Origin of the sequence: Arthrobacter sp. 92 (assembly GCF_050260325.1) — a bacterium.
Taxonomy (GTDB): domain Bacteria; phylum Actinomycetota; class Actinomycetes; order Actinomycetales; family Micrococcaceae; genus Arthrobacter.
Genome location: NZ_CP189863.1, coordinates 3930605 through 3987066, shown reverse-complemented (window position 1 = coordinate 3987066; position 56462 = coordinate 3930605). Strand labels below are relative to the sequence as shown.

At 65.8% G+C, this 56462-nt stretch carries 55 protein-coding genes and 3 tRNA genes (2 of these 58 running past the window's edge); 35 read left to right on the top strand and 23 right to left on the bottom strand.

All coding sequences use genetic code 11. From position 1 onward, the window contains the following. Positions 1-171, bottom strand: the 5' end (the start) of a protein-coding gene (locus tag ACP4XC_RS18505) for an acyl-CoA dehydrogenase family protein (protein ID WP_427172168.1). Its footprint begins 1047 nt before the window's first position; 171 of the gene's 1218 nt are visible here — the first part of the coding sequence; its start codon is at positions 169-171; the stop codon falls past the left edge of the window. A gap of 135 nt (positions 172-306) precedes the next feature. On the opposite strand from ACP4XC_RS18505, the gene ACP4XC_RS18500 reads away from it, so the two are divergent. From ACP4XC_RS18500 to ACP4XC_RS18470, 7 genes are all read left to right on the top strand, one after another. Next, positions 307-2007, top strand: coding sequence for a sensor histidine kinase (locus ACP4XC_RS18500; RefSeq protein WP_427172167.1), 1701 nt, complete (start codon positions 307-309; stop codon positions 2005-2007). Then, a complete protein-coding gene (locus tag ACP4XC_RS18495; RefSeq protein ID WP_427172166.1) occupies positions 2004-2678 on the top strand; it encodes a response regulator in 675 nt (224 codons plus the stop codon). The genes ACP4XC_RS18500 and ACP4XC_RS18495 overlap by 4 nt, the downstream gene beginning before the upstream one ends. A gap of 116 nt (positions 2679-2794) precedes the next feature. Beyond that, positions 2795-3448 (top strand): MOSC domain-containing protein, encoded by a 654-nt coding sequence (locus ACP4XC_RS18490; protein ID WP_427172165.1) that lies wholly within the window; start codon positions 2795-2797, stop codon positions 3446-3448. A gap of 391 nt (positions 3449-3839) precedes the next feature. Beyond that, entirely contained in the window at positions 3840-6047 is a 2208-nt protein-coding gene (locus ACP4XC_RS18485) for a DEAD/DEAH box helicase (protein WP_427172164.1), read from the top strand. A gap of 237 nt (positions 6048-6284) precedes the next feature. Continuing rightward, positions 6285-6680, top strand: coding sequence for a LysM peptidoglycan-binding domain-containing protein (locus tag ACP4XC_RS18480; protein ID WP_427172163.1), 396 nt, complete (start codon positions 6285-6287; stop codon positions 6678-6680). Positions 6681-6798: 118 nt separating this feature from the next. Further along, positions 6799-6870, top strand: a tRNA-Thr gene (locus ACP4XC_RS18475). A gap of 63 nt (positions 6871-6933) precedes the next feature. Further along, positions 6934-7007 (top strand) — tRNA-Met (locus ACP4XC_RS18470). Positions 7008-7288: 281 nt separating this feature from the next. Here the strand turns inward: ACP4XC_RS18470 and ACP4XC_RS18465 are convergent. Further along, the gene (locus ACP4XC_RS18465; protein ID WP_427172162.1) at positions 7289-8656 is read right to left on the bottom strand and encodes a glycosyltransferase 87 family protein; all 1368 of its coding nucleotides are present in this window, start codon (positions 8654-8656) and stop codon (positions 7289-7291) included. A gap of 42 nt (positions 8657-8698) precedes the next feature. Next, a complete protein-coding gene (locus ACP4XC_RS18460; protein ID WP_427172161.1) occupies positions 8699-10822 on the bottom strand; it encodes an acyltransferase family protein in 2124 nt (707 codons plus the stop codon). A 172-nt stretch (positions 10823-10994) separates the two neighbouring features. Between ACP4XC_RS18460 and ACP4XC_RS18455 the strand changes: the two genes are divergently transcribed. Continuing rightward, a complete protein-coding gene (locus tag ACP4XC_RS18455; protein ID WP_427172160.1) occupies positions 10995-11654 on the top strand; it encodes an NAD(P)H-binding protein in 660 nt (219 codons plus the stop codon). 86 nt (positions 11655-11740) lie between these two features. Next, complete coding sequence (locus ACP4XC_RS18450) at positions 11741-13312, top strand: Na+/H+ antiporter (protein ID WP_427172159.1); 1572 nt, start codon at positions 11741-11743, stop codon at positions 13310-13312. An 8-nt stretch (positions 13313-13320) separates the two neighbouring features. Here ACP4XC_RS18450 and ACP4XC_RS18445 read toward each other — a convergent pair whose 3' ends face one another. Next, positions 13321-14538, bottom strand: coding sequence for an ROK family protein (locus tag ACP4XC_RS18445; RefSeq protein WP_427172158.1), 1218 nt, complete (start codon positions 14536-14538; stop codon positions 13321-13323). A 133-nt stretch (positions 14539-14671) separates the two neighbouring features. On the opposite strand from ACP4XC_RS18445, the gene ACP4XC_RS18440 reads away from it, so the two are divergent. From ACP4XC_RS18440 to ACP4XC_RS18425, 4 genes are all read left to right on the top strand, one after another. Continuing rightward, positions 14672-16378: a glycoside hydrolase family 13 protein gene (locus tag ACP4XC_RS18440; protein ID WP_427172157.1), complete on the top strand. Its 1707-nt coding sequence runs from the start codon at positions 14672-14674 to the stop codon at positions 16376-16378. Further along, positions 16375-17343 carry an aldo/keto reductase gene (locus ACP4XC_RS18435; RefSeq protein WP_427172156.1) on the top strand — a complete coding sequence of 323 codons (969 nt, stop codon included), beginning with the start codon at positions 16375-16377 and terminating at the stop codon, positions 17341-17343. The genes ACP4XC_RS18440 and ACP4XC_RS18435 overlap by 4 nt, the downstream gene beginning before the upstream one ends. Positions 17344-17572: 229 nt before the next feature. Then, on the top strand, positions 17573-18439 hold the full coding sequence (locus tag ACP4XC_RS18430) for an HpcH/HpaI aldolase/citrate lyase family protein (RefSeq protein ID WP_427172155.1): 867 nt from the start codon (positions 17573-17575) through the stop codon (positions 18437-18439). A gap of 135 nt (positions 18440-18574) precedes the next feature. Then, positions 18575-18799, top strand: a complete 225-nt coding sequence (locus ACP4XC_RS18425) for a DUF3188 domain-containing protein (RefSeq protein ID WP_427172154.1) — start codon at positions 18575-18577, stop codon at positions 18797-18799. On the opposite strand, the gene ACP4XC_RS18420 is transcribed toward ACP4XC_RS18425, so the two are convergent. Further along, positions 18789-20480: a SulP family inorganic anion transporter gene (locus ACP4XC_RS18420; RefSeq protein ID WP_427172153.1), complete on the bottom strand. Its 1692-nt coding sequence runs from the start codon at positions 20478-20480 to the stop codon at positions 18789-18791. The two genes, ACP4XC_RS18425 and ACP4XC_RS18420, sit on opposite strands and share 11 nt — an antisense overlap. After that, complete coding sequence (locus ACP4XC_RS18415; RefSeq protein ID WP_427172152.1) at positions 20477-20854, bottom strand: ArsR/SmtB family transcription factor; 378 nt, start codon at positions 20852-20854, stop codon at positions 20477-20479. The genes ACP4XC_RS18420 and ACP4XC_RS18415 overlap by 4 nt, the downstream gene beginning before the upstream one ends. 132 nt (positions 20855-20986) lie before the next feature. On the opposite strand from ACP4XC_RS18415, the gene ACP4XC_RS18410 reads away from it, so the two are divergent. From ACP4XC_RS18410 to ACP4XC_RS18395, 4 genes are read left to right on the top strand one after another with little or no spacing between them, the layout of a single operon-like run. Beyond that, positions 20987-21448, top strand: coding sequence for an FAS1-like dehydratase domain-containing protein (locus ACP4XC_RS18410; protein WP_427172151.1), 462 nt, complete (start codon positions 20987-20989; stop codon positions 21446-21448). 2 nt (positions 21449-21450) lie between these two features. After that, positions 21451-21903 carry a MaoC family dehydratase gene (locus ACP4XC_RS18405; RefSeq protein WP_427172150.1) on the top strand — a complete coding sequence of 151 codons (453 nt, stop codon included), beginning with the start codon at positions 21451-21453 and terminating at the stop codon, positions 21901-21903. A gap of 13 nt (positions 21904-21916) precedes the next feature. Beyond that, positions 21917-23194 (top strand): MFS transporter, encoded by a 1278-nt coding sequence (locus ACP4XC_RS18400; protein WP_427172149.1) that lies wholly within the window; start codon positions 21917-21919, stop codon positions 23192-23194. A 37-nt stretch (positions 23195-23231) separates the two neighbouring features. After that, the gene (locus tag ACP4XC_RS18395; protein ID WP_427172147.1) at positions 23232-24299 is read left to right on the top strand and encodes a UDP-N-acetylmuramate dehydrogenase; all 1068 of its coding nucleotides are present in this window, start codon (positions 23232-23234) and stop codon (positions 24297-24299) included. Positions 24300-24437: 138 nt separating this feature from the next. Here ACP4XC_RS18395 and ACP4XC_RS18390 read toward each other — a convergent pair whose 3' ends face one another. The 9 genes from ACP4XC_RS18390 to ACP4XC_RS18350 form a co-directional block, all read right to left on the bottom strand. After that, positions 24438-24926, bottom strand: coding sequence for a hypothetical protein (locus tag ACP4XC_RS18390; protein WP_427172146.1), 489 nt, complete (start codon positions 24924-24926; stop codon positions 24438-24440). Between the two features lie 165 nt (positions 24927-25091). Further along, positions 25092-26246, bottom strand: a complete 1155-nt coding sequence (gene asd, locus ACP4XC_RS18385; RefSeq protein ID WP_427172145.1) for an aspartate-semialdehyde dehydrogenase — start codon at positions 26244-26246, stop codon at positions 25092-25094. A 116-nt stretch (positions 26247-26362) separates the two neighbouring features. Further along, on the bottom strand, positions 26363-26581 hold the full coding sequence (locus tag ACP4XC_RS18380; RefSeq protein ID WP_427172144.1) for an NF038396 family protein: 219 nt from the start codon (positions 26579-26581) through the stop codon (positions 26363-26365). Next, positions 26582-27169, bottom strand: coding sequence for a dihydrofolate reductase (locus ACP4XC_RS18375; protein ID WP_427172143.1), 588 nt, complete (start codon positions 27167-27169; stop codon positions 26582-26584). Continuing rightward, entirely contained in the window at positions 27166-27969 is an 804-nt protein-coding gene (locus ACP4XC_RS18370) for a thymidylate synthase (RefSeq protein WP_427172142.1), read from the bottom strand. The genes ACP4XC_RS18375 and ACP4XC_RS18370 overlap by 4 nt, the downstream gene beginning before the upstream one ends. Before the next feature lie 38 nt (positions 27970-28007). Further along, positions 28008-29009, bottom strand: coding sequence for an NUDIX hydrolase (locus tag ACP4XC_RS18365; protein WP_427172141.1), 1002 nt, complete (start codon positions 29007-29009; stop codon positions 28008-28010). A gap of 10 nt (positions 29010-29019) precedes the next feature. Beyond that, the gene (locus ACP4XC_RS18360) at positions 29020-31269 is read right to left on the bottom strand and encodes an RNA degradosome polyphosphate kinase (RefSeq protein ID WP_427172140.1); all 2250 of its coding nucleotides are present in this window, start codon (positions 31267-31269) and stop codon (positions 29020-29022) included. Positions 31270-31372: 103 nt separating this feature from the next. After that, positions 31373-32344, bottom strand: coding sequence for a mycothiol synthase (gene mshD, locus ACP4XC_RS18355; RefSeq protein ID WP_427172139.1), 972 nt, complete (start codon positions 32342-32344; stop codon positions 31373-31375). 273 nt (positions 32345-32617) lie between these two features. Further along, entirely contained in the window at positions 32618-33316 is a 699-nt protein-coding gene (locus ACP4XC_RS18350; RefSeq protein WP_427172138.1) for a winged helix-turn-helix transcriptional regulator, read from the bottom strand. A gap of 362 nt (positions 33317-33678) precedes the next feature. Here ACP4XC_RS18350 and ACP4XC_RS18345 point away from each other — a divergent pair, with 362 nt between their 5' ends. From ACP4XC_RS18345 to ACP4XC_RS18315, 7 genes are all read left to right on the top strand, one after another. Beyond that, positions 33679-34413 carry a permease gene (locus tag ACP4XC_RS18345; protein ID WP_427172137.1) on the top strand — a complete coding sequence of 245 codons (735 nt, stop codon included), beginning with the start codon at positions 33679-33681 and terminating at the stop codon, positions 34411-34413. A 170-nt stretch (positions 34414-34583) separates the two neighbouring features. After that, positions 34584-35198, top strand: a complete 615-nt coding sequence (locus ACP4XC_RS18340; RefSeq protein ID WP_427172136.1) for an FABP family protein — start codon at positions 34584-34586, stop codon at positions 35196-35198. 68 nt (positions 35199-35266) lie between these two features. Beyond that, a complete protein-coding gene (locus tag ACP4XC_RS18335; protein ID WP_427172135.1) occupies positions 35267-36004 on the top strand; it encodes a flavodoxin family protein in 738 nt (245 codons plus the stop codon). A 22-nt stretch (positions 36005-36026) separates the two neighbouring features. Then, entirely contained in the window at positions 36027-37112 is a 1086-nt protein-coding gene (locus tag ACP4XC_RS18330) for a YgfZ/GcvT domain-containing protein (RefSeq protein ID WP_427172134.1), read from the top strand. After that, positions 37109-37555, top strand: coding sequence for an ankyrin repeat domain-containing protein (locus ACP4XC_RS18325; RefSeq protein ID WP_427172133.1), 447 nt, complete (start codon positions 37109-37111; stop codon positions 37553-37555). Before ACP4XC_RS18330 ends, ACP4XC_RS18325 begins: the two co-directional genes overlap by 4 nt. Before the next feature lie 183 nt (positions 37556-37738). Then, on the top strand, positions 37739-38302 hold the full coding sequence (locus tag ACP4XC_RS18320) for a PadR family transcriptional regulator (RefSeq protein ID WP_427172132.1): 564 nt from the start codon (positions 37739-37741) through the stop codon (positions 38300-38302). A 101-nt stretch (positions 38303-38403) separates the two neighbouring features. Then, on the top strand, positions 38404-39960 hold the full coding sequence (locus ACP4XC_RS18315) for a DHA2 family efflux MFS transporter permease subunit (RefSeq protein WP_427172131.1): 1557 nt from the start codon (positions 38404-38406) through the stop codon (positions 39958-39960). A 46-nt stretch (positions 39961-40006) separates the two neighbouring features. Here ACP4XC_RS18315 and ACP4XC_RS18310 read toward each other — a convergent pair whose 3' ends face one another. The 5 genes from ACP4XC_RS18310 to ACP4XC_RS18290 all read right to left on the bottom strand — a co-directional run bounded on the left by ACP4XC_RS18310 (position 40007) and on the right by ACP4XC_RS18290 (position 44073). After that, a complete protein-coding gene (locus ACP4XC_RS18310) occupies positions 40007-40723 on the bottom strand; it encodes a GNAT family N-acetyltransferase (RefSeq protein WP_427172130.1) in 717 nt (238 codons plus the stop codon). Positions 40724-40819: 96 nt separating this feature from the next. Next, a complete protein-coding gene (locus ACP4XC_RS18305) occupies positions 40820-41845 on the bottom strand; it encodes a 6-phosphofructokinase (protein ID WP_427172128.1) in 1026 nt (341 codons plus the stop codon). A 211-nt stretch (positions 41846-42056) separates the two neighbouring features. Beyond that, entirely contained in the window at positions 42057-42311 is a 255-nt protein-coding gene (locus tag ACP4XC_RS18300) for a PspC domain-containing protein (protein WP_427172126.1), read from the bottom strand. A 3-nt stretch (positions 42312-42314) separates the two neighbouring features. Beyond that, a complete protein-coding gene (locus tag ACP4XC_RS18295) occupies positions 42315-42605 on the bottom strand; it encodes a hypothetical protein (protein WP_427172124.1) in 291 nt (96 codons plus the stop codon). Between the two features lies 1 nt (position 42606). Further along, on the bottom strand, positions 42607-44073 hold the full coding sequence (locus ACP4XC_RS18290) for a PspC domain-containing protein (RefSeq protein WP_427172122.1): 1467 nt from the start codon (positions 44071-44073) through the stop codon (positions 42607-42609). A gap of 125 nt (positions 44074-44198) precedes the next feature. On the opposite strand from ACP4XC_RS18290, the gene ACP4XC_RS18285 reads away from it, so the two are divergent. Both ACP4XC_RS18285 and ACP4XC_RS18280 read left to right on the top strand, forming a co-directional pair. Beyond that, on the top strand, positions 44199-45545 hold the full coding sequence (locus tag ACP4XC_RS18285; RefSeq protein WP_427172120.1) for a PspC domain-containing protein: 1347 nt from the start codon (positions 44199-44201) through the stop codon (positions 45543-45545). Between the two features lie 62 nt (positions 45546-45607). Beyond that, entirely contained in the window at positions 45608-46279 is a 672-nt protein-coding gene (locus ACP4XC_RS18280; RefSeq protein ID WP_427175158.1) for a LuxR C-terminal-related transcriptional regulator, read from the top strand. An 82-nt stretch (positions 46280-46361) separates the two neighbouring features. On the opposite strand, the gene ACP4XC_RS18275 is transcribed toward ACP4XC_RS18280, so the two are convergent. Beyond that, complete coding sequence (locus ACP4XC_RS18275) at positions 46362-47579, bottom strand: pyridoxal phosphate-dependent aminotransferase (protein WP_427172118.1); 1218 nt, start codon at positions 47577-47579, stop codon at positions 46362-46364. Positions 47580-47850: 271 nt separating this feature from the next. Between ACP4XC_RS18275 and ACP4XC_RS18270 the strand changes: the two genes are divergently transcribed. From ACP4XC_RS18270 to ACP4XC_RS18230, 9 genes are all read left to right on the top strand, one after another. Further along, positions 47851-47923: transfer RNA gene (locus ACP4XC_RS18270), tRNA-Trp, on the top strand. Positions 47924-48003: 80 nt separating this feature from the next. Next, positions 48004-48288 (top strand): preprotein translocase subunit SecE, encoded by a 285-nt coding sequence (secE, locus tag ACP4XC_RS18265; protein ID WP_427172116.1) that lies wholly within the window; start codon positions 48004-48006, stop codon positions 48286-48288. A 115-nt stretch (positions 48289-48403) separates the two neighbouring features. Further along, entirely contained in the window at positions 48404-49240 is an 837-nt protein-coding gene (gene nusG, locus ACP4XC_RS18260) for a transcription termination/antitermination protein NusG (RefSeq protein ID WP_427172114.1), read from the top strand. Between the two features lie 130 nt (positions 49241-49370). Continuing rightward, positions 49371-49802, top strand: a complete 432-nt coding sequence (gene rplK / locus ACP4XC_RS18255) for a 50S ribosomal protein L11 (RefSeq protein WP_024365990.1) — start codon at positions 49371-49373, stop codon at positions 49800-49802. 196 nt (positions 49803-49998) lie between these two features. After that, entirely contained in the window at positions 49999-50706 is a 708-nt protein-coding gene (rplA, locus tag ACP4XC_RS18250; protein ID WP_024365991.1) for a 50S ribosomal protein L1, read from the top strand. A gap of 246 nt (positions 50707-50952) precedes the next feature. Next, the gene (locus tag ACP4XC_RS18245) at positions 50953-52065 is read left to right on the top strand and encodes a GNAT family N-acetyltransferase (RefSeq protein ID WP_427172111.1); all 1113 of its coding nucleotides are present in this window, start codon (positions 50953-50955) and stop codon (positions 52063-52065) included. A 313-nt stretch (positions 52066-52378) separates the two neighbouring features. Then, entirely contained in the window at positions 52379-52969 is a 591-nt protein-coding gene (gene rplJ / locus ACP4XC_RS18240; RefSeq protein ID WP_427172109.1) for a 50S ribosomal protein L10, read from the top strand. 81 nt (positions 52970-53050) lie between these two features. Next, positions 53051-53428 carry a 50S ribosomal protein L7/L12 gene (gene rplL / locus ACP4XC_RS18235; protein WP_104172021.1) on the top strand — a complete coding sequence of 126 codons (378 nt, stop codon included), beginning with the start codon at positions 53051-53053 and terminating at the stop codon, positions 53426-53428. Positions 53429-53651: 223 nt separating this feature from the next. Next, a complete protein-coding gene (locus tag ACP4XC_RS18230) occupies positions 53652-55466 on the top strand; it encodes a bifunctional metallophosphatase/5'-nucleotidase (RefSeq protein ID WP_427172107.1) in 1815 nt (604 codons plus the stop codon). A gap of 53 nt (positions 55467-55519) precedes the next feature. Here the strand turns inward: ACP4XC_RS18230 and ACP4XC_RS18225 are convergent, their stop codons facing one another. Beyond that, positions 55520-56026: an aminoacyl-tRNA deacylase gene (locus tag ACP4XC_RS18225; protein WP_427172105.1), complete on the bottom strand. Its 507-nt coding sequence runs from the start codon at positions 56024-56026 to the stop codon at positions 55520-55522. 3 nt (positions 56027-56029) lie between these two features. Beyond that, positions 56030-56462 carry the 3' portion of an acetyl-CoA C-acetyltransferase gene (locus tag ACP4XC_RS18220; protein WP_427172103.1) on the bottom strand. The gene runs 767 nt beyond the window's last position, so only the last 433 of its 1200 coding nucleotides appear in the window; the start codon falls outside the window, past its right edge — the gene reads right to left on this strand; the stop codon is at positions 56030-56032.

Below are 56462 nucleotides of genomic sequence, written 5' to 3'. Positions count from 1 at the left end.
GTCATACCACCCCCCGATGGCCGGCCGGATGCGCTGGTCGGTGAAGTCGCGTATGCGCTCGCGGAGAGCCCGCTCTTCGGCGCTCAGGAGGGCGTCAAGGGCCAGGACATCGGAGGGATCCCTGCTATCGGAGGGATCCGGGACAGCGGGAACATCGGCATCGTTGCTCATGGGAGCATCCTACGGGGGCGGGCGTCACCGGTTGCGGTTCCACCAGGCGGGTCCGGGTGGCCGGGCAGGCGGCACGCGATAGTCATGGGCTGACCCGGGGCAAAGGGGGAGAGGTGTCCGTGCCAAGATTGAGCCATGGCCGCAGCTGACGTGATGCAACCCGGGCGGGGCAGGCCGCGCCCGGACCGGCAGGTGGTGCAGGGCGTCGGCCGGCGCCGGTTTGCAGTGGGACTGGGGCTGGCACTGTGCCTGCCTGCCGCAGTGGAGTTCCTGGTGACCCTGGCCGGCTACCGGAATTTCGCCATCATCATGCTGCTTCAGCTTGCGGTCGCCGTGGCCATCGCCGCCATCGGAGGTTTTTGGCCGGCCGTTGTGGCCGCAGTGCTGGGCACCACGCTCCTTAACTACTTTTCGGCGGACCCTGTGGGGTCCTTGTCGATCGCCGATGCGTCCACTCTCTTCACCCTGATCGTGTTCCTGGCCGTGGCCTGCAGCGTGGCCCTCGCGGTGGGGCTCGCCACCCGCCGCGCGCAGGAAGCCGCCAGATCCGGCGCCGAGGCAACGGCATTGAGCGAGCTGTCCCTGCGGATCCTGAGCTCGGGCGGCAGCCTGGAATCCTTCCTGGAAAAGGTCCGCGACCGCCTGGGCCTGGACGCAGTCACGCTCGTGGCACGGAGGCCAGCGGCCGGCGGAAGGGAGAGTGGAAGCCACGGCGGACGTCCGCGCCCCGGCGGCAGGGACAGTGCGCCGGGTGACGCCGGCTGGACCGTGCTTGCCAGCGCAGGCACCCACCCGCCGGTGACGCATGCCGCGGCCGACCATGCCGCCGTCGTCGATTCCCGGTACACCCTGCTGATCAACGGCGGACCGGCGGCGGGGCAGCAGTTTTCCGGGCAGCACCAGCGCATGCTGGCCGCGTTCGGCGCGTTCCTCGTCGCCATCCTGGAGCGTCGCCAGCTGGCGGAGAGCATGCAGGACAACCAGCGGCTGGCCGAAGGCAACAGGATGCGCACCTCCATCCTGCGGGCCGTCAGCCACGATCTGCGCACCCCGCTGGCCGGCATCAAGCTGGCCGTCAGCAGCCTGCGGCAGGAGGACGTGCGTTTTTCCCCCGAGGACGAGCGGGAACTGCTGGCAACCATCGAGGACTACGCCGACCGGCTGGATCATCTGATCGGGAATCTCCTGGACATGTCCCGGATCACCGCTGACTCCGTCAACCCGCTGCTGGGCGGACTGGCTTGGGCCGACGTTCTTCCCGAGGCACTGCGGGGCCTGCCCGCCGAGCGCATCCGTTCCGAGCTGCCACCGAACCTGCCGCCGGTTGAGGCCGACCCCGGGATGCTGGAGCGCGTGGTGGCGAACCTGGTGGAGAACGCCCTGAAGTACGCACCGGGCGCGGACGTGGTGCTGACGGCGCGCGCGGGAGCCGGCATCGCACTAAACGGGCGGCCGGCCAGCGAATTCCGGGTGGTGGACCACGGCTCCGGGGTGGCCCCCGCTGCCGTGCTGGACATGTTCCGGCCGTTCCAGCGCCTGAACGATTCCCAGCGCACCGGCGGCGGGCACGGCGCGGGAATCGGACTGGGACTCGCCGTGGCCAACGGCTTTACCGAAGCGATGGGCGGAACCCTGATGGCGGAGCCGACGCCCGGCGGCGGCCTGACCATGGTGGTGACCCTGCCGCTGTGGGCGGGTTCCCGTTCCATGCCGTCCGCTTCAAAGCGGGCGGGCCCGAGGCCGGACGGTTCAACGCAGGCAGGCCACCGGCCAGCGGCCCCACTTCCTGGCACCGTAGTCCCCGACGAGCCGCTTTCCGAGGAGCCAGGTATATGAGCGTGGTCCTGATCATCGAGGATGAGGCGCAGTTGGCGCGCGCCATGCAGATCAACCTCCGCGCCCATGGCTACCAGGCCCTCGCGGCGGGATGCGGGGCCGACGGGTTGAAGCTGGCGGCCCAGCATCGGGTGGACATTGTGGTCGTGGATCTGGGACTGCCGGACATGGACGGCGTGGACGTGATCCGGCGCCTCCGGGGCTGGAGCGAGGTGCCCATCATTGTGCTCTCGGCCCGCCACGCCTCGGAGGACAAGGTGGAAGCGCTCGACGCCGGCGCGGACGACTACGTCACCAAGCCGTTCGGCCTCGATGAGCTGCTGGCGCGCCTGCGCGCCGCCTCTCGGCGGTCCCCGGCGGGGCGGGGGGCGCCCACGGTGGAAACGGCCGACTTCATGGTGGACCTCGCGGCCAGGAAGGCGGTCAAGGATGGCCAGGACGTCCGCCTGACTCCCACCGAGTGGAACATCCTCGAGCTGCTGGTGCGAAACTCCGGCAAACTGGTCAGCCAGCACCAGCTCCTGACCCAGGTCTGGGGCCAGGCCTATGCGAAGGAGACCCAGTACCTCCGCGTCTACATCGCGCAGCTGCGCCGCAAGCTTGAACAGGATCCCGCCAACCCGCGCCACCTCCACACGGAGGCCGGCATGGGATACCGCTTCGACCCCTGAGCGCTGGAGCGCCGGGGTGACCGGCGGTACGCAGCCGGGGTGAGTCCTGGAATCCCGGCGGCAGGTCGTGGGAAAGGTGCCGTGGCGATCGATGACGGAGAACCTAGACTGGTGCCATGGACACCGCATCTGTGCTTGCCGTCTGCCGGGTATACCAGCTCCTGAGTGATGAGGGGAGCGTGGGCGTCACCGCCATCGACAAACGCGCCGTCGACGGTCCCGTGAGGGTCCACAAGCTTGGCCTGCGCGGCGACGTCCAGGCCAGCCGCATCCACCATGGCGGTGAGGATCAGGCGCTGTACGCCTACTCACAAGAGGACGCCGACTACTGGGCTGCTGAGCTGCAGCGTGCGCTGCCGCCCGGTATTTTCGGCGAAAACCTGCGCGTCGCCGGCATTGAAACCACCAACGCGGTCATCGGCGAACGGTGGAAGATTGGACTCGACGTCGAGGTTGAGGTCACCTCGCCCAGGATTCCCTGCGCCACGTTCCAGCGCAGGATGGGCGAGGCCGGCTGGGTCAAACGGTTCGCGGATGCGGGGCGGGTGGGGACCTACCTCCGGGTTACCCGCACCGGCACCATCCAGTCCGGCGACCACATCCACCGGATCTTCGTTCCCACCCACGGCGTGACCATCGGCAAGTGGTTCCGCGACCCGACCTTGGCGGACATGGAGGCCCTCCGGGACGCGGACGCCGACGGCGAGATCCGCCTCCAGCCCGAATACCATGACGAGTTCGAGAAGCTGCAGCGCCGTCTCGGGGTGTAGCCAGGCGGGAGCCCGTGTGCGCAAGCTCACCGCCGTCGTGGGCCCCCTGGTTACCCATGCGCGGATCCATGCCCTACAATAGAACTATCCCCCACTCCGGAAATCCCTTATTTCCTGCCCAATTCTTGAGGCAAGACTGGTAAGTGTTGGGGCCCGCGCAATTGAGATGCGGGCATTTTCATAGGGAGAGCCGGCTAAAGAAAACGCTGTACAGACTGCTGGGATAGCAGCCAAGAGATGCAGCGGGAAGTCCTGCCACGGGATTGCGAAAGCGCCGGGCTTCTATGTGACCGGCCGGTCAAAAACGTCCGGCGATTCCGGTCACGCGTACTGCGGCTCCGCTCACCTCGGGTTGTGCCGCTTGGCCCCTATGAATGAGGATATTTCACCTATGCCCGAAAATCAGAACAACTCCGTCGACACCGAGATCACCGCAGAAATTGCCCCGGCCGACGTCGAGACTTCTGAAACGGCTGCCCCCGCAGCCGGCTCCGCCCCGGAATTCACCGAGGCTCCTGCGAACCACGAAGCTCCGGCTCCTGCCGAAGCCGCACCGCAGGCTGACGCCCAGACCGAAGACACGGTTGCCCCGGCGAAGGAAGAGGACGCTGAAGAAGAAGGCGTCAAGTTCGCAGACCTCGGCATCGACGGCCGCGTCCTTGCCGCCCTGCAGGACGTCGGCTACGAGAAGCCTTCCCCCATCCAGGCAGCAACCATCCCGCTGCTGCTCGAAGGCCGCGACGTCGTGGGCCTGGCCCAGACCGGTACCGGTAAGACTGCAGCATTCGCAGTACCGGCGCTGTCCCGTCTGGCCGAGCTCCACGACCTCAACGGCCCGTCCCGCAAGACCCAGGCCCTGGTGCTGGCTCCCACCCGCGAGCTTGCGCTTCAGGTTGCCGAGGCCTTCACCTCCTACGCCAAGCACATCGACGATTTCACCGTCCTGCCGGTGTACGGCGGCTCCGCCTACGGCCCCCAGCTCGCCGGCCTGCGCCGCGGCGCCCAGGTTGTTGTCGGTACCCCGGGCCGCGTGATCGACCACATCGCCAAGGGCTCCCTCGACCTGTCCGAACTCCAGTACCTGGTGCTGGATGAGGCCGACGAGATGCTGCGCATGGGCTTCGCCGAAGACGTGGAGCAGATCTTCCAGCAGACCCCCGCGGGCCGCCAGGTTGCACTGTTCTCCGCCACGATGCCGAGCCAGATCCGACGCCTGTCCAAGCAATACCTGAACAACCCGGCCGAGGTGCAGGTCAAGTCCAAGACCACCACGGGCGCCAACACGCGCCAGCGCTACCTGCAGGTCATGGGCCCGCACAAGCTTGACGCGCTGACCCGCATCCTCGAGGTCGAAGAGTTCGAGGGCGTCATCGCCTTCGTGCGGACCAAGATGGCCACCGAGGATCTCGCCGACAAGCTCCGCTCCCGCGGTTTCCAGGCTGCCGCCATCAACGGCGACATCCCGCAGCAGCAGCGTGAGCGCACAGTCGAGGCCCTGCGCGACGGCAAGATCGACATCCTCGTCGCCACCGACGTCGCCGCCCGCGGTCTCGACGTGGAGCGCGTCAGCCACGTGGTCAACTACGACATCCCGCACGACACCGAGTCCTACGTGCACCGCATCGGCCGCACCGGCCGCGCAGGCCGTTCCGGCGACGCGATCCTGTTCATGACGCCGCGGGAGAAGTACCTGCTGCGCTCCATCGAAAAGGCGACCCGCCAGCCGGTGGAACAGATGCACCTTCCCACGGCCGAGACCGTCAACACGCTGCGCCTGGGCAAATTCGCAGAGCGCATCACGGAGACCTTGGCGTCCGAGGACGTTGCGGCCTTCCGCGACCTCATCGCCTCCTACGAAGAAGAGCACAATGTGCCAGCCGCGGAGATCGCTGCTGCTCTGGCCGTCATGGCACAGGGCGGACAGCCGCTGCTGGTCAAGGAACTGCCGGCCGCGCCGGAATTCCAGAAGCGCGAACGCGCCAAGGACGGCTTTGGCTCACGCGGTCCCACCCGCACCCTCACCGAGGGCAACGCCACTTACCGGATCGCCGTCGGGCGCCGTCAGCGCGTCATGCCGGGTTCCATCGTTGGCGCCATTGCCAACGAAGGCGGCATCTCCTCGGCCCAGATCGGCGGCATCGACATCCGCTCGGATCACTCCCTCGTGGAGCTCCCGGCCGACCTGAGCCCCGATCAGCTGAAGGCCCTGTCCCGCACCCGGATCGGGGGCGAGCTGATCCACCTCGAGCTGGACAACGGCCGCAAGCCCTCCGGTGGCGGCGGCGAGCGCGGCGGCTACCAGGGCAACCGTGGCGGCGAGCGCGGCGGATACTCCGGCGGCGGAGACCGCGGCGGCAACTTCAAGGGTAGCGGCGGCTTCAAGCGTGAATTCCGCAAGACCGAGGGCGAGCGGTCCTCCGCTGACCGTGGCGGACGCTCCTTCAGTGACCGTTCCGAGCGCAGCGTTGGCGCGGACAGTGGTTCAAACCGCGGGCAGGCCAGCGATTCCCGCTTCGGCGGCCACGGTGACGGATCACGCAAGCCCCGCCACGGCAACGAGGGTGGACAGCGCGATTTCAACCGCAAGGGCAAGTGGTAACCACTAGCAGTTCCTAGCATCAGGAACGGGCCGGCTTTCGAGCCGGCCCGTTCCTCGTTTAACAGCAGCTTCCGCCTGCTGCCAGGTCCTTCCAAGCCCTTCCTCGGGCTTCCGGGCAGGGATACCCTTGGAACACCCTCCCGGCCGCCGTACTATCGAGATGCTACGGAGAATGCAACTGTGAAAGCCTTCCTCCCGGAAGGCTCCGAAATCCAGGCTCACCGAAAGGCGTCTCCCATGGGATTCCTAGACAACGTGAAGAAGAACCTCGGGGTTGGCGGGAAGGACCAGGACCAGGACGGCGCTACGGCGGCCCCTGAGGGGGCTGATGACGCCAATACCGCTGGTTCCCCCGCCGTCGAGGCAACAGGCCGGCAGGACGCCGCCGGCGGGGCCGGAGCGAACCTTCAGGACACCGACACGTCAGTAACCCAGGACGCCGAAGCAGCCCGGCCCGGCGCTGCTCAGGCCCAACCGGGCCAGCCCAGGCAGGTGATGGTGGAACCCGGTGACACCCTTGCCGGCATCGCCGCACAATTCGGCGTGAGCGTGGACGCGCTTCTCTTGGCGAACGCGGACACGGTCCCGAATCCGGACCTGATCTATCCAGGCCAGGTGCTGCGGCTGCCGTAGTTTCGGCATGGAATCGAGGCCATAAAAAGCGCTACGGCGCAACTGTTTCGGCGCCCCCGGCCGCGCCCCGATGCCGATTTGTTGGGAGGGAAATCTTCGGGTAGAGTATTTACTCGTTGCCCCCCTAGCTCAGTGGTAGAGCGCGTTCTTGGTAAGAACGAGGTCACCGGATCGATTCCGGTGGGGGGCTCTGAATGAGAGCCTGTGTCAAGGCGGTTTTTGACCGGCTTTGGCATAGGTTTTTCTCATTTATGGCGGTGTAGCTCAGTTGGTTAGAGCGCACGACTCATAATCGTGAGGTCGGGAGATCGAGCCTCCCCACCGCTACAGGGCAAGTCCCCGGAATCCTGGAGATTCCGGGGACTTTTCTGTATCGGCCCGCGGTCCTCTGTGATGTGATCTCAACCACGCGGTCCGGCGCGGCGGCGTTCAGCGGCGCGCAGTTCAGCAGGCCGGAGCTGCTGGTCAGTGCGGCCCCGGGAGCCAGCCGCGAACAACTCCGCCGTAGTTGCCCGGAGCCGCCGTCTCCAGAGCCCGGTTGCGGACGCCGTTTCATGACAGCGCCTCTTCGTCGAGGGGTTTTGCTCAGGCTGCTGGTCGGCGGCCCATTAGAGGACCGTGGGATCGGGCTCCGGCAGTGCCCGCGGATTCGACCGCAACGACCCGGACCTGGAGACGGCGAACCATACCAGCAGGAGGACGGCCGCGAACATCCCGCTCTCGGCCACTAGTTCCGAGAATGCTGAGATGGCCGCGTAGGGCTCGAGCGAGCCGGACAATTTCGCGGCTTCGGGGGGCTGCAGGGAGAACGCCGCAACGGTTAGGACAGCCAGCACGCCGGGCCAGGACCGCAGAAACCGCAGCCACCTGAAGGCATCGGAACAGCCGGCTTCGGAGCCGGCTGGAACGGCGCGGCCAATGATGACGGGGACAACCAGCGCCACCCACACCCAGTGGTGGCTCCACGAGACCGGAGAAATCAGCAGCATTACCAGGGCGGTGGCGGACACCGCCTCCCACTGGTCCGGCGCCGAACGCAGCCGGTAGACGATCACTGCCCCCAGGGCAATGACGGCCAGCGAGGCACCAATCCACAAGACGTTGCCCAGGCTCTCGTCGACGTGGAGCCGGGCTATGAACCCGCGCAGGGAGATGTTCTCAAAGCGGGAGAGGGTTCCCACACGGCTTGTGTCCCTCAGCGCCGTGAGCCAGTACCGGAGCGAAAGATCGGGGGCCATCAGTACCATCAGTCCCACGGTCGCCGCAAAGCTCGCCGCCATGCGTGCCGCGCCCCTAAAGTCCTTCCGCACCACAAAGTAAAGCAGGAACACCAGGGGAGTGAGCTTGATACCTGCAGCGATGCCGCTGAGGATGCCGCGTGGCAGGAGGCCGTTGGGCCGGCGGCGGGTCGAACCGAGCAGGTCGGCCGCGATCAGCAGCATCAGCAGGGGGTTGATCTGGCCGAGCGCCAACGAGTTCCGCCACGGTCCCAGCAACAGCATCAGGCCGGCAACGAACGCGGAAGTCAACCACCATTGGGCCGCCCGGGGCGGGACGCGCACCGCGCCCTTGACCATCAGGTACCGCGTGATGCCGGCGCCCAGAACACCCGCAATCACCAGGTTGGACACGGTTTGTATCGCCAGGGCCACATCTGCAGGGAGAAATGCCATCGGCGCCATGATCGCCGCCGCAAACGGCGGATAGGTGAATGCCATCCCACCGTATGGAGTTCCCGGCAGCCCCGGTGCGTACAGGTCCCCGCCGGTGGCAAGCTCTCTGGCACCAGCCCAATAGACCCTAAGGTCCAGCCCATCAAGCATGGCCTGTTGGAACAGGTACGCCGCAACGAGCAGCGGGACCAGAATCCGCAGAACGTCCCACAGCTCAATCTTCTTTTTCACGTTCTCCCGATCGGCCGTGTCTTGTGTGTGCAGCTGCTTTTCCCGGACCAGCTTACGCAACGGATGAGTCACGGCGGCGGCGCCAAGCCCGCGGCCCGCCCTCAGCCCGTGCTGTTACTTTGCAGCGGTCACCGCGTCCTTGAACACTCCCGCGAGGAGGACGGCATACTGCCTTGTTGTATGCACGGCGTCGCGTTTGAGCGGGGTGTCCCGGATGAACGCCGGGCATGTGTTTCCTGAACAGAACCAGCTGCGGGTGTCGATGAACGTTGCACCGGCAGCGTCGGTGGCATCCTTCATGGCCCGGGCCGTGATGGTGAAACTCGGCGGCACGGTGTACTCGCAGTCCTGGGGCGTGCTTGTCCGTGTTGCGCAGTCCACCGGTGGCTTGCCCATCGGCGGTCCCGCCACCACAAACAGCTTGGCCCCGCTGGGCGCCAGCGATTTCAATTCATTGGCTGTGCCCTGCCGCCACTCGGCACCTGCCTGCTCTTCGGGGGCCCCGGAGACCAGCTGGCCAAGCACCCCCGAGGTGCTCGACATAAACACCATGGCGGGTTTGATGGCGTTGACCGTTTGGATGGACTGGGCCTGAAACTTCGCGCAGTCCTCGGCGAACTGGGGCTTGTCCGCCTTGACGTGGATGTCCAGTGCGGCGCACCCCGCCATCGTCATGCCTCGGACGTTGTATGTATCTCCCAGCGCGGCCCGTACCGTGGGCAGCAGCGTGATCGCAGTGGAGTCGCCCATCACCACAACCGTCCGGCTCTTACCGGAATCAAATGAACAATCCGGCTTCGCCAGGTCGGTCTTCCCGCATCCGTACCCGTCCTCCTCCGGGCGGGTGTCTGAAAGAATGACATCCAGGGACGGTTTCAGCTCCGGCCAGTCGGTGCGGGCGAGCGCTGCGTTGAGTTCGGCGGTGAGTCTGTCCTGGTTCGTGCCCGGCGCCCCGTCCAAGGAGGCGGCCAGCGACGGCGAAGCGGCGGCCGGGGCCCCTCCGCCCGCTGAGACGAGCGCCGTGACGCCCAACGAGAGGATGGTCACGACTGCGGCAACGCACAGGCCCAGGGCAGTGAGCTGGCGTTTGGAGGCCCGGGCAAGGTCGAACCTCCGGCGGGGCGCGGGCGAGGTGCTCAGCCAAGCGGATTTAAGCACCGGCTGCTCCACGAAGTAGTAGGAAAGCAGCGACAGCACGGCAGTTGCCGCCAGCGCGGAAAGGTAATAGGCCGGGCCGGACCCGGGCAGGAGGGCGCCGCACAGGATCACCGCCGGGAAATGCCACAGGTACAGCGAGTAGGAGACGTCCCCCATGTACGTCATCGTGCGGTTGGTAAGAAGACGGGGGCCTTGCCTCCCGGTTCCGCTCCCGGTTCCGGTTCCAGCAACGATGACCATGGCCGTGGCAAGCACGGGGAGGGCAGCCCACGGGGCGGGGAACGCCGACTCCTTGGTGATCACGGCGAGGCTGGCAATGATGCCGGCCAGCCCCAGCGCGGCGAGTACGGGCCGCACCGCCGAAGGGATCCGGGAGAATGCCCCGGCGGCCACGGCGATCAGCGCGCCCACGCCCAGTTCCCACGCCCGGGAGAAGGTGGAGAAGTACGCCCAGGCCGGGTTGGTGGCGGTCTCATGCACCGCCCAGGCGAAGGACCCAGCCGAAAGTGCCGTGAGGGACAGTGCGAGGAGCGCCCGCCCTCGTGCATGCTTCACACCGGCAAAAAGTAGTACCGCCGCGACAATGGCAGGCCACACGAAGTAGAACTGTTCCTCGACTCCGAGGGACCAGTAGTGCTGCAGCGGAGACACCGGTGTGTCCTTGGCCCAATAGTCCGTCCCGTTGCTGGCAAACCGCCAGTTGCCGGCAAAGAGCAGTGCCCACAGTCCGTCGGTGAGTACGGAGTTCGCCCGCCCCGCCAGGTATGTCAGGTACGCGGCCGCAACGGTGACCGCCAATGTGACAGTTGATGCCGGCATGATGCGGCGCACCCGGCGTTTGTAGAAATTAACGAAATTGATCCGCCCGTGCCGGCCATGTTCGCGCAGCAGGACGCTGGTGATCACAAACCCGGAAATGACGAAAAACACGTCGACGCCCACGAACCCGCCGCCGGGAAAGCCAAAGACGTGGTTTGCGATCACGGCCAGCACAGCCACGGCGCGCAGCCCCTGAATGTCCAGGCGCTTGGATCGTGGAGTTGCTGCAGCGGAAGGGCGAATCGACGTTGATTGGGTCATGATGCCTTCACGTAGGGGCCTGCGAACTAGCCCGTATTCTACCGGGAGCGCTGGACCGCCCCGCCGGGAGTTCCACCGGCAGTTCCGGCGAAAGGCCCCGCCGGGCGGATCGCGCCGCGCCATTGGGCACGAGCCGGGCCTTAGCTGGGGCCCGTTGGGACAGAATGGGTCCATGACGCGAATCGCAATCATCGGGGGCCACGGCAAGGTGGCTCTGGAACTGTCAAAAATCCTGGCGGCCGACGGTCACCACGTCACGTCGTTCTTCCGCAACCCGGATCATACCGGGGACGTGGCCGCCACCGGCGCCACGCCGTCGGTCCTGGATGTTGAACACTCGACGACGGCGGAAATCGCCGCCGTCCTCCGCGGCCATGACGCCGTGGTGTGGTCTGCCGGCGCGGGCGGCGGCAGCCCGGAGCGCACATACGCGGTGGACCGGGACGCCGCGATCCGTTCCATGGACGCGGCGGCGCAGGCCGGCGTCGGGCGTTACCTCATGGTGTCCTACCTGGGCGCGGGGCCGGATCACGGGGTCCCGGCGGGCAGCAGTTTCCATGCCTATGCCGAGGCGAAGGCCGCCGCGGACCAGTACCTCAGGAACACGGAGCTGGCCTGGACCATCCTGGGTCCTGGCAGCCTGACCAACGGCCCCGGCAACGGACTGATCGAGGTCAGCCCCCCGGACACATCCTCCGGCACGGACACCTCGCGCGCGAATGTGGCGCTGGTGGCAGCCGCGGTGCTGGGCTTGGCGGCGACGGCGGGCCGCACCATCGAGTTCCGGGATGGCACTCTGCCCATTGCCGCAGCACTGGAACCGCCGGGGTAGCCAGGGCGGCGCACCCGATATCGTGGTGGAGGCGGCCTGTGCATCAGTTGGCAGGCGGGCGCCGTCCATCCGGGGAAAGTGAGCACATGGATCAGCTGGCACTTATCATCGGTCTGCTGCTCGCCACGGTGGTGGCGGTGGGCCTCGGGGACAGGCTGCGGCTGCCGTATCCCGTGCTGATGCTGATCCTGGCGGCGTCCCTGACGTTCATCCCGGGCTTCCCGGAGATGGACATCCCACCCGAGCTGATCCTGCCCGTCTTCCTGCCGCCCCTGCTCTTCGCCACGGCCCAGCGCAGCTCGTGGGCGGTCTTCCGGGTCCGCTGGCGCACGCTGATCATGCTGGCCGTGGCGCTGGTGGTGGTGTCCACGGCGGCGGTGGCCGGAGCGGCCTGGCTCATGATCCCGGGCATCGGAATCCCGGCCGCCATTGCGCTTGGCGCCATGGTGGCCCCGCCGGACCCTGTGGCGGTGGAGTCCGTGGCCGGCCGGGTGCATATGCCCCGGCGTCTGATCACCGTGCTGCAGAGCGAAGGCCTCTTCAACGATGCCGCCGCCATCGTCATCTTCCAGGCGGCTGTTGCCGCGGCCGTGTCCGGCACCAGGATAGGTCCCGACGTCGTCCTCAGGTTCCTCGTGGGGGCTGCGGTGGCGGTGCTGGTCGGCGTCGCCATGGGCTGGGTCACTGCCCTTATCACCCGGCTGGTCACCTCCATGGTGGCCCGCAGCGCGGTCACCCTGGTGGTGCCGTTCGCCGCTTACATCCTGGCCGAAGAGGTTCAGGCCTCCGGTGTGATCGCCGTCGTGGTGACGGCACTGGAGATGCAGCGTCACTCCCGGCCGCAGGACGCGGCCGAACGCGTCACCCGGACGGCTTTCTGGGACGTGGTGGAACTGCTTGTGACGGGCCTGGCCTTCGGGTTGGTGGGGCTGGAGATCCGTCAGGTGGTCCGTGAAGAGGGCGTGGCGATTTACGGGATGATCGGCACGGCGTCGGTGGTTTGCATCCTGGTGTTCGCGGTGCGGTTCGGCTGGCTGGCCCTGCTGGCCGTCGCGGCGCGGAAGCGCCAGAACGTGTTGCAACCGACGTCCGCCAAGGAGGTCCTGATCCTGACCTGGTGCGGGATGCGCGGGCTGGCAACGCTGGCGCTCGCGTTGGCCCTGCCGCTCACCCTCGCCGACGGGACGCCGTTCCCCGTGCGCGATCAGGTCCTGGTGATCGCGTGCGCGGTGCTGCTGGCCACGCTGGTGCTGCCGGGGCTGACCCTGCCGTGGCTGATGCGGGTGCTGAAGGCCACCGGGGACGGCTCCGAAGAGCGCGACGCTGCCCGGCTCCTGGCCCGGCGGGCCCAGCAGGCCGCGGTGTCCGCGCTCAAGGACAACGAGCTCATCAAGGAGCTTCCGCCGGAAAAGGTGGCCCTGGTCAAGGAAAAGATGACGCGGCTGCACGCCGAGCTCCTGGATGGAAGCCTCCGGAACGAAAGCCTTGGGGAGAAGCGCAAACGCGGCCGCGAGCTGGCCATCGCCGTCCAGACGATTGCGCTGGACGCCGCCCGGCAGGAAGTTGTGGCCGCCCGGAACGAGCCGGACATGGACCCCGAGGTGGCGGACCGCGTGCTACGCCAGCTGGACCTCCGAACCATGATCATGCCGGAATAACCCAGCGCTCAGGACGTGACGGCTCCGGCCGGGGGAGCCAGTTCCAGGTCGAGGGTGTTCTTCTCCACATAATCGAGGGCGCACCGCACGGCACCCACGGTCACGATTGAGTCGCCCAGAGGGGAAACCGCCACCTTTGGCGGAGTGGCGGTGAACTCGTTCAGCCGCATCGCGATGGGCTCAAGCAGCACGCCTGCCGAGTTTGCCACGGCACCGCCGATGACCACCAGCTCGGGGTTGATGATGGTGGCCACGGCTGCGATGACCCTGGCCATGCGCTCAGCCAGCCGCTCCAGGATCCGCCGGGCAACAACATCCCCGGCGGCAGCCGCGGCGAAGACATGCTCGGCCTCCACGCCGTCGCTGGCGTGCTCGCGGAGCAATGTTTTGGCCCTCCCGGCAAGGGCTTCGGCGGCCCATGTCCGGGCCAGGTGCGCAATTCCGAAGGTGTCTCCCACGCCCTCCACCATGTCCAGGAAGGCAAGCTCACCTGCACCGCCCCCACAGCCGTGCAGCAGCCGGCCGCCGTCGATTACTCCTGAACCCAGCCGCTCACTGGCGAGAATGACCACGACGTCGTCCACGCCGGCCGCCGCACCGCGCCAGCGCTCTCCCAGCGCGGCGAGATTGGCGTCGTTTTCCAGCAGGACAGTCCAACCGCGCAGGTCCCGCAGCGCAGCCTTCAGGCCGACGTCGAACAGTCGCCAGAAGTGTTGGGTCACCAGCACGTCCCCTTTGCGGTCCACCGGAGCTGCGATTCCGGCGCAGACGGCAAGCACGGAGTCCGGGGAGGCCCCCACCTTCTGGAGGGCCATGACCGCTGTCCGGTCGACGACGGAGATGCGTTCCCCGGCCGTGATTTCGGCCGAGGCGAACGGCTGGCTGGACCGGCCCAGGACCTTGCCGCGGAGATCGGACACCACCACGGTGGCCTTGGAGATGCCCACGTCCATGCCCAGGACGTAGCCTGCGCGCTCGTTGAGCTCGAACCGGCGTGCCGGCCGCCCCTTCTGGTACCCGCCGAATGCCCGCTGGTTTTCCAGTTCACGGATCCACCCACGCTGCATCAGGTCCTCGCACACGGAAATCACCGTGGCGCGTGTGAGCGCGGTGGCTTCCATGAGTTCGGAGACGGTGACGGCGAGCGAAGCACGCATGACGTCGAGGACCGCTCCGGAGTTGACCCGCCGCAACAGGTGGGGGGTGGCTCCCGCTATCTCTGACATGGGTGTTGACCTCTCTAGGGGACGGGTCCCATAATACTAGAGCGACTAAATTTATCCTCTATATAAACTGGCGGACGAAGGGCCCTGGTCCTCACGACGCCGTACCGGCCCTCCTTCATGAAAGGGATCTCCTTTGTCCACCACCGCCACTCTGGCAACCCTGTCCGATTCAAACCCCGCAGCCGATCCCAACTGGTGGCGCCAGGCCTCCGTCTACCAGATCTACCCGCGCAGCTTCTGGGATTCGAATGGCGACGGCCTGGGTGACATCAAGGGCATCACGGCCAAGGTGCCCTATCTGAAGGAACTGGGGATCGACGCCGTCTGGCTCAGCCCGTTCTACCCTTCGGCTCTCGCAGACGGCGGCTACGACGTGGATGACTACCGCGACGTGGACCCCAAGCTGGGCACTTTGGACGACTTCGCTGAAATGTCCGCAGCCCTCCACGCCGCCGGCATCAAGCTGATTGCCGACATCGTTCCGAACCACTCCTCCAACCGGCACGAGTGGTTCAAGGAAGCCCTGGCCTCCCCGCGGGGCTCCGCCGCCCGGGAGCGTTACATCTTCCGCGACGGACTGGGGGAGAACGGCGAGCTGCCGCCGTCGGACTGGGACTCGGTCTTCGGCGGCCCCGCCTGGGAACGCATCACCGAACCGGACGGCACTCCGGGCCAGTGGTACATGCACATCTTCGCCAAGGAGCAGCCGGACCTCAACTGGGCCAACCGTGAAATCCGCGACGACTTCCTCAAGACGCTCCGCTTCTGGTCCGACCGCGGCGTGGACGGCTTCCGCGTGGATGTGGCGCACGCCCTCACCAAGGACCTCACTGAGCCGCTGCTCTCCAAGGCCGAACTGAGCGCCGCGAACACCGGCACCGACGGATTCGACGACGGATCGCACCCCTTCTGGGACCGCGACGAGGTCCACGAGGTCTATGCCGAATGGCGCGAGGTGTTCAACGAGTACAACCCGCCGAGAACCGCCGTGGCCGAGGCCTGGGTGCACGCCAGCCGCCGTGCCCGCTACGCCAGCCCGCAGGGCCTGGGCCAGGCCTTCAATTTCGACCTCCTGCAGGCCGACTTCGATGCTGGCCAGTTCCGGGAAATCATCACCCGCAACCTTGCCGAAGCGACGGCAACCGGCGCGTCCTCCACGTGGGTCTTCTCAAACCACGACGTCGTCCGGCACGCCACCCGCTACGGCCTGCCGATGGGCGGGGGATTGCACGCCAAGGGCCAGGACGGCAAGGGCTGGCTCTTGGCCGGCGCCCCCGCCGAGGAACTGGACGTCGAGCTGGGACTGCGCCGCGCCCGCGCCGCCAGCCTGCTGATGCTGGCGCTCCCGGGCTCGGCGTACCTGTACCAGGGCGAAGAGCTCGGCCTGCAGGAAGTCGCCCAGATTCCCGAGTCGGAGCGCCAAGACCCGTCCTTCTTCCGCAACAAGGGCGTGGAGATCGGCCGTGACGGCTGCCGCGTGCCGCTGCCCTGGGCCGTTGAAGGTCCATCCTTCGGCTTCGGGGCCGACGGCGCCCACCTTCCACAGCCCGAGTGGTTCAGCCGCTACGCGGTGGAGGCCCAGGACGGCGTCGAAGGATCCACCCTGGAGCTTTACCGCAAGGCCCTCAAGCTGCGGCGCGAGCTGCAGACCGCCGAAGAGCTGGAATGGGTGGAGACGGGCAACGCGCACGTCCTGGAGTTCGTCCGCCACGGAGGTTGGCAGTGCGTGACCAACTTTGGTGCGGAAGCCGTGGTACTCCCGGCCGGCGAGGTCTTGCTCAGCAGCGCCCCCCTGGAGGGAAAGCTGCTGCCCGGCAACACCACGGTCTGGCTGCGGTGAACACTTCCGTGAATGGACAGGCTGGCCAGGAGCTGATCTACGGCTGCATGGGCCTCGGCGGGAGCTGGTCGGCAGAGCCGTACGAATCTGAGCACGTGGACCAGACTGCCGCCGCGATTGACGCTGCGCTGGATTCCGGGATCACGTTGTTTGACCACGCGGACATTTACCGTGGCGGTAAGTCCGAGGCTGTCTTCGGAGAGGTCCTCGCGATCACCCCGGGGCTGCGGGAACGGATCCGGCTCCAGACCAAATGCGGGATCCGGCTCAACGAGCGGGGGCTCGAGACGCACTACGACCTGAGCCGCAACAGCATTCTCGAACGAGTCAACGGCAGCCTGAAGCGGCTGAAGACTGATTACGTGGATGTCCTGCTGCTGCACCGGCCCGATCCACTGGCGGATCCTGCCGAGGTGGCCTCCGCCGTCGGGCAGTTGATTCAGGAGGGCAAAGTGCGCCAGTTGGGTGTATCCAACATGTCCGCCCCGCAGATCGAGGCACTGCAGGATCGCCTGGAGACCCCGGTGGTGGCAAACCAGCTGGAAATGAGCCTGCTGAAACGGGCCTGGCTTGAGAGCACTGTCCTGGTCAACCACGCCGAGGGGGTGGACTACAGCTTCCCGCATGGCACCGTGGAGTTCTGCGGCCGGCAGGGGATCACCCTGCAGGCCTATGGGGCGCTGGCCCGCGGCCACTACACCGGGGCGCCTCCGGAAAGCCCCACTCCGGCGGAAGCCGCCACCGGTGAGCTTGTCACCGAGATGGCAAGGGCTCATCAGACCACCCGGGAAGCGATCCTTCTCGGTTGGCTCATGCGGCACCCAGCCGGGATCGCACCGGTGATCGGCTCGGCCAACCCCGACCGGATCCGCGCCTGCGCCGGCGCTGCCCGTGTTGCCGCTGCCATGACCCGCGCCCAGTGGTACCGGCTCTGGGTCACGGCCCGGGGGAGCGACATCCCCTAACCCACCCCTCAACCCAACTAGCTCGCAATAGATGCCGCTATGGGAGCCCATAGCGGCATCTATTGCGAGCTAGTTGGGGGAAACGGCGGGTCACAAGTCGCCGGATTTCGGCCTGCAACGCGCGGCGAGGTTGGGTGTCAGCCGGTGAAGGGGGATTTTGGTCGTATTGTTTGCTTCGCGGGCGGCAGTTACTTAGCGTTACGGGGGTCCGGACCGATACGGTAGATGTATGACGTCTATTACCGCCGCCGTCGAAACTGTGCGGCCCGAACGAAACATCCCCGCCGAAATCGCCCGCTCGTGGCTTTTGGTGAATGCCATGAAGACGGAACTGTTCGACCAGTCGGCGGTGTCCCGCGCCGACTCGATCATCCTGGACATTGAAGATGCCGTGGACCCGTCCCAGAAGGACGCGGCCAGGGAAAACGTGATCAATTGGCTGACCGCCGGCGGCAAGGCCTGGGTCCGGATCAACGACGCTACCAGCCCGTTCTGGGCCAGTGACCTCGCCGGGCTGCGCGGCACGCCGGGCCTGCTGGGCATCATGCTGGCCAAGACCGAGTCCGCGGACCAGGTCACCGAAAGCTTCCACCGCATGGACGGCAAGACCCCGGTTATCGCGCTCGTCGAGTCCGCCGTCGGCATCGAGGAGGCGAACAACATCGCCAAGGCGCAGGGCGCGTTCCGCCTGGCTTTCGGTTCGGGTGACTTCCGGCGCGATACCGGCATGGCCAACACGCAGGAGGCCATGGCCTACCCGCGCGCCAAGCTGGTGGTGGCCAGCCGGGTGGGCAACCTGCCGGGCCCCATCGACGGGCCCACCGTGGGCACCAGCCACCCGATCCTGCGTGAGCAGACCGGCATCACGGTGATGATGGGCATGACCGGGAAGCTGTGCCTCGCGATCGACCAGACCCCGGTGATCAACGAGGTCATCAGCCCCACGCCGTCCGACGTTGCCTGGGCGACGGACTTCATGGCCGACTTCGAAGCCAGCGGCCGCGTCATCCGTGACGGCTCGGACCTGCCCCGCCTGGGCCGCGCCGAAAAGATCATGAAGCTCGCCGTAGCCTTCGGAGTGCAACCGGCGTTGTAGCCGGCAGCCTGCAGCGAACCGCCAGCCAAGGGGACCCCGTGACCGATACCGCGTATCTGGTCCACGGGGTCTTTTGGGACCGGCCACGCTCACGGCCTCGGCGCGGCCGGCTGGACCGCCAAGTAGACTGGCACGGTGCTGAACGAATTTTGGGCCACCGCGTCAACCGCCTACAAGGTGCTCGTTTTCAGCGCCATGGGGCTGATCGCCGCCGGCATTATCCTCAACATCATGGGCAATACCTCGCAGAACCAGGGACTGGCTGTCGCGTCCCTGCCGGTCATTGGCCTAGGCCTGGTCCTGCATGTTGTGGGCATTGTGGTCCGCGGCCAGCAGATCCGGAGAAACCTCAAGCAGTAGCGGCCGCCGCGTTCCGCAGGACGTGGCTTCGGGCGTGCTCCACGGCCGCCGGCAGGGATGTGAACAGGTGCTTGTGGTGCCGCAGCGAGCGGATCACCCCCACATTGGTGACCAGCTCCAGATGCTGAGGCTGAATCCCCTTGAGCAGGACGGTGACGCCGCGCAGCTCCAGCGCGGAGATTACGTCAACGAGCGTGTGCGCGCCCGTCGCGTCGAGCATCCGCACCTGCGAGAGCCGGATGATGGCCACCTGGATGTTTTTGACCTGGCTGATCTCCTGCAGAACACGTTCCGCCGCCCCAAAGAACATGGCTCCGTCCAGCCGGAAGATGGCGATGTGCTCGTCCCCGGCTTCGGGTGCCCCGGGAATCTTTTCCCGCTGAACCCCGCTCAGTGAAGCGAACTTCCGCAGCGTGAACAGTGCCGCCGCGGCCAGCCCGATCTGAATGGCCACGATCAAGTCGAACGCCACCGTGATCAGCGCAGTCAGGACAAACACAAACGCATCCGCCCGGGTGGAGCGCAGGACCGCGGTCACCGTGTGGCGCGAGACCATCCGGGTGGCGGTGACCATGAGGATGCCGGCCAGGACCGCCAGCGGGATCCGGCCGACGAGCCCCGCAGCAAGGTAGATGATGGCCAGCAGCACCAGCGCATGCACAATGGCCGAGAGTCGTGTGGTCGCGCCGGAGCGCACGTTGACGGCCGTCCGGGCGATCGCCCCAGTGGCCGGCATGCCGCCGAAGAACCCCGCGGCGACCGAGGCCAGCCCTTGGCCCGTGAGTTCCCGGTCCGGGCTATAGGCCCCGGTGGGCCTTCCGTTCGGGCCTACCATGCCGGCGGCCACCCGGGCCGAGAGCAGGGACTCGATGGCCGCGAGCGCGGCGATGGAGAGCGCGGGCATGAGCAGACCGCCGAGCACGGACGGGTCCAGGGACGGCATGGACGGCGCCGGCAGGGAGTGGGGCAGCGCGCCGATGCGCGGGATATCCAGCCCGAGAAATTCGGCGGCGACGGTGGCAAGCAGCACGGCGATGAGGCTTGCAGGCAGGGCTTTATTGAGCTTGGGGAGCAGGAACATCACGGCCGCCACGCCCGCAACCACAGCGAGGGTCTGCAGCACCGTTGGGACGGAGGCCCTGGCGGCGCTCTCGACGGCGGCCAGCAGGGTGTTGTGGCCCGGTATCCCCTCGGTGCCAACGGCCATCGGGACCTGCTGGAGGAAAATGATTGCGGCGATGCCAAGAGTGAAGCCCTCCACCACCGGCCACGGGATGAAGGCGACGGCGCGGCCCAGGCCGCTGACGCCCAGCATGATCACAAGCAGCCCGGCCATCACCGACACCAAGGCAATGCTGCCCACCCCGTGCGCGGCGACCACAGGGGCAAGGACCACCACCATGGCGCCGGTGGGGCCGGACACCTGCACGTTTGATCCGCCCATAATGGCGGCCACGAGGCCGGCCACCACGGCGGTGATCAGGCCCGCCTCCGCACCCACGCCGGAGCTCACACCGAAGGCCAGGGCCAGGGGCAGAGCCACGATCCCCACTGTCATGCCGGACAGCAGGTTGGTCCGCCAGGAGGTACGCAGACCGTCGTAGTCGCGCCGGGAGGGAAGGAACTTCCACACGGCCCGGCGCGCCCGTGGCTGGGCGATCGTTTCCGGGACGGCGCTCATGACGCGGGTCCGGCCATGTGAGTGTGGGGCAGTTCCTGGGCGAGCCTGAGCTGCTCGTTCGAATCCGCGAGGCTGTCCAGCAGGAAGGTCCGTGCGATGGCGAGCAGTTCGGCGATCTTGGGGTGCGCCAGCCGGTACGTGACCGCATTTGCCGTCCGAACGGAGGTCACCACTTTGTGCCTGCGCAGGGTGGCCAGGTGCTGGGACAGGTGCGAGGCTTCCAGCCCGGTTTCGGCCAAGAGGTAGCTCACTGGCGCGGTGGTGCCGGGCGCGGCCGCCAGCAGTTCGAGGATCCGGATCCGCGCTGGATGGGCGAGGGCCTTGAAGAGGTTGGCCTTGATTTCGTACAGAGGGGCCTGCGCTGCGGGAAGCATGAATGACCTGCCGTCTCCTGGCTCATGCCCTGATGCGCCGGGGGTGAATTGATGAAATGATGAATCCATCATATCACTGACATCCCGCCCTCCCGCCCGGGAAACGAGCCGGGGGAACGATAGGGTTGGGGCATGAGTATCAATCCGGACCTGCAGGGCCGCAGCTACCCTGCCGCAGAGGTGTACGACGTCGGCCGCGAGAAGATCCGCGAGTTCGCCCGCGCCGTCAAAGCCACGCATCCCGCGCATTTCGACGTGGACGCGGCCCAGGCCCTGGGGCACAGTGACCTCGTCGCTCCGCCCACGTTCGCCATCATCATCGCCCAACGGGCGGACGCGCAGCTGATCGAGGACCCGGACTCGGGCATCGACTTCTCCCGCGTGGTCCACGCCGACCAGCGTTTCGTCCACCACCGTCCCATCGTGGCGGGTGACCGTCTGGTGGCCGAGCTGCATGTCGACGGCGTCCGCGCCATGGGCGGCGGCGCCATGATCACTACCCGCTCGGAGATCTTCGCGCTCGCAGCCGACGATTCACGCGAGAGCGTGTCCACCACCACGTCTTCCATCCTGGTCCGCGGAGAGGGACAGTAACCATGAGCACCGCATCCATCAGCCCCGTCTTCGCTGAACTTTCGGTGGGCCAGGACCTCGGCAGCCGCAGCATCAATGTCACGCGCCAGGACCTGGTGAAGTACGCCGGTGCCTCCGGCGACTTCAACCCCATCCACTGGAACGAAGCCTTTGCCACCAGCGTGGGTCTTCCGGGCGTCATCGCCCACGGCATGTTCACCATGGGCGCGGCAGTTCAGCTGGTGACCGACTGGGCCGGAGATCCGGCCGCCGTCGTCGATTTTCAGACCCGCTTCACCAAGCCGGTCCTTGTGGCGGACACCACCGGAACCCCCGAGGCCGGCGCCGTCATCGAAGTCAGCGGCGCGATCGGAGCGCTCGACGCCGAGGCGGGCACCGCCCGCGTGGACCTCACCGTGGTCTCGGCGGGCCAGAAAGTCCTGATGAAGGCCCAGGCCTTCGTCCGGCTGCCCTGACAAGGGCAGGGCTTTGAGCAGGGGCCCTCGCGTTGCGCCCGAAATCACGCACTGGCGAAATGCCGTGGTGGTGGCGTACGGCGCCAGCGGGATCGCCTTTTCCACCTGGGTCTCCAGGTTGCCGGCCATCCGGAGCGGCCTTGACCTGACGCCCGGGACCGTGGGCCTGCTCCTGCTGTGCCTGACGGCGGGCTCGTTCCTTTCCGTGTCCGCGTCGGGCCTGATCGTCCTCCGGCTCGGGTCCAAGAGGGTCATCCGGATCGGCAGCATCATGGTGGGCTGCGGGCTGGTTCTCGCCGGTTTCGGCACGTCCGTGCTCGCCAGCCCGCTGGCCGTCGCGTCCGGCCTGGTGGTCATCGGCCTTGGCACGGCGAGTTGGAACACCGCCTCCAATGTCGAGGGAGCCGCGGTGGAGCGTGCCGTCCGCCGGCACATCATGCCCCGCTTGCACGGCGCATTCAGCCTCGGCACGGTGGCGGGGGCGGGGCTGGGTGCCTTGGCCGCCGCAGCGGGCGTCCCGGTCGCCGTGCACCTTGCGGCGGCGGGCGCGGTGGTGGCCGGGTCCGTGGCAACTGCCGCGGCCTGGTTCCGGGCAGACGTTACCCCGGTGCCGGGCGAGCGCCCCTTCAAACCGGCGGGGCCCGACACCTTTGAGGACCCGTCCACTGGACCCATTCCGATCATCAGGCAGCAGGACGCCGTGCCGGAAGCGCCGCTGGATAACAAACGCCAGATCGCCCAGGCATGGCGGGACCGCCGAACCCTCCTGCTGGGTGTCCTGGTGCTGGGGCTGGCCCTGGCCGAAGGCGCGGCCGGAGACTGGGTGGCCTTGGCGCTTGCCGATGGCCACGGCCAATCCGAGGCCGCCGGCGCCGCGGGCTACGGGATCTTCGTTTCCTTCATGACGGTGGGCCGCTTTGCCGGCACCGTGGTGCTGGACCGGTTCGGCCGGGTGCCGGTGATGCGCTGGTGCGCGGCGCTGGCCATAGCGGGCCTGGGGATGTTCGTGTTCGCCCCCGTGCCGTGGCTGGCCTTTGCCGCCCTGGCCATTTGGGGGCTGGGAGCGTCCCTCGGATTTCCGGTGGGGATGTCGGCCGCCGCGGACGAGCCTGCCAAGGCCGCGGCGCGGGTGTCGGTGGTATCCACCATCGGCTACGGGGCCTTCCTGTGCGGACCCCCGCTGCTGGGCCTGCTGGCCGAGCATGTGGGAATCCTCCATTCGCTGCTGGCTGTGATGGTGATGCTCGTGGCCAGTTTCCTGCTCTCCCCGGTGACGCGGAAAATCGGGTGAAGTCCGGTCCTGCGGCAATCCCGGTTAAGCTGGTCAGGTGACCCAGACTATGCTTTCGGACCTGACCACCGCCGCCGTCGGAGGCCCCGCCGGGAAGTTCGTCGAGGCGCGCACCGAGGCGGACATCATTGACGCGGTGCGCTCCGCTGACGCAGCCGGCGAGCAGCTGCTGATCGTCGCCGGAGGTTCCAACCTCCTCATTTCCGATTCAGGTTTCCCCGGGACGGTTGTGAGGATCGCCTCGGAGGGGTTCACCGTCAACGCCGAGGATTCCTGCGGCGGTGTGGCCGTGGTGGTTCAGGCAGGCCATAACTGGGATGCCCTGGTGGACCACGCGGTCAGGCATGCCTGGTCAGGGCTGGAGGCGCTCTCCGGCATTCCGGGTTCAACCGGCGCCACACCTGTCCAGAACGTGGGCGCCTACGGGGCCGACGTCTCCCAGACCATCGCTGCAGTGCGGACCTGGGACCGGGAGCGGAACGCAGTGCAGACCTTCACCAACTCCGAGCTGAAGTTCGGCTACCGCGATTCACTGCTCAAACAGACCACTGTGCATGGCTCTCCGCGCTATGTGGTGCTGACCGTTGAATACCAGCTGCCGCTGGGCCGCATGAGCGCGCCCATCCGGTATGCGGAGTTGGCCCGTTCCCTCGGCGTCGAGCCGGGCCGGCGGGCCTACTCCAACGATGTGCGCCGGGAGGTCCTGCGGCTCCGGGCCTCCAAGGGCATGGTGGTGGACCACGCTGACCGGGACACCTACTCAACCGGGTCCTTCTTCACCAACCCGATCGTCCCCGCGGACGTCTCCGCCACGTTGCCGGAAGCGGCTCCGCGGTACCCGGCGGGCCAGGACGGCCTCGTAAAACTGTCCGCCGCGTGGCTCATCGACCAGGCCGGGTTCGGCAAGGGCTTCGGCCTCGATCAAGGCAGCGTCTCCGGCGGCCGGGCCTCATTGTCCAGCAAGCATACGTTGGCCATCACCAACCGGGGATCGGCAACGGCGGCGGATATGGTCGCGATCGCGCGTGAGGTGCGCCGCGGCGTCGTCGAGCGCTTCGGGATAGAACTGCACCCTGAGCCGCTGCTGATTGGCGTTGAACTCTAGTCAGGCCCGAGCTGACGCAGCGCATTGAACGCTCAGCGCTGAACTCTGAGCATTGAACTCTGAGCATTGATCGCCCAGGCCTAAGCCCTGCCGTCCCCGGGGACAGGCCCTCCCCGGGGACAGGATGTGCCGGGAGGATCAGTGCCTGCTCCGGGACGGGGCAACCTTGCTGAAGACCATAAAGGTGAAGCCGGACGCCGCTGCTCCCAGGAGGAAGACCTGACAGAAGGCCACCGACTGAGGGCTGGGTCCGCTGTTGAGCACCAGGCCGGCGCAAGCGAACGCAATGGCTCCTGCCAGCAACGCCAGCGCCCCGAGGAGGAAGCTTCGGACTGTCGGCGGGAACTCGCCCACGGCGTCGTCCGGCAAGTCGCGCTGCACCGTCCGGGACTCGGGTTCCGGGTTGTCGGGCTGGAGGATCGCCGCCGCACCGAAGCTGAGGACGGCAACTCCCATGCAGACCGATGACGCGAGCTGCAGGGCGTTCATGGTGGCTGAGAGGCTGGTGCCGCTGGCGATCGCAACAGCCAGCCCGGCACCCATCCCTGCGGCGCTGGCGAGCCAGCCCACCAGGGCAAGTGTCCGGCACAAGGGCCGCAGCCGCGGCCACAGCTCTCCCATAGTCATGCAAACCAGCGTAGGCGGCCCTGCTGGACAGCGGCTGTGAGCCTGCCGCACATCCGCAGGACGGCCGCGGCACCCTGCACCCGCCGGCTCCCGAGGACCTCCGCTCGGTCCTGGGCCTCACCTCCACCGTACGGTGCAGGCCGCAGGATGCCTGAAGTTCTTTGCCTAGAGGTTGCCGGTGGCGATATTGAGCATGCGGCGCAAGGGCTCGGCGGCACCCCACAGGAGCTGGTCACCCACCGTGAAAGCGCTGATGTACTCCGGACCCATTTCCAGCTTGCGGATGCGGCCCACGGGAATGTCCAGCGTCCCGGAGACAGCCACCGGGGTGAGGTCCGTCATGGACGCCTCCTTGGTGTTCGGCACCACCTTGGCCCACTCGTTGTCCTCGGCGAGCAGCTTCTCGATCTCGGCGACCGACAGGTCCTCGCGCAGTTTCAGCGTCAGCGCCTGCGAGTGCGAGCGCATGGCACCGATGCGCACGCAGAGGCCATCCATCGCAATGTGCTCCTTGCCGGGAGCGCCGTTGCCTGTGCCCAGGATCTTGTTCGTCTCCACACCGGCCTTCCATTCTTCCTTCGACTGGCCGTTGCCCAGGTCCGCGTCGATCCAGGGGATCAGGGATCCGGCCAGCGGTACGCCAAACTGCGTGGCGTCCACGCCGCCGCGCTGGACGGCCAGGACCTTGCGGTCGATTTCGAGGATGGCCGACGCCGGATCGTCCAGTTCGCTGCTGACCGCGCCGTTGAGCGTGCCGAACTGGGTGAGGAGCTCGCGCATGTGGCGTGCGCCGCCGCCGGAGGCTGCCTGGTAGGTCATGGAGGTGCCCCACTCCACCAGTCCGTTCTTGAAGAGGCCGCCCAGGCCCATCAGCATGCAGGACACGGTGCAGTTACCGCCGATGTAGTCCTTTACGCCCCCGGAAAGGCCGGCGTCGATCACATCGCGGTTGATGGGGTCCAGCACAATGATCGAGTCGTCGTTCATGCGCAGGGTGGAGGCGGCATCGATCCAGAGTCCGTCCCAGCCGCGGCTGCGCAGCTCGCCGTGAACCTGCTTGGTGTAGTCCCCGCCCTGGGCCGTGACAATAATCGGCAGCTTCGCCAGCGTCTCGACGTCGTAGGCGTCCTCGAGCTTGCCCGGATCGCCGGCGGTCGGGCCGGCAAACGAGGGGGCGGCGCCGCCGGCGTTTGAGGTGGAGAAAAATACCGGGTTGATGTTGGCGAAGTCGCCCTCGTCCTGCATCCGCTGCATCAGGACGGAACCGACCATGCCACGCCAACCGACAAGTCCAACGGACGGAGTAGCTGCTGTAGTCATTAGCCCAGTTTAGGCTTTCAAGGGCTCCCGGCGCAGTCGGTTACGTCACCACCGAGCCCTGACGCCGGATTCGGTCCTATTCGACGGGCCTGCCCGCATCTCCCCAGCCGCTGTGCCTACTCGGCGTCGCGGCTCTCCATCACGGCTGCCTTACGGGCCCGCAGCGCGAAAAACGCCCCGAACGTGAACACCTGGGTGACCACCACGAGCACGATTGCTCCGGCGATCTTGTTGCCCCCAAGGATCATGGTCAGCCCCACCACCGCGGAAAGCAGGGCCAGGAGCGGGAGGAGCATGTAGCCCAGGACAAAGAGCGTTTCGGGTTTCTTCAGCATCTAGTGGCCTTCCGTGCGGCGCCACAGCGTGAACCGGTACCGCGTGCCGTTGGCTGAGGTCAGCCAGCCGGTGGCGGGCTCGCTCTCTGCCAGTTTCCACTCGTAGCCAAGGTCCGGGGCGTACGTGTCGCCGGAAGCCTCGGAGTCGATAAACGTGACCACCGCAACGTCTGCGATGTCGAGGGTCTGGGCGAAGATTTCGCCCCCGCCCAGGATCCACACGGTCTCGTGCCCGGGCGCGAACTGGGATTCCAGCAACGCGTCGTCAAGGGACTTGACCGCCAGGGCGCCCTCCGCCTCGGGGGTGCCACCCCAGCCGGCCTGCCTGCTGATCACGATGTTGGTCCGCCCCGGAAGCGGACGGTACTTCTCCGGGAAAGAGAGCCAGGTCTTGCGCCCCATGATCACGGGGTGGCCCGTGGTCAGCCGGGTGAAGTGCTTCAGGTCCTCGGGCAGGTGCCAGGGCATGTCGCCATCTTTGCCGATCACGCCGGCAGCGGTCTGGGCCCAGACGAGCCCGATGCCGGTGGTGCCGGCGGCGATTTTCTCCGTGAAAGCCAGGGGATCCATGGCGTTGTCAGTGCTCATACTGCGATCGGCGCCTTAATCGTGGGGTGGTGCTGGTAGCCGACAATTTCAAAGTCGTCCAGCGTGTAGTCGAAGATGGAATCGGGCTTGCGGAGGATTTTCAACTGCGGATAATCGTAGGGTTCACGCTTCAACTGTTTGAGTACCTGGTCCATGTGGTTGTCATAGATGTGCACATCGCCGCCGGTCCAGATGAATTCCCCGGGTTCGAGTCCCAGCTGCTGCGCGAGCATGCAGGTCAGCAGGGCGTACGAGGCAATATTGAACGGCACCCCGAGGAACGTGTCCGCGGAGCGCTGGTACAGCTGGCAGGAGAGCCGGCCGTTGGCCACGTAGAACTGGAAGAAAGCATGGCACGGGGGCAGCGCCATGTCCTTGAGTTCGGACACGTTCCAGGCCGAAACGATGTGCCGGCGTGAATCGGGGTTCTCCCGCAGGTTTTCCACCAGCTCGGCGATCTGGTCGATGTGGCCGCCGTCGGGAGTGGGCCAGCTGCGCCACTGGACACCATAAACCGGGCCGAGCTCGCCCTCGGCGTCCGCCCACTCGTTCCAGATGGTGACACCCTGGTCCTGCATCCATTTCACATTGGATTCGCCCCGCAGGAACCAGAGAAGCTCCACCGCGACGGACTTGAAGTGGACGCGCTTGGTGGTGATGAGCGGAAAGCTTTCGTTCAGGTCAAAGCGGATCTGCCGCCCGAACACGCTAAGGGTTCCAGTGCCGGTGCGGTCCGATTTGTGCGTGCCGTTGGCCAGCACATCGCGCAGAAGGTCTTCATAGGGCGTTGGGATGCTCACGCTCCCAGTCTACTGAGGATGGACAAATCCGCGTCGAATCAGTCGTCGAAGGGGCGGAACTGCTCCACGGCCACAATCTTGTTGCCGCTGCCGTGCGCAACGTGGCACACCACGATTTCGCCGGGTGCCAGGTACGGGTCGGAGGAGGGCAGGAGGGCGCTCAGGGACGAGTTCATGTGCTCGGCCAACTGCTTCATGACCGTGGGAAGCGCAGGCCGGTGCGTGCACAGGGCAATGGCGCGCTGCTTGTCGAAAAGGGCTTCGACGACGGCGGCCGTCTTCCGCGGGCTGCGGGCGTGGCGGTGCTCTGTCAACGCGTCATGGAGCTTAACCTTGGCGTCCGCCGACTTGGCGTAGGGTGCAATGGTGGCCACACAGCGCTGCCAGGGGCTGGTATGGACCCGCATCGGACGCCAGACATGCAGCAGCCGGCGCACCGCCTGCGCCTGCCGCAGGCCCGTCGCCGCAAGCGGACGGTCGCCTTCCGCCTTGGTCCATGAGGACCTCGGCTTCGCTTTGGCATGACGCACCACCAGCAGTGGCCAGGTGTCGAGTTCCTTGCGTTCGTGCGCAGCCACAAGATGTTCCAGGGGCGCGATGTCGCTCGGATTGCTCAGCAGCGTGGCAGCCTTGTCCGGCGAACACCACATCACGCTGTCCACTTCCTTGCCGTCCGGGCGCAGCTGTGCTCCGTCCACGTCCACGGCCCAGTAGTGGACGACCTTCAGGCCCGCGGCCACGTGGTAGTGGATCGGAGGAAGGGGGATCCCCAGGGTCGCCCGGAGGCCAATCTCTTCCCAAACCTCCCGCGTCGCGCATTCGGGAACGGTCTCGCCAGGGTCGATCTTTCCCTTCGGCCAGGACCAGTCGTCATAGCGGGGGCGGTGGATCAGGAGCACCTCGAGCTTGTCCTTGTTGACCCGCCACGGCAGTGCGCCGGCCGCGGTAACGGCTATCGGCTCCCCGGGATGGTCCGTCTGGTCCGCCACCAAGGCATCGTTCCGGGCATCGTCTGCTTTGCTCTTGACGTTGTTATTCAAGGCCAGGGCCCTACCGCCTGATCGTCTGACGCTGCCGGGAGCGCGAAGCAAGCAGCCACGACTGGACGTCCTCCAGGTTGCTGCCGTCTTCCGCCAGGTGGTGCCGCGTCCATTCACCCTTGCTGTCCAGATGCCAGCTGGCTGTCTCCGGATCCATATAACGGCGCAGCATGTCCAGCACGTACGTGATGTCATCGGGGTTGGCCAGCTGGACCAAGGCCTCCACCCGGCGGTCGAGGTTCCGGTGCATCATGTCGGCGGACCCGATGAACACCACGGGGTCCCCGGCATTGGCGAAGGCAAACACGCGCGAGTGTTCCAGGAAGCGTCCCAGGATGGAACGCACGGTGATGTTGTCGCTGAGCCCCGGTATTCCGGGCCGCAGGGAGCAGATGCCGCGGACGATGACGTCCACGTTCACGCCGGCCTGGGAGGCGCGGTAGAGGGAATCAATGATTGCCTCATCCACCATGGAGTTGACCTTGATCTGCACGCGGGCGGAAATCCCGGCCCTGGCGTTGCGGATTTCTGTTTCAATGCGGTCGATCAGCCCCGAGCGCACGGAGCGTGGCGCCACGAGGAGCCGCTTGAACGTGGACTTCGGCGCGTAGCCCGACAGCTGGTTGAACAGCTTCGACAAATCCTCGCCCACCTGCTCGTTGGCGGTGAGCAGGCCCAGGTCCTCGTAGTAGCGGGCCGTCCGCGGGTGGTAGTTGCCGGTGCCGATGTGGCAGTAGCGCCGCAGCCCGTCCACTTCCTGGCGCACCACGAGGGAGAGCTTGCAGTGGGTTTTGAGTCCCACGATGCCGTAGACCACGTGCACGCCGGCCTGCTCGAGTTTCCTGGCCCATGAGATGTTGGCCTGCTCATCGAAGCGGGCCTTGATCTCCACGAGTGCGAGCACCTGCTTGCCGGCCTCGGCGGCGTCGATCAGGGCATCCACGATGGGGGAGTCCCCTGACGTGCGGTACAGCGTCTGCTTGATGGCCTGAACCTTCGGGTCCGAGGCCGCCTGCTCGAGGAAGGCCTGGACGGAGGTGGAGAAGGAGTCGTACGGGTGGTGCAGCAGGATGTCCCTCCGGCGCATGGCTGCGAATACGTTCGCTGCCTTGGCCGTTTCCGATTCGTTCAGGTACCGGGAGGTGTGCGGCACGTGCTTTGGATAGTGCAGGTCCGCGCGGTCAATTCCCGCGATCACCGAAAGCCCGCGGAGATCCAAGGGCGCCGGAACCGAGTAGACCTCGGATTCCTCCACCCCGAGCTCGCGGATGAGCAGTGCCCGGATGTTGGGGTTGATGTCATTGGTGACTTCCAGCCGGACGGGGGGCCCGAACCGGCGGCGCAGCAGTTCCTTCTCGAGCGCCTGCAGGAGGTTCTCGGCGTCGTCCTCTTCCACCTCCACATCCTCGTTGCGCGTGACGCGGAACGTGTGGTGCTCCAGCACCTCCATACCTGCGAAGAGCTGGTCCAGGTGGACAGCGATGACCTCTTCGAGGGCGATGAATCGGGCCACCCGGCCGGGGATGGACCCGGCACGGGGACCATCGATGGAGATCAGTCGGGGCAGCTGGTCCGGGACCTTGACGCGGGCGAACAGCTCCTTGTCGCTGACGGGGTTCCGGACAACAACGGCCAGGTTCAGGGAGAGCCCCGAGATGTACGGGAAGGGGTGTGCGGGGTCCACGGCCAGCGGCGTCAGGATGGGGAAGACCTTCTCGGCGAACATGGCGCTGAGCTGGTCCTTGGCCTGGTCGTCGAGTTCGTCCCAGTGCATCAGGTGAATGTGCTCGTAGGCCAGCGCCGGGCGGATCTGTTCGGCGTACACGCGCGCATGACGCTGCGCGAGCCGGTGTGCGGCGTCGCCGATCTGTTCGAGCACCTGCATGGGGCTCAGGCCCGCGGGGGAGGGGACCGCCAGTCCGGTGGCGATCCGCCGTTTGAGGCCCGCCACCCGGACCATAAAGAACTCGTCCAGGTTGGAGGCAAAAATGGAGAGAAAGCTGACCCGTTCCAGCAGGAACAGGTTGGGGTCTTCGGCAAGTTCGAGGACGCGAGCGTTGAAGGCAAGCCAGCTCAGTTCCCGGTCAAGGAACCGGTCCGGGCTGATTTCGCCTTCCGGTTCGAGGTTGGGGGCGAACTCGGGTATGTCGATCCGGTCCTGGGTCGCGCGGGAAGCGGGCACTTCGGAGGAGCCAAAACGGGCGCGCACCGGCAGCACCTTGGTTTCAGACGTGGCGGTCCCGGCGGATTCCGGTTGCATGGTCTCTCCTTATTGCTGGCGCGATTTACCTTCAACCTTACAAGCTTTCGAATAGACACAGCCGCAGATTTCCGCAGCCGTCTTGAAGGCTACGGAGACGGGATCACGTGCCGGGCAGAGGCCCGTACATCACGTCCGCGTCCCACCGGGTGAAGCCAAGCCTGCGGTAGAGGGAGACGGCCGGGGCATTGTCGGCATCCGTATAGAGCATGACGGCATGGAGGCCCTTGGCCTGGAGGTGTTTGATGCCGGCGACCGTCAGGGCCTTGCCCAGCCCCATGCCTTGGGCGGCCGGGGTGACGCCCACCACGTAGACCTCGCCTATTGCCGGGTGGCTGCCATGGGCCGGGTGCACCTTCGTCCAGTGGAACCCCAGGATCTGTCCCGTGGCGTCAGCGGCCAGCAGGAACCCTGCCGGATCAAACCAGTCCTCGGCCATCCGGGCCCCCAGATCGGCGCGGGTCATGTTGCCCTGTTCGGGGTGGTGTGCGAAAGCGGCTCGATTGGCTGCCAGCCAGGCCTCTTCGTCCTGGCCGGGCACAAACGCGCGCAGCACCACGCCCTTAGGGAGACCGGCGTCGGGCAGTTCGGCCGGAGATGTGGTGAGCCGCATCTTCCACAGCTCCCGGACGGGGCCGTATCCGTATTTAGCGGCGAGCTCGGCGGCGGCTTCATGGTTGCCGTGGGACCACGCCCTGAGTCCATGCAGGCCCCGGGAATCCTTGAGCGCCGACACCAGCCGGTCTGCCACGCCCTGGTTGCGGTAGCTCGGGTGCACGGCCACTTCGAGCACGCCGGTGCCGTCGGCCTCCTCCGCGACCACTGCGAAGCCGGCCAGGTCCTGCCCGGTCGCGGGATCGGAATCCTCGTCGGGAGCATAGAGCGCCAGCGTCATCACCGAGTGGTCCTCGGACCCGCCGGCACGCAGCGTCACGAGCGTCTGCTCGGACAAGGAGGGGTTGCCGTCCGCCTCCTCGGCAGCCTCGAGCAGGCCGGTGAGGTCCTTCAACAGCTCCTCATCCACCGCGCCTTTGACGACAAGAACGGGCCAGTTTTCGGGGTGCGCAGGACTCATGAGGTAAGGCTATACGTCCGGACGGATTGGAGAGCGGATTTGCCGCCCCCGTCCACGGGCCGTATAGTCATTACCTGATCCGGCTTACTGAAGCAGGATTTTGAGGGGGATCCACCACTGGGGTGGCCTCGATACGTTCGACCCGTATGTCCTCCACGAGTGGCGAAAAGCGACATAAGAAGCCCCGGACCTCAGGTCCGGGGCTTCTTACGTTAAGCAGCTTCTGGCTCCACTCGAGTTCGGTGTCCGGCCGGTTCGGTGCCCGGCCGGGAACTACGCCTCGGTCAATTCTTCCTCGGGCTGGCGCACCAGGGTCAAGCGGTATCCCACGTTACGCACGGTGCTGATCAGGTTTTCGTGGTCGGCGCCAAGCTTGGCACGCAACCGCCGCACATGGACGTCAACGGTCCGGGTCCCGCCGTAGTAGTCGTAACCCCAGACCTCGGTCAGCAGCTGCTGCCGGGTGAACACGCGACCCGGATGCTGCGCCAGGTACTTCAGCAGTTCGAATTCCTTGAAGGTCAGGTTCAGGGGCGCCCCGTTGACCCTGGCCGTGTAACTTGCCTCGTCGATCACCACACCGGCTGCCCGGATTTCGGTGGGAGCGTCTTCCTGATCCGGGACTGCCCGCGCCACCGAGAGCCGGATCCGGGCTTCGACTTCGGCCGGGCCTGCCGAGTCAAGGAGGATGTCATCCACGGCCCAGGCCGAGGAGACCGCCGCCATGCCGCCTTCGGTGAGAATCAGCATCAGGGGAGCGCTCAGGCCGGTGGCCTTGAGCAATTGCGTGAGGGAGCGTGCGCCCACCAGGTCCTTGCGGGCGTCGAGCAGCACAACATCGCAGGGATCCGTCTCCAGCAGCGCCGTGGGCTCCGCTGGGAGGATGTGCACGCGGTGGTTGAGTAGCTCCAACGCAGGCAGGATGTCCACCGATGACCCGGTGCTGTTCGTCAATAACAGGATGTGCGACATTGTTCCTCCATGGGGCTGTCCGCGCATCATTGAGCGTTTGAACCGGGCTTTCACCGGCCGGTACTGGCTGCCGACGTCGGTTGTGGTCAGCCGGAAAAGCAACTGGCCTGCATCCTGCGAAGGTGGCGTAGCTGAGCTTTGAGTATACCTAATTGCCCCTTCACAGGCACTGGTCCGGGCGGTTTGCGGGGCCGTTTTGCGACATAAGTCGGTCACATAAGGCAGGATTGGACCGTCAGGGCCGGAAGCCTGCCCCCGGGGACCCCTTCAGGGGTGGAGTCAGGCACTGAGGCGCATACCGAACCGCGGAATGGCGGCGGGCGTGAAGATGAATGCAGGTAGAAAGTGAGCGCGGGTAAACAGTGAAGCCGTGGACCATCGGGATCATCGGACTGGCCGGGCTTGGTGTCTTCGTCGCCGGGGCCTACATCTCGCCGGAGGCCCTCCTCGCCGTCTCCGTGTTCGCGGCGCTGGCCATCGGCGTCGGCTGGCCCCACTTCCTGGGGATACCCGCCAAGAAAACTCTTGCGGCCATCATCGGCCTGCCCGGAGCCGGCTCCGCCGTGGCTGCCACCTACGTCCCGGCTCCCGGGTTCCTCGATTGGACCCCGGCGTTCATCGCCGCCGGCGTGATGGCCGTCTTCCTGATGCAGCTGCTTCGCGGCACCGGGCAGGCGCAGCGCCTCGAATCCACCCTCGGCTCCAGTGCCGGCGTCCTGCTGTCCTGCCTTGGAGCGGGCTGGATCGCGGCGTCCCGCTTCAACGGCGTGCGCGAGATGCTGCTCGTGGCCGCCATCAGTGCGGCGTTCGCGCTGCTGGCGGGGCTGATCCGCTGGCCGGACAGGATCGTTGCGCCGTTGGGAATAGTACTGGCCGGACTCACCGCTCCGCTGGCCGGCCTCATATTTACCAACATCGCCGTAATACCCGCCGCGGTTGTGGGCGTTGTGGTGGGGGCGGTTCTGGTCAGCCTGCGCCGCTTGGTTATACTCCGCGGGGACCAGATTAACTTTGCAGCAGCCTTGGGCATGGGCCTGGCGCCCGTGGCCGCAGTGGGTTCGGTGGCCTACTTCATAGACAAACTACTCATCTACTAAAGCGTTAGGATGGCATCATGTCCGTACTTGCATTTGAGATTTTCTTCCTAGTCCTGCTTGGCATTGCCAGCATTTCCATGGCGTGGTTCGCAGGCTTTGTGGTCTACCGCCTCTTCAAAGGCCAGAAGTAACCACCAGTCCAGAGCTAGCTGTTTCCAGAGGTAATTGTTGTGCCGATTGAAATTCCTACAGATCTGACTCCCGAACTCGTTCCCCTGTCCTGGCTCATTGGTGAGTGGGAGGGCCGTGGCCGGCTCGGGTCCGGTGAAGAGGACTCGGAACATTTTGCCCAGCACGTCTCCTTCACCCACAACGGCCTGCCCTACCTGCAGTACCGCGCCGAAAGCTGGCTGACGGACGAGGACGGGACCAAGCTTCGGCCCCTGACGGTGGAAACCGGCTTCTGGGCGCTGGAACGGAAGCAGCACGACGAAGACGGGGGCCCAGGCCTGATTCCGGCCGACATCGTCCCGGTGCTGAAAAGCGCTGACGATGTCGAAGAGCTTCGCAACAAAGACGGCGGCTTCGACATCTCAGTGTCGATCAACCATCCCGGCGGGATTTCCGAGCTCTACTACGGTCAGATCAAAGGCCCCCAGATCCAGCTGACCACCGACATGGTCATGCGTGCCAGCCACTCGAAGGACTACAGTGCGGCTACCCGCATTTTCGGGCTGGTGGACGGAAACCTGCTCTGGCGTTGGGACGTGGCAACGGGCGGAACCTCAACGCCCGGAAACGGACTTCAGGCCCATGCCTCGGCCATCCTGAAAAAGGTGGGCTAGGAACCAGGTCTCACTGTTCTTCCCGTCGTCAACAGCGTTCTCCACAACGAACCGAGGGAGCCGCATCAGTGAACACCGCACGGCAGGAGCGCCAAGCGCAAAAGGCTGACTACAGCGACCTGAAGGCCGTCTATTTCAACGGAACGCTGAAGAAGTCCCCGGAGACCAGCAATACCGAGGGCCTCATCAAGGTCAGCCGGCTGATCATGGAGAAGCAGGGCGTCTCGACCACAGTTATCAGGACGGTGGACCACGACGTCGCCAGCGGGGTGTATCCGGACATGCGGGAACACGGCTGGGCCTCGGATGAATGGCCCGAGCTGTATCCCCTGGTGAGGGAGGCCGACATCGTGGTGGTTGCCGGACCTATCTGGCTCGGTGACAACTCGTCCCAAACCAAGAAGCTGATCGAGCGCCTCTACGCGCACTCCGGCCAGTTGAATGACAAAGGACAGTGGGCGTATTACCCGAAGGTGGGCGGCTGCCTGATCACGGGCAACGAGGACGGCATCAAACACTGCTCCATGAATGTCCTGTACAGCCTCCAGCACATCGGGTTCACCATCCCGCCGCAGGCCGATGCCGGCTGGATCGGTCCCGTGGGACCGGGCCCCAGCTATCTCGACGAAGGCTCCGGCGGCCCGGAGAGCGACTTCACCAACCGGAACACCACCTTCATGACGTGGAACCTCCTCCACCTGGCCCGGATGCTCAAGGATGCCGGGGGCATACCCGCGTACGGCAACCTTCCGGAGGAATGGAAGGCCGGGACGCGTTTCGATTTCGAAAACCCGGAATACCGCTGAACCTTAAGGACTTCTACTACATATGACTACCAAGAGCCCCCTGTTGTCGCGCCCTGGCGCGGTTGAAGCCGCCGGCGCGGACGCCGGCGTCGCGTCCCACTACGGCGAGCCGCTACGGGAGCAGCGGGCACTCGCCGCCGGCACCGCCGTCGTCGACCTTTCCCACCGCGGCGTGGTCACAGTCACCGGTCCCGACCGCCTGAGCTGGCTGAACACGCTGTCCTCACAGCAGGTCACGAACCTCGCGCCCGGGGAGTCCAGCGAGCTGCTCCTGCTCAGCGTCCAGGGACGCATTGAGTTCGACGCACGGGTAGTGGACGACGGCGCCACGACCTGGCTGATCGTCGAGGCCGCCGAAGCGGCGCCGCTGGCGGACTACTTGAACCGGATGAAGTTCATGCTGCGCGTGGAGATCGACGATGCCTCCGACGAATGGGCCGTCCTGGGCTCCACCAAGCGGGTGGAGGAATGGTCGGGCCTGCTGGTCTGGGAGGATCCGTGGCCTCATGTCAGGCCCGGCGGCTACGCCTACTCCGTGGTTGGCGAAGACGCCCATCCCGGCGTGGAAAGGCCGTGGTTCGAATACCTGGTTCCGGCCGCCGCACTCGAGTCCACGGTGGGGGACCGCCCGCTCGCGGGGGTATGGGCGGCCGAAGCGCTGCGGATCGCGGCGTGGCGACCCAGGCTCGGCGCTGAGACTGATGACAAGACCATTCCGCATGAGCTTGACCTCCTGCGCACGGCCGTGCACTTGGCCAAGGGCTGCTACAAAGGCCAGGAAACGATCGCCCGCGTCCATAACCTGGGTCATCCCCCGCGCCGGCTGGTGTTCCTGCAGCTCGACGGCTCCCAGCACACCCTGCCCGCAGTTGGCAGCGAGGTCCGCCTGGGAGACCGCAAGGTGGGAGCCGTCACGTCCGTGGTGCAGCACTATGAAATGGGGCCTGTGGCGCTGGCTGTCATAAAGCGTTCGGTCTCCCCGGATGAAATACTGACAGTTGTCGACGGCGACGAGCCGTACACGGCGGCCCAGGAAGTCATCGTGGCTCCGGACGCGGGCCAGGTGGTGGGCCGCCAGACCGGATTCCTGAAAGGGCCTCGCTCATGACCGAAAACACCGCTGCCAGCACGTCCATGGACCGTCCGGGAGAGGCCGACGCCTCGGACGCGCCCGGCCCCGACGAACAGACCCTCGCCCTCGCGCATGCACTCTTTGACGCGGCAAGGCAAGGCGATTCGGGGCTGCTGGAAAGTTACCTTGCCGCCGGCGCGCCAGCCACGATGACGAATGCTGCGGGGGATTCCCTCCTCATGCTCGCGGCCTATCACGGGCATGCCCCGACGGTTCGTCTGCTCCTGCAGCACGGTGCCGCAGCGAACTCCCTCAACGACCGCGGCCAGACTCCGCTGGCCGGAGCGGCGTTCAAGGGGTACACGGAGGTGGCCGCCGCGCTCCTGGAGGCCGGGGCTGATCCCGACGCCGGCACTCCCTCGGCACGCGCCGCCGCCCAGATGTTTGCCCGCGCCGAGATCCTGGACCTGCTGGGCTGACCGTGCCCGCCACGGCTGACGTCAATGGTGGATTGGCGTATAGTCCATGTGGAATAGTTGGGGCGGAATAAGCTCGATCCGCGCCGGCCGGCCAGGCCGGCCGGGCCGGCCGGGCTCGGTTCAGCCCGGTTCGGCTCCAGGGGCCCGACAAGTCACCACCACCATTGACGAAAGGCTGGGATCATGCCACGGACCGCTCCGTTGACGCCGCTGGGCGTGGCGGCGTTGTCGCTGCTGGTGGAGGAGCCGATGCATCCTTACGAGATGTACCAGCTGCTGATCGCCAGGCATGAGGACCGCCTCGTCAAAGTCCGTCCCGGCACCCTGTATCACGCCGTGGGCCGGCTCGAGGAGCAGGGCATGGTGGAAGCCATCGGCACTGACCGTGAGGGCAACCGTCCCGAGCGCACCACCTACCGGATCTCGGCCGAAGGCAGGGAGGCCCTGACCCGGCGGCTGCAGGATATGCTGGCCAACCCGGTCAACGAATACCCGGCGTTTCCTCTCGCCGTATCGGAGGCCTACAACCTGCCGCCCGCCGTCGTCCTCGAGCTCCTGGACCGTCGGGTTGCCCACCAGCAAGAGCAACTGGATCTGCTGCTCGCGGCAGAAGCCGCCGTGATGAAGAAGGACGTTGCCCGCAAGTACTGGATTGACATCCAGTATCAGCAGGTGATGCTGCGCACGGAAATCGACTGGGTCCGCCAGCTCCAGGACCAGCTGCGCTCGGGGGCGCTCCCATGGTAGGAGCCCGGCTGCGCCCACAGTTTTGCGACAAGCAGTACCCCATACGTAATGAGCTCCTTAGGCAATGAGCTCAACAGGCAATCAGCACTCAAAGGAATCCCATGGAAAACGTAGCTAGGCCGTGGCCGGCCCTCTGGTCCCTGGTGATCGGGTTCTTCATGATCCTGATCGACACCACCATTGTGTCGGTGGCCAACCCCCGCATCATGGAGGGCCTGAACGCGGACATCAACTCGGTGATCTGGGTGACCAGCGCCTACCTGCTGGCCTACGCCGTGCCCCTTCTGATCACGGGCCGGCTGGGCGACCGCTTTGGGCCTAAGAAGCTCTACCTCGCCGGCCTGGTGGTCTTCACCCTGGCCTCCCTCTGGTGCGGTCTCTCCGGCGACGTCCAGACGCTCATCCTGGCCCGGGTTGTCCAGGGCCTTGGTGCGGCCATCATGACGCCGCAGACCATGGCTGTCATCACCCGCATCTTCCCGCCGGACCGCCGCGGCGCGGCAATGGGTATCTGGGGCGCCACCGCCGGCGTTGCCACGCTGGTGGGGCCGATCCTTGGAGGCGTCCTGGTGGACGGGCTCGGCTGGGAATGGATCTTCTTCATCAACCTGCCCGTGGGCATCGCGGGCTTCATCCTTGCCCTGCGGTTTGTGCCGTCGCTCTCTACCCATCCCCACAAATTCGACATTCCCGGGGTGCTGCTGAGCGCCGTCGGACTCTTCCTGCTGGTGTTCGGTATCCAGGAGGGCGAGACCTTCAACTGGGGCACCATCACCGGACCCATCACCGTCTGGGGACTGATCATCTGTGGCCTGGCCGTCCTCGCGGTGTTCGTGGTGTGGCAGCGGTTCAACAAGGGTGAACCGCTGCTGCCGCTGTCCCTGTTCAAGGACCGCAACTTTTCGCTGGCCAACATGGGCATCACCACGGTGGGCTTCACGGTGACGGCCTTCAGCCTGCCGCTGATCTTCTACTACCAGATCGTCCGGGGACTGACCCCCACCCAGTCCGCGCTCATGATGGTCCCCATGGCCCTGATCTCGGGAGGCCTGGCGCCGGTGGTCGGACGGATCATAGACCGGGTCAATCCGAAGTACATCACGGTAGCCGGCCTGCTGTTGATGTCCGTGGCGCTTTTCTGGAATTCAGCACTGATGCACCCGGACACTCCGATTTGGCTGTTCCTGTTGCCCAGCGCCGTCCTCGGTTTCGCGAACGCGGGCATTTGGGCGCCGCTGAGCTCCACCGCCACCCGTAACCTGCCGCCGCGCCAGGCCGGGGCGGGCTCGGGCGTCTACAACACCACCCGCCAGATCGGCGCGGTGCTGGGCAGCGCAGCCATCGCGGTCCTCATCCAGTCGCGGCTGGCCGCGGAGCTTCCCGCGGCGCCCGGCGGTTCCGGCAAGGCCAGCCCCATGAGTTTCGGCGGCCAGCTTCCCGCGGCACTGCATGAGGGATTTTCGACGGCGATGGGCCAGGCCATCATGCTGCCCGCCTCCGTGATCCTGCTCGGCGCTGCCGTGGCGCTCTTTTTCGCGAAGCCCAAGGCCGTGGAGGGGTGGGGTGCACCCAAGAGCGCTGCTTCCGCTGAACCGGCGTCGGATGCTGCTGCGTCGGACGCTGCCACGTCGGACGCTGCTTCGTCAGAGCGGCGCTGACTCCGTGCCGTGCCGGGCGCTGCGTGCCCGGCACGGCACGGCACGGTCAGTCAAGCAGGACGCTGGTCTGGATGCCACCGGTGGCGAAGCCGAGGCTTCGGGCAGTTGCCAGTGAACCCTTGTTGCTGACGTCGGCGCGCCACTGGAGTGTCAATCCTGACGCCAGGGCCTCGTGGGCGGCGATGGATGCGGCCAATGAGCCCAGCCCCCGGCGGCGCCACCCGGGAGCGACGAGCACCCCCATATGTGCCAGGATTCCTTCCCACTCGGTGTAGGCGCCGCATGCCACGGGCACGGTGCGCCCGTCCTCCCGGTGCATGATGGTGAAGCGGTGTTCGAGGTCTGAAAGCCCGACTTCGTTCACGTCGTCCGGCGGGCAAAGCCCCTCCAGCTCGACCGCCTCAGGGTTCCCGTGCGAGACGGTGAGCTCTTCGGAGGGCTGCAGCAACGGCAGGTCGTCGGCGAAGAAGAGCGCAGCGGCTCCGAGTCCGTGGCCGCCGTGGTTCCGTGTGATGGTCAGGAGCGTCACGTGCTGCGCCATGTCCTCGTCGGGAATTCCGACGGCGGCGTCCAGCGCCCACTGTGGCCCTACGAGGGCCGAGCTCCCGAACAGGCGGACGAATTGCACGGCCCGCGCGGACTCATCGGCGCGGGTGATGCGTTCCCCGGATTCGCGTGCGGCGGTGAAGGCGGCGTCGTCGAGTCCAAGGCGGCGGGCCCACGCGAGCTGGATGATGTCGGCGGTGCCGGGCTCGAGAGTCATGCCTCAACCCTACCCAGCGGGGGCAAGCGCGAACGGACACTTGAGGCCCACGGATGTGGGCCTCAAGTGTCCGTTCGCGCTGCCCTGATGATTTTCCTAGCCGAAGAGGACGGCGGCTTCGTCGTACCGGTGCTGGGGGACTCTCTTGAGGTTGCCGAGCGCGGCGTCAAAGCCGACGTGGACGATGTCCGTGCCGTTAAGGGAGACCATGGTGCCCCAACGGTGGTCCACCACCGAGTCGATGGCGGCCATGCCGAGGCGGGTGGCGAGGACACGGTCGAACGCCGAGGGGACGCCCCCGCGCTGGATGTGGCCAAGGACGGTGGCGCGGGTCTCGATGCCGGTACGGGCTTCGAGTTCCGGAGCCAGCATTTCCGCGATGCCGCCCAGGCGGGGCCGGCCGAAGGTGTCGAGGCCGCGCTCGGAGTGCGGAGTTTCCTGGCCTTCCGGAACGAAGCCTTCGGCAACCACCACAAGCGGCGCGCGGCCACGATCGTGGGCTTCCTGGACCCATTCGGTGATTTGGTCCATGGATGCCTTCTGTTCCGGGATCAGGATGGCGTGGGCGCCCGAGGCCATGCCCGCATGCAGCGCAATCCAGCCCACGTGGCGGCCCATGACCTCGGCGATCATGCAGCGGTGGTGGGATTCGCCGGTGGTCCGGAGCCGGTCGATGGCCTCTGTGGCGATCTGGACAGCCGTGTCGAAGCCGAAGGTGTAGTCCGTTGCGTCCAGATCGTTGTCCACGGTCTTGGGAACGCCCACGATCTTCAGGCCTGCATCGGTCAGGCGCTTTGCGGCGGCAAGAGTTCCCTCTCCGCCGATCGCGATGATGGCGTCGATGCCAAGCCGGTCCATGTGGGCCTTGATGACCTCAGGTCCGCCGTTGTTCTCGAACGGGTTGGTACGGGACGTTCCAAGGATGGTTCCGCCCTGTTTGGCTATGCCTCGGACCAGCGTTCGAGGGATATCAATGATGTCCCCCTCCACCACACCGCGCCAGCCGTCCAGGAATCCCACGAATTCGTGGCCGTGGATGGCGATTCCCTTGAGAACGGCGCCACGGATGACGGCGTTCAGTCCTGGGCAGTCGCCGCCGCTGGTGAGGATTCCAATTTTCATTTCTCGGCTCAAATCCTGGTTTGAAGTTGTACAGGCAGAGCGCCACGCTGAGCTCACCCTAGAGTCTAGTGGCCCATGTGGGGCAGGACACAAATAGTTACCTGCGGGCGGCTGTCCGCCCGGTGATGATGTGGCCCTGCAAACGGGAGCGCCCCCGCCCGTCAGGGGCAGGGGCAGCTCAAGCGGCGCAGCCTGGGTGTTCTTGTTACAGCTAGAAGCGGTTGGTGCGCCGGTCCAGGAAGGACTGAAGAATGATGACGTTGCGCTGGTCCGGGAGGATCAGCCAGGCCGCCAGATAGAAGACGAAGGCCGGGCCGGGAAGGAGGCTGATGAGGAGGAAGGCTATTCGGACGTAGGCCACATCCACGTTCAGCTTGGCCGCGATCCCGCCGCACACTCCGCCGAGCCACCGCTGCGGCCCCCGTTGCAGGCCCATGCCCCTGACAATGCTGAAGAACTTATCCATGTTTCAAGACTTCCTTGTTGATGTTTTTTTGTCACGTCCGCGGGCGGAGATGAGCCCGCCCACCACCAGCGCCGTGCCGGCTCCGAGCGTGAGCCCGATCAGCACGTACGTGCCGTTCAGCTCCACGATGCGTAGCTGGGCAACGACGATCAGGGCAGCCAGCGCCACGACAATCAAGCCCCAGACGACGGTTCCCACACGGGCTGGCGACAGCCCGCCAGGCCGCGGTCCCGCCTGCGTGGAGGCATCCGGGGGATGCGGGGTGTTCTCCGGAACCGGTTCATAACTGTTCATGTCAGTGCCCTCCCTGGATGGTGACATTGCTCATGGTGCCGTCGATCTTGACGATCAGTGTGGCGCCTGGCTTATCAATGTTGTAGTTGCTGCGCTGGGACGTCATGCCGCCATGGTTCCGTGTTCCCTCGTTGAGGTTCCCCAGGGTCATGTCCGCCCGTATTTCCACCGGAACCGTGTCGGGGATGACCACCGTCAGATTGCTGGCCGTGACGTCCAAGGGAACCACGACGTCGGTAGTCAGCGGCGGGGTCAGATTCAGCTGCGTGAGGTCTGCTGTGCCGCTGCCTCCGGTGATGTCGAATCCGGCTGTTGCCTGCTCGATGCTCGCGGGGTTCCAGTTGGCGTTTTGGAAACGGATCCTGTCACCGGTGGGCACCACGTTGAAGATGCCGCCCACAATCAGCGCCACCACGGCAAAGAATCCCAGGATGCCGGAGGTGCGGCCCCTGAGCCCGGCAGCCAGGATGCCCAGGCCGAGGACGGCGGCGCCGCCAGCCCACGCAACGGCGTTGGTGGAGTCGCCCAGACTGATGACGCCGAGGGTTTCCAGGGCCTTGATTCCGCCGCCCACCAGCAGGGCCAAACCCGTCGTCACCGCCACTGCAGGAGTTCCGGGCCCCACATTCCGTACCCTGGCGGGCACTGCGGAAGCTGGTCCGGCTGTTTCGTACCTGCCGCCGCCAAAGCCGGATGTGTAAGGCGGCCCGGAGGTGTCGCCATGGGCGCCGACGTCGGACGGAAGACTGGTGGACGGAGGACTGCTGGCCGGAAGACTGCTGGACGGGGCACTGCCATAAGGAGCGCCGCTGGAGGGAACACCGTTGGACGGAACGCCGTTGCGGGGAACGACACCGAACGGGGCGGTGCCGTGCGTGCCGTTACGGCGCTTGGTGCGCTGTGAGAGGTAGTAGACGAGATAGATGGCGCCCGCTATCCAGAAGACCGTCCATACGAAACCAGCAAAGCCGTTCCGTTCCCAGCCCCAGAAGCCGCTGCCCAGATTGGGGAAGCCCAGAATGGTGGCGATGAGGGCGCCGGTCATACCGGCGGACCACCGTCCGGCCGCGGCTTCCTGGACGTGGATCCGGCCATCAGGTTCCGGCAGGAGGGCCCAGGCGACGCCGTAGAGCAGCACTCCCACGCCGGCGAAAATGGTCAGGACAATGAATATGCCCCGCACGATCAGGGGATCGACCCCCAGCCGGTGAGCGATGCCGCTGGCCACTCCTCCTATCCACCGGTCGGTGCCGCGGTGAATCCCTTGGCTCCGGATCCAACTGAAGAAGTTCTGGGGCTGCTCAACGTAGGGAGGCTGGGCATCGGGGTAAAGCGGCGGAGGTGCGGGAGGGAAGGCCTCAGGGCCGGGGCCGGGACCGGGCTCAGGGGCCGCCGGGCCGTCCGGCGCGCCGTCGGGACGTCCTGAGGGAAGGGGTTCGTCATCGGGGTGTGAATTGTGCGGGTTCATACTTCGATACTGCCGTTGGCCCTCGCCTGGAGCCATTGGGGATCACCCTGAGAAGGCCCCTGACTTACCCCCGGTTCGGGCCCAGGCCAGGCTGCGGTACCCGCGAGTCGTGCTTGGATTGACCCATGACAACCGCCGGAGTCCGCCCACCGCTGGTCCGCAGTGCCGACCGCGTCATCGCCGGCGTCTGCTCCGGGCTGGCCGCCCACCTGGGCTGGCCGGTCCGGATGATCAGGATCGGTATGGTGGTAGCGGCGCTGGCCGGGGGCGCGGGACTCGTGTTCTATGCGTGGCTTTGGATTATGGTTCCTACCGCGGATGAGAACGCCAGACGGATCACGCGGCGTCCGGTGTCCCCGATCGCTCCCGCAGTGAGCGCGCCGTCGGCGATCTCCTTCGGTTCATCGGCCACGGCTGGCGTGTCAGCTGCCGCTGCTCCGGAAGCTCCACCGGCCATGCCGGAGCCATCCGCCCCATGGTTCCGCTTTCGTCGCGTGCAATACGGCAAGGAGATCCTGCTCGGCGTCGGGCTGCTGCTGGCCGGCGCCATCATGATTGCCCGGGTGCTCGGTCTGGATGTTCCCCTTGGCACGCTGATCCCCGCGGCCGCCATCCTGGGCGGGGCGGCGATTGCGTGGATGCAACTGGACGAAACCCGCCGCGCAGGCCTGGTGGACAAGACCAAGGCGGACCAGGCGGGCGGCTGGACACGCCTTGCTGCAGGCCTGGCGCTCGTGGTGGCGGGTGTCCTGGTGATTGTTTCCGGGTCCGGCTCCTGGGAACAGACGTGGCTGGCATTGCTGGCCTCGGTGGCCGTCCTGGGCGGGGTGGGCCTCGTGTTGCTCCCGTGGGGACTGAAGTTCTGGCGGGATCTCGAAGCGGAGCGTGCCGGCCGCGCGCGCGCAACCGAGCGGGCGGAAATCGCCGCGCACCTGCACGACTCCGTGCTGCAGACGCTTGCCCTCATCCAGCGCCGTGCCGGCAATGAGCAGGACGTCGTGCGGCTGGCCCGGGCGCAGGAACGCGAGCTTCGCGGCTGGCTGTACCAGGATCCGGGTGAGGAAGCCGGGCAGTTGTCGGAGCGCATCAAGGCAGCCGCCGCCGAGGTGGAGGACACTCTCGGCAACGCGGTGGAGGTGGTCAGCGTGGGGGACACCGCCATGACCGACCGCCACGAGGCCTTGGTGCTGGCCAGCCGCGAAGCCATGGTGAACGCCTCCCGCCATGGCGGAGGAACAGTCTCGGTCTACGTGGAAATTTCCCCCGACGCCGCGGAGGTCTTTGTGAAGGACCGCGGGCCCGGATTCGATCCCCGGACTGTGCCCGCGGACCGCATGGGTGTCAGGGAATCCATCATCGGACGAATGAAACGGCACGGTGGAACCGCCGTCATCAACAGCAGCCCCGACGGCACGGAGGTCCGCCTCAGGCTGCCTTCCGATGCTGCCGAGAACGGAGAAGGCAGGAAATGAGTACATCCGATGGATCCCAGCAGCCGCATGGACCGCAGTCCGGCAACGGCCGTGCTGATCCAATGGCAGGCGCGGAATCAGGAGCCGACAAAAGCATTCGCGTGGTCATTGTCGATGATCACGCCATCTTCCGCTCCGGGCTCAAAGCCGACCTTGATCCCCGCGTCACTGTGGTGGGCGAAGCCGGCACCGTTGAACAGGCCATCGACGTCATTGCGCGGACCAAGCCCGAGGTGGTGCTGCTGGACGTACATCTGCCCGGCGGTCTGGGCGGCGGCGGCCGGGAGGTGATCGCAGCCTCCGCTGCGCTGCGAGGCACCACCCGGTTCCTCGCACTGAGTGTCTCGGACGCGGCCGAGGACGTCGTCTCGGTGATTCGGGCAGGGGCGCGGGGCTACGTCACCAAAAGTATTTCGGGCGCGGAGATCACGGACGCCGTCCTGCGGGTGGCCGGCGGCGACGCAGTGTTTTCGCCGCGGCTGGCCGGCTTTGTGCTGGACGCGTTCGGCACGGCACCGGCAGACATCGCCGACGACGAACTGGACCGGTTGTCCGCCCGGGAGCTGGAGGTTATGCGGCTTATTGCACGGGGCTACAGCTACAAGGAAGTGGCCAAGGAGCTGTTCATTTCGATCAAGACGGTGGAAACCCACGTCTCCGCCGTGCTGCGAAAGCTGCAGCTGTCCAGCCGTCACGAACTGACCAGATGGGCGGCCGAACGGAGGCTCCTCTAACCCAAGGATGCGCTATCACGTACGGTGCTGATGCCGCGGTAATAAGGCCCGTAAGTGATAGCGCATCGGGGCTTGGGGCGGTCTACTTCGCCTTGCCGAGGAAGCCCTGGAGCCGGGCCACGCCGGTGGCCAGGTCGTCGTCGCCCAGGGCGTAGGACAGACGCAGGAATCCCGAGGGGCCGAACGCCTCGCCGGGAACCACCGCAACTTCAACCTCGTCCAGGATGAGGGCAGCCAGTTCGGCGGATGTCTGGGGCCGGACCGGGCCGTTGGCCGTCTCGAATTCCTTGCCCAGCAGCGCGCGGACGTCCGCGTAGACGTAGAACGCGCCCTTCGGCGTCGGGCATTGGACGCCTTCAATGGCGTTAAGGCCCGCGACGATCGCCTTGCGGCGCCGGTCGAAGGCAAGCTTCATGTCGTCGACGGCGGTGAGGGGGCCGGAGACGGCGGCGAGGGCCGCGACCTGAGGAATGTTGGAGACATTGGACGTGGCGTGCGACTGCAGGTTGGTGGCGGCCTTGATGACGTCGGCCGGGCCGATCATCCAGCCCACGCGCCAGCCGGTCATGGCGTAGGTCTTGGCCACACCGTTGAGGATGACTACTTTGTCGCCGAGTTCGGGGACAGCGGTGGCGATGGAGGTGAAGGGCACGCCGTCGTAAGTCAGGTGCTCGTAGATCTCATCGGTGACAACCCACAGGCCCTTGGAAGCCGCCCACTGGCCAATTTCCCTGACCTGCTCCGGCGAGTACACGGCGCCGGTGGGGTTGGAGGGGGAAACGAAGAGAAGGATCTTGGTGCGGTCCGTCAGCGCGGCTTCCAACTGCTCCACCGTCACAAGGTATTCCTGCTCCGGTCCCGCGAATACTTCCACCGGCACACCGCCGGCCAACCGGATAGCCTCCGGATATGTGGTCCAGAACGGCGTGGGCACGATCACTTCGTCGCCCGGATCCAGCAGGGTGGCGAACGTGTTGTACACGGCCTGCTTGCCGCCATTGGTCACCAGCACCTGGGACGCCTCGGCCCTGTACCCGGAATCCCGGAAGGTCTTCTCCGCAATGGCCTGCTTGAGTTCCGGCAACCCGCCCGCGGGGGAGTAGCGGTGGTACTTAGGCTGGCTGGCGGCCTCGATGGCCGCCTGCACGATGTACCCGGGGGTCGGAAAATCGGGTTCTCCAGCGCCAAAGCCGATGACCGGCCGTCCGGCTGCCTTCAGTGCCTTCGCCTTGGCATCGACGGCCAGGGTGGCGGATTCGGCTATTGCGGATATGCGTTGGGAAACGCGGGCGGCAGACATGGCAGGTCCGTTCTCGCTTGCAGCTCGGTGGCTGGATGTGGGATTCGACGAGATCTACTCTATGCTGTTCAGCGGATCGTTCTGCTTGACCGCATGTAAATGTGACCGGCCCCCGGTAACAGCTGCAGGAAGTGTCATGGACATCCAAAAAACGAGGCTGGTTCGACGTAGGCGCAGTTGTTGCGTAGACTGGTTCTCCGGTGTCGAAAACACGATGATGGCGTGCGCCCCTCGAATGTTGGTGAGTGGTCCGCGTCGGTTTTCGATCCATAGGGTAGTGGCGCAATTGGTAGCGCAGCGGTCTCCAAAACCGCAGGTTGCAGGTTCGAGTCCTGTCTGCCCTGCGCAAGCGGTTCCGGCGGTTAGCCGGAGCCGGCGCAGCAACCATGGTTCAGTTCAGAGCCGGGTATCCGACTTTGCGAGGATGAGTGAGGACCAGGTGACCGAAACGGCTGCAAGCAGCTCCAAGGGCCGCCCCGCCAAGAAAGCCGCCAAGGCCGGCTTCTTCGCTCGCATCGCACTCTTTGTCCGCCAGGTAATCGGCGAGCTGAAGAAGGTCGTTGCACCAACCCGCAAGGAACTGATCAATTACACGCTCGTGGTGCTGGTGTTCGTGGTCATCATGATGATCATCGTCACCATCCTGGATCTGGCCTTCGGGACCGGCGTGAGCTGGGTCTTTGGTGGGACGGGCCCCACGGACCGCTAAGGCGGACCGGTCCGCAGGCCGCGTGGAAACTTCCGGGAATCCGGAAGTTCTGCGGGGTGTGCGGAATTGAGCCATTTAAATAGGCATGTTAGGCAATGAGGAAGCAGGAGACCAAGTGTCTGAGCAGGAGCTCGAGGTAACTGAGACTGAGCTGGATAGGTCCACGGACAACGCAACAGACGCCGCGGTGGTAACCGGGGAAGAGTCCGAGGTTGAGTCTGCTGCGCCCGAATCCACCGACGCCGACGCTGATGCCGACGCCGACGCCGAAACGGTCGCTGACTCCGAAGAAGAAGGCGACTCCGACGAGGAGGCGTCCGACGCACTGGCCGCCGCGGCCGCCAAGGCTGAGGTTGATCCGGCTGAGGAATTCAAGGCCAAGCTGCGCCGCCAGGAAGGTGACTGGTACGTCATCCACTCCTACGCGGGTTACGAAAACCGTGTAAAGGCAAACCTTGAGACCCGCATCCAGACCCTGGACATGGAAGATTACATCTTCGAAATCCAGGTTCCCATGGAGGAAGTCGTTGAGATCAAGAACGCTCAGCGCAAGGTCATCAACCGCGTCCGCATCCCCGGCTATGTCCTGGTCCGCATGGACTTGACGGATGCTTCCTGGGGCGCCGTCCGCCACACCCCCGGCGTCACCGGCTTCGTGGGCAACGCCCACAACCCGGTCCCGCTGCGCCTCGACGAGGTCTTCTCCATGCTCGCCCCGGTCTTCGAAGAAGAGCAGGCCGAGAAGGGCAAGCCCGTCAAGCACGCCGCCGCGCCGGTCGACGTCGACTTCGAGGTCGGCGAGTCCGTCATCGTCAAGGAGGGCCCCTTCGAGACCCTTCCGGCCACGATCTCCGAAATCAAGGTGGACTCCCAGACCCTCGTGGTGCTGGTCTCCATCTTCGAGCGCGAGACCCCGGTCACGCTGGCCTTCAACCAGGTCAGCAAGATCTAGCTTTCCCCCCAGAATTCGCCCCGGGCTGCCCGCTTTAGCAGCCAGGGGCGGCCGGCCGCCTCGCCATGGCGGCCACCAACCTGAGGCACGCTCCTGTGTCCCAGGAAATATTTGAGAGAAGGACCCTACATTGGCTCCCAAGAAGAAGGTCACCGGCCTCATCAAGCTGCAGATCCAGGCAGGTGCCGCTAACCCGGCCCCGCCGATCGGTCCTGCGCTTGGCCAGCACGGTGTCAACATCATGGAATTCTGCAAGGCGTACAACGCTGCGACGGAAGCCCAGCGCGGCAACGTTATTCCTGTTGAAATCACGGTCTACGAGGACCGCTCGTTCACGTTCATCACCAAGACCCCGCCGGCTGCAGAGCTCATCAAAAAGGCTGCAGGCGTTGCCAAGGGTTCACCCACCCCGCACACCGTCAAGGTTGCAAAGCTGACCCAGGCCCAGGTTAACGAGATCGCCACCACCAAGATGGAAGACCTCAACGCCACGAGCCTCGAAGGCGCCGCGAAGATCATCGCCGGCACCGCCCGCTCCATGGGTATCACCGTCGAGGGTTAATTCCCCATCGCTGATGCGGCTCGGGAATTCGGACAGCAAGCAACCGATCACGACGCCGGACGGCACCGCCGGGAAACCGGCACCACTGAAACATTGAAATGTTGGCATCCGGACCGGATAAACCCGTCGGAGATCCAACTGTGGCAGGGCCCAGCGCGGTCCGCAGACCACAACTGCACAAGGAGAAATAAGCAGCATGGCAAAGCGCAGCAAAGCATATGAGGCAGCCGCAGCCAAGATCGACGCGGAGAAGTTCTACGCGCCGTTCGAGGCAGTGACGCTGGCCAAGGACACCAATCCGTCCAAGTTCGACGCCACCGTTGAGGTCGCTTTCCGCCTGGGTGTAGACCCGCGTAAGGCTGACCAGATGGTCCGCGGCACCGTTATCCTGCCCCACGGCACCGGTAAGACCGCCCGCGTCCTGGTATTCGCAACGGGCGACAAGGCTGAGGCAGCAATCGCAGCCGGCGCCGACTTCGTTGGTTCCGACGACCTGATCGAAAAGATCGCCGCCGGCTGGACCGACTTCGACGCCGCCGTCGCCACACCTGACCTCATGGGCAAGGTTGGCCGCCTCGGTAAGGTTCTGGGTCCGCGTAACCTGATGCCGAACCCGAAGACCGGAACGGTGACCGCTGACGTGGCCAAGGCCGTCAACGACATCAAGGGCGGCAAGATCGACTTCCGCGTCGACAAGCACTCGAACCTGCACTTCATCATCGGCAAGGTTTCGTTCGACGCCCTGAAGCTGGCCGAGAACTACGCGGCCGCCCTGGAAGAGGTTTTGCGCCTCAAGCCGTCCGCTTCCAAGGGCCGCTACATCCAGAAGGCCACTGTCGCCACCACGTTTGGCCCGGGCATCTCGGTTGACCCCAACGTCACCAAGGTCCTGACGGAGGTCTAATCCTCCCTGGACTTCCATGAATGAAAGACCGCCCCGCTGACGCGGGGCGGTCTTTCGGCGTCCGGGCCACATGCGCACGGCAGTACACGCTGTGACAGGGCCGCCCGCCGCGGAGTCGGTCACAGGGTCGGTCATGACGTGGAATGCCAGCGTAATCCGACATATGCTGTCGATAAATATTTCGCTTGGCTTCAGGCCCGCCGGCTTCGAGGGTAAGTGGCAGAAACGACTGGAATGATGCCGTCTATGGCAACTGAAGTACGGATCGAACAACTCTGGATCCCCGATTCCCTTGACGGGCCTGACAGCGCCGACTTCCTGGCCGCGGTGGAGGTGGGCCGTAAGGTGCGGATGCAGACGTGGGGGAGTGATGACCTCGCTTACACTCCGCTTGAGAAGCTGTTGGAACTGGCCGATCCCTACGAGCGCCAAGTGATGCTGGTGGCGAAGGTCGACGGCGAGATCGTGGGTGTGGTGGACATCGCGCTGCCCCTCGTGGACACCCTTGACCTGGCCGAGTTCACCCTCGACATCCTGCCCGAGTTCCAGCACCAGGGCGTGGGACGGCAGTTGCTGGAGGCCGCGGAGCAGTTCGCCCGAGGCGAGGGGCGCACCATGATCCTCATTGACACCAACCATCCGGGCGTCTCCCTCAGCAGCCCGGAAACTGAGCAGCTGGTCCCGGGATCCGGACTGGGTTTTGTTCCGATGGGCAGCCGCGAGGTGGAGTTTGCCCGCCGGACAGGCTACACGCTGCAGCACATCGAGCAGTTCAGCTCCTGCCTTCTTCCGCTGGACACCAAACTGGTTGCCGAACTGGAGGATGAGGCGGAGCAGGCGAACGACGGACGTTACCGTCTGCACCATTGGACGGACAGGTGTCCCGATCAATGGCTGGAAGCCGTTGCCGCTTTAGAGAACCGGGCCGGAGAGGACGAGGTCCCGCCCACCAAGACCGAAGCCGACATGGTGTTCGACGGCCGACTGCTCAGGGAAGCTGAAGAGGTCGCCATCGCGCAGGGCCGGCGGACGGTGGTTACCGCCGTGGAGCATATCGCCACCGGAACGCTGGTGGGGCTCACCACCATCAGCGTGTTGGCACAGCGGCAGGACGTAGTGTTTCAGGATGACACGGTGGTGCTCCAGGAACACCGCGGGAACAAGCTTGGCCTGCTCATCAAGGTGGCCAATATGGAGCGACTGACGGAGCAGTTCCCGGATGCCCGTGTCATCTACACCTGGAACGCCCCAGAAAACCGCTACCTCCTGAAGGTGAACCAGCAGCTGGGATTCACAACGGCGGGCGTCACGGGAATCTGGCAGAAGGAACTGCCCGATCTGGGACCAAGCACCAGCTGAGCGGCCCCGTGTCCGGCCCGATTTGGCGTACCGGTTGCCTTGCCCGTAAGCTTGAACTACCAAAGACCGTCGGTTGTTGGAAATCCACTCTCCTGAGCGTTGCTCAATACTGCAGTACTGCGCGGGAGAGCCAGTGGATTTCCAGACGAAGGACCCTGAACATAGGGCGGCCAGCGCAGGTGAACGAAGTAAAGCTCCGCAGTCTTGCATTGCGTTGAGCCAAGCCCCGTGCATCTGCCCGGGGCGTTTTTTAGTTTTAGCTCACCATGAGCGGGGACCGTCGAATACCGGCACTATCCCCGGAAGGAGGGTTATGGCAACGCCTACCAAGGTTTCAGCAGTAGCTGAGATCACTAACGATTTCAAGGAATCGAACGCCGCTGTCCTGACCGAATACCGTGGGCTCACCGTTGCACAGCTCAAGCAGCTGCGTGTTTCTCTCGGCCAGGACACCAAGTTCGCGGTCGTCAAGAACACCCTGACCGCAATTGCAGCCAAGGAAGCTGGTGTCGAAGCATTCGACGGTCAGCTCGCCGGCCCTACTGCAATCGCGTTCATCAAGGGTGACGCAGTTGCAGCTGCCAAGAGCCTGACGGATTTTGCCAAGGCCAACAAGCAGCTGGTCATCAAGACCGGTTACTTCGAGGGCAAGGCACTGAACGCCAGCGAAGTGACTGCCTTGGCAGCACTCGAGTCCCGCGAGCTGCAGCTCGCCAAGGTTGCAGGGATCCTCAAGGCTCCTGCCGCCGCTGCTGCACGCATCATTGACGCCCTGCGACTCAAGCTTGAAGAAGAGAGCGGTGCGCCGGCAGTTGCCGAAGCTCCCGCCGCTGAAGAAGCCCCCGCCGCAGAAGCAGCAGAGACCGAAGCTCCGGCCGAAGCCGCAGCCACCGAAGAGAACTAACTAACTCTCTTTCAAACCAGACTCCGGTGTGAAGACAACGGCCCCGGCCGCCAAGCACCACTATAGGAAGGACGCCACACCATGGCGAAGCTCACCAACGAAGAGCTCATTGAAGCTTTCAAGGAACTGACCATCATCGAGCTCTCCGAGTTCGTCAAGCTCTTCGAAGAGACCTTCGAAGTAACCGCTGCCGCTGTTGCTGTCGCCGGCCCCGCCGGTGGCGGAGCTGCAGAAGAAGCTGAAGAGCAGACTGAATTCGACGTCGTTCTCGAAGCAGCTGGCGACAAGAAGATCGCAGTGATCAAGGAAGTTCGCGCCATCACTTCCCTGGGCCTGAAGGAAGCCAAGGACGTTGTCGACAGCGCTCCGAAGGCCGTCCTCGAAGGCGTCACCAAGGAAGCTGCAGAGAAGGCAAAGGACCAGCTCGAAGCTGCCGGCGCCCGCGTTACCGTCAAGTAACTCGAATGGCCGGGCATCCCGGGTTATTCGGGCCGCCTAGTTTTTCCTGAAAACCCCGTCCACTCCGGTGGGCGGGGTTTTCTGCGTCTTGGCGGATCCGCAGCCGCAAGAACACTTTCCGGATTTTCATTGGAACGGTACAAGCGTGGGCCTGGGCTGTGGATTTGTGCCGGTCGGCCGCCTAATTTGGGGAGTCCACACAATAAGAGATTGGAAGGCAACCGTGGGCCGCCGTTCCATGCCTGCCGCCGCCCTCATGCGTGGCGGTGCCGCTGCAGCCTCGCTGCCGCTTGGTGCGCAGGCCCAGGCGGCACCGTCGGCTGCGGGCATCGAACGTTTCACGCTGACCGTCCTGGGCACCACCGATCTGCACAATAACGTTTTCAACTGGGATTACTTCAAGAACGCCCCCTACGCGGACTACCGGGGAAACAACGTGGGCATAGCTCAGGCAGCCACCCTGATCAAGGCCATCCGCGCCGAACGCGGCGCAGCGAACACGCTGACCATCGACGCCGGCGACACCATCCAAGGGACTCCGCTGGCCTACTACTTCGCCAAAATCAGCCCGGCCTCGGACTCAGTGAAGCACCCCATGGCACTGGCCATGAACGCGGTGGGCTATGACGCCGTCGCCCTCGGGAATCATGAGTTCAACTACGGTGTACCGCTCCTGCGCACGTGGGAGAAGCAGCTGGACTTCCCGCTCCTCGGCGCCAACGTCCGTGCAGCCGGGAGCCGGCAGCGCGCCTTCACCCCGTATATCCTCAAGCGGGTCAACACCGGAAACGGCTGGGTGACCGTGGGGATTGTTGGCTTGGTGACGCCCGGCTGCGCGCTCTGGGACCGGGACAACGTCCAAGGCCAGCTTGAGTTCAACGGCATCGTGGAGGAAGCCCGCACGGTGGTCCCGCAGATGCGCGCCGACGGAGCCGAGGTGGTGATTGTTTCCAGCCATTCCGGCGCCACATCTGGATCCTCGTACGGTGACGCCTTGCCGTTCCCGGAGAATGCCTCCACCCAACTCGCCGAGGACGTTCCCGGCATTGACGCGATCCTCGTTGGCCACGCCCACGTGGAGATTCCAGAACGTTTCGTCACAAATAAGGTAACCGGCAAGCAGGTGCTGCTGACCGAACCTCTGAAGTGGGGAATGCGGGTCTCTGTGATGAATCTGGAGCTTGCCAAGGACCAGGGGCACTGGACCGTCGCCTCCGCGCGTTCCCACCTGCTGGACGTGAAGACGGCTGAGGCGGACCCCGACGTCGTCAACGCCGTTCAGGCGGGCCACGACGCCACAATAAAGTACGTCAACACGGTCATCGGCACGTCCACGGCTGCCCTGAGCACGGCCACAGCCTGCTGGGAGGACTGCGCGGCAATCGACGCAATCAATTTCGTGCAGGCCCGCACCATCAAGTCGGAACTGGCCGGCGGCCCGGATGCGGGACTCCCGGTCCTGTCCATCGCCGCGGCATTTTCCCGGGCAGTGGACGTCAGCGCCGGGCCGTTGACCATCCGCGATTTAGCCGGTCTCTACATCTTTGACAACACGCTGCTGTCGATCAAGGTCACGGGAGCGCAGGTGAAGGAGTACCTGGAGTGGTCTGCCCGTTATTTCAAGCCGGTCACCGGCACTGCGGTCGCGGCGGCGGACCTTACCAACGCTGTCACGGACACCGCCCCGAACGGCACCCCCGACTACAACTACGACGTGATCTATGGCCTGGATGCACCGTTCGACTATGAGATCGACGTTGCCCGGCCGACGGGGGAGCGCATTGTGGGCCTGGACTATGGCGGCCGGCCGCTGCGGATGGACCAGGAATTCGCCCTGGCCATCAACAACTACCGGCAAAGCGGTGGCGGAAATTTCCCGGCCGTCACAACGGCCCCGGTGCTTTCGAACAGCCAGCAGGAAATCCGCCAGCGCATTATCGACTACGTGGTGGATACCGGAACCTTGGACGTTTCCCTGTTCAGCCAGCGCAATTGGCGTCTGGTGGTGAACGGTCAGGCGCTGACCGTAACTCCCTGACCAGCCCGGCTGGGCCCGGCATTCACCTTGAGGGCTGTTTTAACACTGGCGGGCTAATTCGGCTCGGTGATGTCCGCCACCACGGCGTCCAGGGCAGCGGTCAAGGCGTCGGCGTCCACGAACGCGCTGTATCCGTGCTGCCCGGCACCCATGGAGATCCGGCGCCCCGCGATGGTCCGGTCCGCGTAGACCGGCCACGCGGTGGTGCTGCCCAGGGGCGTGATAGTGCCCCGTTCGTAGCCGGTGGCTTCGAACGCCACGTCGGCCGGGGGCAGCGAGAGTCTATTGACCCCGATCAGGCTGCGGAGCTTGGGCCATGAAATTTGCCGGTCACCCGGAACCAGGGCGAACAGAAAGCTGCCGTCCTTGTGCTTGACCACGAGCGACTTCACGATGTCGGACGGCGGGATGCCCAGGCTCCGGGCGGCATCTTCGAGACTGTCGGCCACCCGGCGTTCGACGAGTTGGACCCGCAGGCCACGGGAGGCGGCGTCGGCAAGGAAACGCTCCGAGCCGGCGCTGGCGCCGGGCCCGGTCCCGGCGTCGGTGCTTTCATCCACTGTTCAGTCCCTGTAGAGGAGCAGCGCTTCGCCCTGGCCGCCGCCGCCGCACAGCGAGACTGCGGCCTTCCCGGCGCCACGGCGCTTCAGTTCGTGGGCTGCGTGCAGGGCCAGCCGGGCACCCGAGGCCCCGATGGGGTGGCCCAGGGCGATGGCGCCGCCGTGGATGTTGCACTTCTCCAGCGGGTATTTGAGGTCCTTGAGCGACTGGACGGCCACGGAGCCGAAGGCTTCATTGATCTCGATGAAGTCGAGGTCCGCGGTGGTCCATCCGGCCCTGTCCAGCGCACCCTTGATGGCGTTGGACGGCTGGGAGTGCAGCGAATTATCCGGTCCGGCAACCTGGCCGGCCTTGCCGACAACGGCGAGGTACTCCAGCCCGTTGTCTTCGGCGTATTTCCGTGACGTGAGCACCAGGGCGGCCGCGCCGTCGGAC

Coding starts and splice junctions, on each gene's coding strand:
- rplL (WP_104172021.1), top strand. CDS start 53,051: ATGGCGAAGCTCACCAACGAAGAGCTCATTGAAGCTTTCAAGGAACTG.
- ACP4XC_RS18320 (WP_427172132.1), top strand. CDS start 37,739: ATGCCACGGACCGCTCCGTTGACGCCGCTGGGCGTGGCGGCGTTGTCG.
- ACP4XC_RS18300 (WP_427172126.1), bottom strand. CDS start 42,311: ATGGATAAGTTCTTCAGCATTGTCAGGGGCATGGGCCTGCAACGGGGG.
- rplJ (WP_427172109.1), top strand. CDS start 52,379: ATGGCAACGCCTACCAAGGTTTCAGCAGTAGCTGAGATCACTAACGAT.
- ACP4XC_RS18315 (WP_427172131.1), top strand. CDS start 38,404: ATGGAAAACGTAGCTAGGCCGTGGCCGGCCCTCTGGTCCCTGGTGATC.
- ACP4XC_RS18350 (WP_427172138.1), bottom strand. CDS start 33,316: ATGTCGCACATCCTGTTATTGACGAACAGCACCGGGTCATCGGTGGAC.
- ACP4XC_RS18450 (WP_427172159.1), top strand. CDS start 11,741: ATGGATCAGCTGGCACTTATCATCGGTCTGCTGCTCGCCACGGTGGTG.
- asd (WP_427172145.1), bottom strand. CDS start 26,246: ATGACTACAGCAGCTACTCCGTCCGTTGGACTTGTCGGTTGGCGTGGC.
- secE (WP_427172116.1), top strand. CDS start 48,004: ATGAGTGAGGACCAGGTGACCGAAACGGCTGCAAGCAGCTCCAAGGGC.
- ACP4XC_RS18295 (WP_427172124.1), bottom strand. CDS start 42,605: ATGAACAGTTATGAACCGGTTCCGGAGAACACCCCGCATCCCCCGGAT.
- ACP4XC_RS18275 (WP_427172118.1), bottom strand. CDS start 47,579: ATGTCTGCCGCCCGCGTTTCCCAACGCATATCCGCAATAGCCGAATCC.
- ACP4XC_RS18280 (WP_427175158.1), top strand. CDS start 45,608: ATGGCAGGCGCGGAATCAGGAGCCGACAAAAGCATTCGCGTGGTCATT.
- ACP4XC_RS18285 (WP_427172120.1), top strand. CDS start 44,199: ATGACAACCGCCGGAGTCCGCCCACCGCTGGTCCGCAGTGCCGACCGC.
- ACP4XC_RS18480 (WP_427172163.1), top strand. CDS start 6,285: ATGGGATTCCTAGACAACGTGAAGAAGAACCTCGGGGTTGGCGGGAAG.
- ACP4XC_RS18375 (WP_427172143.1), bottom strand. CDS start 27,169: ATGAGCACTGACAACGCCATGGATCCCCTGGCTTTCACGGAGAAAATC.
- ACP4XC_RS18380 (WP_427172144.1), bottom strand. CDS start 26,581: ATGCTGAAGAAACCCGAAACGCTCTTTGTCCTGGGCTACATGCTCCTC.
- rplA (WP_024365991.1), top strand. CDS start 49,999: ATGGCAAAGCGCAGCAAAGCATATGAGGCAGCCGCAGCCAAGATCGAC.
- ACP4XC_RS18305 (WP_427172128.1), bottom strand. CDS start 41,845: ATGAAAATTGGAATCCTCACCAGCGGCGGCGACTGCCCAGGACTGAAC.
- ACP4XC_RS18330 (WP_427172134.1), top strand. CDS start 36,027: ATGACTACCAAGAGCCCCCTGTTGTCGCGCCCTGGCGCGGTTGAAGCC.
- ACP4XC_RS18455 (WP_427172160.1), top strand. CDS start 10,995: ATGACGCGAATCGCAATCATCGGGGGCCACGGCAAGGTGGCTCTGGAA.
- ACP4XC_RS18490 (WP_427172165.1), top strand. CDS start 2,795: ATGGACACCGCATCTGTGCTTGCCGTCTGCCGGGTATACCAGCTCCTG.
- ACP4XC_RS18420 (WP_427172153.1), bottom strand. CDS start 20,480: ATGAGCGCCGTCCCGGAAACGATCGCCCAGCCACGGGCGCGCCGGGCC.
- ACP4XC_RS18360 (WP_427172140.1), bottom strand. CDS start 31,269: ATGCAACCGGAATCCGCCGGGACCGCCACGTCTGAAACCAAGGTGCTG.
- ACP4XC_RS18290 (WP_427172122.1), bottom strand. CDS start 44,073: ATGAACCCGCACAATTCACACCCCGATGACGAACCCCTTCCCTCAGGA.
- mshD (WP_427172139.1), bottom strand. CDS start 32,344: ATGAGTCCTGCGCACCCCGAAAACTGGCCCGTTCTTGTCGTCAAAGGC.
- ACP4XC_RS18310 (WP_427172130.1), bottom strand. CDS start 40,723: ATGACTCTCGAGCCCGGCACCGCCGACATCATCCAGCTCGCGTGGGCC.
- ACP4XC_RS18460 (WP_427172161.1), bottom strand. CDS start 10,822: ATGACCCAATCAACGTCGATTCGCCCTTCCGCTGCAGCAACTCCACGA.
- ACP4XC_RS18405 (WP_427172150.1), top strand. CDS start 21,451: ATGAGCACCGCATCCATCAGCCCCGTCTTCGCTGAACTTTCGGTGGGC.
- ACP4XC_RS18500 (WP_427172167.1), top strand. CDS start 307: ATGGCCGCAGCTGACGTGATGCAACCCGGGCGGGGCAGGCCGCGCCCG.
- ACP4XC_RS18245 (WP_427172111.1), top strand. CDS start 50,953: ATGGCAACTGAAGTACGGATCGAACAACTCTGGATCCCCGATTCCCTT.
- ACP4XC_RS18430 (WP_427172155.1), top strand. CDS start 17,573: ATGACGTCTATTACCGCCGCCGTCGAAACTGTGCGGCCCGAACGAAAC.
- ACP4XC_RS18390 (WP_427172146.1), bottom strand. CDS start 24,926: ATGACTATGGGAGAGCTGTGGCCGCGGCTGCGGCCCTTGTGCCGGACA.
- ACP4XC_RS18495 (WP_427172166.1), top strand. CDS start 2,004: ATGAGCGTGGTCCTGATCATCGAGGATGAGGCGCAGTTGGCGCGCGCC.
- ACP4XC_RS18485 (WP_427172164.1), top strand. CDS start 3,840: ATGCCCGAAAATCAGAACAACTCCGTCGACACCGAGATCACCGCAGAA.
- ACP4XC_RS18445 (WP_427172158.1), bottom strand. CDS start 14,538: ATGTCAGAGATAGCGGGAGCCACCCCCCACCTGTTGCGGCGGGTCAAC.
- ACP4XC_RS18325 (WP_427172133.1), top strand. CDS start 37,109: ATGACCGAAAACACCGCTGCCAGCACGTCCATGGACCGTCCGGGAGAG.
- ACP4XC_RS18415 (WP_427172152.1), bottom strand. CDS start 20,854: ATGCTTCCCGCAGCGCAGGCCCCTCTGTACGAAATCAAGGCCAACCTC.
- ACP4XC_RS18410 (WP_427172151.1), top strand. CDS start 20,987: ATGAGTATCAATCCGGACCTGCAGGGCCGCAGCTACCCTGCCGCAGAG.